Origin of the sequence: Vreelandella sulfidaeris (genome assembly GCF_042429665.1) — a bacterium.
Classification (GTDB): Bacteria; Pseudomonadota; Gammaproteobacteria; order Pseudomonadales; family Halomonadaceae; genus Vreelandella.
Genome location: NZ_JBHMAC010000013.1, coordinates 1 through 56,989, shown reverse-complemented (window position 1 = coordinate 56,989; position 56,989 = coordinate 1). Strand labels below are relative to the sequence as shown.

Annotated in this window: 51 protein-coding genes and 1 other RNA gene (1 of these 52 cut by a window edge); 30 read left to right on the top strand and 22 right to left on the bottom strand. The window is 53.4% G+C overall.

Annotated features, from left to right (window positions below):
* Positions 1–552, bottom strand: partial view of a LuxR C-terminal-related transcriptional regulator gene (locus ACFFLD_RS14860; RefSeq protein WP_386041674.1) — the 5' portion only. It extends 141 nt beyond the left edge of the window; the window shows 552 of its 693 coding nt (coding positions 1–552); it begins with the start codon at positions 550–552; its stop codon lies beyond the left edge, outside the window.
* 283 nt (positions 553–835) lie between these two features.
* On the opposite strand from ACFFLD_RS14860, the gene rdgB reads away from it, so the two are divergent.
* From rdgB to ACFFLD_RS14835, 5 genes are all read left to right on the top strand, one after another.
* The gene (gene rdgB, locus ACFFLD_RS14855; RefSeq protein ID WP_386041672.1) at positions 836–1,444 is read left to right on the top strand and encodes an RdgB/HAM1 family non-canonical purine NTP pyrophosphatase; all 609 of its coding nucleotides are present in this window, start codon (positions 836–838) and stop codon (positions 1,442–1,444) included.
* Positions 1,437–2,621, top strand: coding sequence for a radical SAM family heme chaperone HemW (gene hemW, locus ACFFLD_RS14850; RefSeq protein WP_386041670.1), 1,185 nt, complete (start codon positions 1,437–1,439; stop codon positions 2,619–2,621). The genes rdgB and hemW overlap by 8 nt, the downstream gene beginning before the upstream one ends.
* Before the next feature lie 76 nt (positions 2,622–2,697).
* Positions 2,698–3,372 (top strand): OmpA family protein, encoded by a 675-nt coding sequence (locus tag ACFFLD_RS14845; protein WP_386041668.1) that lies wholly within the window; start codon positions 2,698–2,700, stop codon positions 3,370–3,372.
* An 84-nt stretch (positions 3,373–3,456) separates the two neighbouring features.
* A complete protein-coding gene (locus ACFFLD_RS14840) occupies positions 3,457–4,302 on the top strand; it encodes a 23S rRNA (adenine(2030)-N(6))-methyltransferase RlmJ (protein ID WP_386041666.1) in 846 nt (281 codons plus the stop codon).
* A gap of 302 nt (positions 4,303–4,604) precedes the next feature.
* Positions 4,605–5,714, top strand: coding sequence for a cobalamin-independent methionine synthase II family protein (locus ACFFLD_RS14835; protein ID WP_386041664.1), 1,110 nt, complete (start codon positions 4,605–4,607; stop codon positions 5,712–5,714).
* 14 nt (positions 5,715–5,728) lie between these two features.
* On the opposite strand, the gene mnmE is transcribed toward ACFFLD_RS14835, so the two are convergent.
* The 4 genes from mnmE to rpmH form a co-directional block, all read right to left on the bottom strand.
* Positions 5,729–7,099 (bottom strand): tRNA uridine-5-carboxymethylaminomethyl(34) synthesis GTPase MnmE, encoded by a 1,371-nt coding sequence (gene mnmE, locus ACFFLD_RS14830; protein WP_386041662.1) that lies wholly within the window; start codon positions 7,097–7,099, stop codon positions 5,729–5,731.
* Between the two features lie 104 nt (positions 7,100–7,203).
* Complete coding sequence (yidC, locus tag ACFFLD_RS14825; protein WP_386041660.1) at positions 7,204–8,895, bottom strand: membrane protein insertase YidC; 1,692 nt, start codon at positions 8,893–8,895, stop codon at positions 7,204–7,206.
* Positions 8,896–9,016: 121 nt separating this feature from the next.
* Entirely contained in the window at positions 9,017–9,409 is a 393-nt protein-coding gene (gene rnpA / locus ACFFLD_RS14820) for a ribonuclease P protein component (RefSeq protein ID WP_386041658.1), read from the bottom strand.
* Between the two features lie 13 nt (positions 9,410–9,422).
* On the bottom strand, positions 9,423–9,557 hold the full coding sequence (gene rpmH / locus ACFFLD_RS14815; protein WP_008959105.1) for a 50S ribosomal protein L34: 135 nt from the start codon (positions 9,555–9,557) through the stop codon (positions 9,423–9,425).
* A gap of 532 nt (positions 9,558–10,089) precedes the next feature.
* On the opposite strand from rpmH, the gene dnaA reads away from it, so the two are divergent.
* The 4 genes from dnaA (at position 10,090) to gyrB (ending at position 16,520) form a co-directional block, all read left to right on the top strand.
* Positions 10,090–11,556: a chromosomal replication initiator protein DnaA gene (gene dnaA, locus ACFFLD_RS14810; RefSeq protein WP_386041654.1), complete on the top strand. Its 1,467-nt coding sequence runs from the start codon at positions 10,090–10,092 to the stop codon at positions 11,554–11,556.
* Positions 11,557–11,665: 109 nt separating this feature from the next.
* Positions 11,666–12,769, top strand: a complete 1,104-nt coding sequence (gene dnaN / locus ACFFLD_RS14805; protein WP_386041652.1) for a DNA polymerase III subunit beta — start codon at positions 11,666–11,668, stop codon at positions 12,767–12,769.
* A gap of 134 nt (positions 12,770–12,903) precedes the next feature.
* Positions 12,904–14,007 carry a DNA replication/repair protein RecF gene (gene recF, locus ACFFLD_RS14800; RefSeq protein ID WP_386041650.1) on the top strand — a complete coding sequence of 368 codons (1,104 nt, stop codon included), beginning with the start codon at positions 12,904–12,906 and terminating at the stop codon, positions 14,005–14,007.
* 92 nt (positions 14,008–14,099) lie between these two features.
* On the top strand, positions 14,100–16,520 hold the full coding sequence (gene gyrB, locus ACFFLD_RS14795; protein WP_386041648.1) for a DNA topoisomerase (ATP-hydrolyzing) subunit B: 2,421 nt from the start codon (positions 14,100–14,102) through the stop codon (positions 16,518–16,520).
* Between the two features lie 108 nt (positions 16,521–16,628).
* Here the strand turns inward: gyrB and gmhB are convergent, their stop codons facing one another.
* The 4 genes from gmhB to glyQ all read right to left on the bottom strand — a co-directional run bounded on the left by gmhB (position 16,629) and on the right by glyQ (position 21,361).
* Positions 16,629–17,192: a D-glycero-beta-D-manno-heptose 1,7-bisphosphate 7-phosphatase gene (gmhB, locus tag ACFFLD_RS14790; RefSeq protein ID WP_386041646.1), complete on the bottom strand. Its 564-nt coding sequence runs from the start codon at positions 17,190–17,192 to the stop codon at positions 16,629–16,631.
* 14 nt (positions 17,193–17,206) lie between these two features.
* On the bottom strand, positions 17,207–17,917 hold the full coding sequence (locus tag ACFFLD_RS14785) for a hypothetical protein (protein WP_386041644.1): 711 nt from the start codon (positions 17,915–17,917) through the stop codon (positions 17,207–17,209).
* A 420-nt stretch (positions 17,918–18,337) separates the two neighbouring features.
* Positions 18,338–20,401: a glycine--tRNA ligase subunit beta gene (gene glyS / locus ACFFLD_RS14780; RefSeq protein ID WP_386041642.1), complete on the bottom strand. Its 2,064-nt coding sequence runs from the start codon at positions 20,399–20,401 to the stop codon at positions 18,338–18,340.
* The gene (gene glyQ / locus ACFFLD_RS14775; RefSeq protein WP_386041640.1) at positions 20,402–21,361 is read right to left on the bottom strand and encodes a glycine--tRNA ligase subunit alpha; all 960 of its coding nucleotides are present in this window, start codon (positions 21,359–21,361) and stop codon (positions 20,402–20,404) included.
* 109 nt (positions 21,362–21,470) lie between these two features.
* Between glyQ and rfaD the strand changes: the two genes are divergently transcribed.
* Positions 21,471–22,427, top strand: a complete 957-nt coding sequence (gene rfaD, locus ACFFLD_RS14770) for an ADP-glyceromanno-heptose 6-epimerase (RefSeq protein ID WP_386041638.1) — start codon at positions 21,471–21,473, stop codon at positions 22,425–22,427.
* Positions 22,420–23,463, top strand: coding sequence for a lipopolysaccharide heptosyltransferase II (gene waaF, locus ACFFLD_RS14765; protein WP_386041636.1), 1,044 nt, complete (start codon positions 22,420–22,422; stop codon positions 23,461–23,463). Before rfaD ends, waaF begins: the two co-directional genes overlap by 8 nt.
* On the opposite strand, the gene ACFFLD_RS14760 is transcribed toward waaF, so the two are convergent.
* A complete protein-coding gene (locus ACFFLD_RS14760; protein ID WP_386041634.1) occupies positions 23,453–25,096 on the bottom strand; it encodes a sulfatase-like hydrolase/transferase in 1,644 nt (547 codons plus the stop codon). The two genes, waaF and ACFFLD_RS14760, sit on opposite strands and share 11 nt — an antisense overlap.
* A gap of 504 nt (positions 25,097–25,600) precedes the next feature.
* Here ACFFLD_RS14760 and ACFFLD_RS14755 point away from each other — a divergent pair.
* The 3 genes from ACFFLD_RS14755 (at position 25,601) to ACFFLD_RS14745 (ending at position 28,284) form a co-directional block, all read left to right on the top strand.
* On the top strand, positions 25,601–26,377 hold the full coding sequence (locus ACFFLD_RS14755) for a glycosyltransferase family 32 protein (RefSeq protein WP_386041632.1): 777 nt from the start codon (positions 25,601–25,603) through the stop codon (positions 26,375–26,377).
* A gap of 104 nt (positions 26,378–26,481) precedes the next feature.
* Positions 26,482–27,408 (top strand): glycosyltransferase family 2 protein, encoded by a 927-nt coding sequence (locus ACFFLD_RS14750; protein WP_386041630.1) that lies wholly within the window; start codon positions 26,482–26,484, stop codon positions 27,406–27,408.
* Between the two features lie 111 nt (positions 27,409–27,519).
* Positions 27,520–28,284, top strand: coding sequence for a glycosyltransferase family 2 protein (locus ACFFLD_RS14745; protein WP_386041628.1), 765 nt, complete (start codon positions 27,520–27,522; stop codon positions 28,282–28,284).
* Here ACFFLD_RS14745 and ACFFLD_RS14740 read toward each other — a convergent pair.
* Positions 28,264–29,301, bottom strand: a complete 1,038-nt coding sequence (locus ACFFLD_RS14740) for a glycosyltransferase family 9 protein (RefSeq protein WP_386041626.1) — start codon at positions 29,299–29,301, stop codon at positions 28,264–28,266. The two genes, ACFFLD_RS14745 and ACFFLD_RS14740, sit on opposite strands and share 21 nt — an antisense overlap.
* 81 nt (positions 29,302–29,382) lie before the next feature.
* Here ACFFLD_RS14740 and ACFFLD_RS14735 point away from each other — a divergent pair, with 81 nt between their 5' ends.
* Complete coding sequence (locus tag ACFFLD_RS14735) at positions 29,383–30,501, top strand: glycosyltransferase family 4 protein (protein ID WP_386041624.1); 1,119 nt, start codon at positions 29,383–29,385, stop codon at positions 30,499–30,501.
* On the opposite strand, the gene ACFFLD_RS14730 is transcribed toward ACFFLD_RS14735, so the two are convergent.
* Positions 30,486–31,247: a 3-deoxy-D-manno-octulosonic acid kinase gene (locus tag ACFFLD_RS14730; protein ID WP_386041622.1), complete on the bottom strand. Its 762-nt coding sequence runs from the start codon at positions 31,245–31,247 to the stop codon at positions 30,486–30,488. The two genes, ACFFLD_RS14735 and ACFFLD_RS14730, sit on opposite strands and share 16 nt — an antisense overlap.
* Here ACFFLD_RS14730 and ACFFLD_RS14725 point away from each other — a divergent pair.
* The 3 genes from ACFFLD_RS14725 to waaA are packed head-to-tail and all read left to right on the top strand — an operon-like array spanning position 31,246 to position 35,076.
* Positions 31,246–32,343, top strand: coding sequence for a glycosyltransferase family 9 protein (locus ACFFLD_RS14725; protein WP_386041620.1), 1,098 nt, complete (start codon positions 31,246–31,248; stop codon positions 32,341–32,343). The genes ACFFLD_RS14730 and ACFFLD_RS14725 overlap by 2 nt on opposite strands.
* Positions 32,333–33,763, top strand: coding sequence for a bifunctional D-glycero-beta-D-manno-heptose-7-phosphate kinase/D-glycero-beta-D-manno-heptose 1-phosphate adenylyltransferase HldE (gene hldE, locus ACFFLD_RS14720; protein ID WP_386041618.1), 1,431 nt, complete (start codon positions 32,333–32,335; stop codon positions 33,761–33,763). The genes ACFFLD_RS14725 and hldE overlap by 11 nt, the downstream gene beginning before the upstream one ends.
* Positions 33,763–35,076, top strand: coding sequence for a lipid IV(A) 3-deoxy-D-manno-octulosonic acid transferase (gene waaA, locus ACFFLD_RS14715; RefSeq protein WP_386041616.1), 1,314 nt, complete (start codon positions 33,763–33,765; stop codon positions 35,074–35,076). The genes hldE and waaA overlap by 1 nt, the downstream gene beginning before the upstream one ends.
* Here waaA and rpiA read toward each other — a convergent pair.
* Positions 35,063–35,737 (bottom strand): ribose-5-phosphate isomerase RpiA, encoded by a 675-nt coding sequence (gene rpiA, locus ACFFLD_RS14710; protein ID WP_386041613.1) that lies wholly within the window; start codon positions 35,735–35,737, stop codon positions 35,063–35,065. The genes waaA and rpiA overlap by 14 nt on opposite strands.
* A gap of 316 nt (positions 35,738–36,053) precedes the next feature.
* On the opposite strand from rpiA, the gene ilvA reads away from it, so the two are divergent.
* Positions 36,054–37,568, top strand: coding sequence for a threonine ammonia-lyase, biosynthetic (ilvA, locus tag ACFFLD_RS14705; RefSeq protein WP_386041611.1), 1,515 nt, complete (start codon positions 36,054–36,056; stop codon positions 37,566–37,568).
* A gap of 445 nt (positions 37,569–38,013) precedes the next feature.
* On the opposite strand, the gene ACFFLD_RS14700 is transcribed toward ilvA, so the two are convergent.
* The 3 genes from ACFFLD_RS14700 to ACFFLD_RS14690 all read right to left on the bottom strand — a co-directional run bounded on the left by ACFFLD_RS14700 (position 38,014) and on the right by ACFFLD_RS14690 (position 39,177).
* Complete coding sequence (locus tag ACFFLD_RS14700) at positions 38,014–38,631, bottom strand: 5-formyltetrahydrofolate cyclo-ligase (protein ID WP_386041609.1); 618 nt, start codon at positions 38,629–38,631, stop codon at positions 38,014–38,016.
* Positions 38,632–38,652: 21 nt separating this feature from the next.
* Positions 38,653–38,835: non-coding RNA, 6S RNA (gene ssrS / locus ACFFLD_RS14695), on the bottom strand.
* Positions 38,836–38,877: 42 nt separating this feature from the next.
* A complete protein-coding gene (locus tag ACFFLD_RS14690) occupies positions 38,878–39,177 on the bottom strand; it encodes a cell division protein ZapA (RefSeq protein WP_386041607.1) in 300 nt (99 codons plus the stop codon).
* A 176-nt stretch (positions 39,178–39,353) separates the two neighbouring features.
* Here ACFFLD_RS14690 and ACFFLD_RS14685 point away from each other — a divergent pair, with 176 nt between their 5' ends.
* The 4 genes from ACFFLD_RS14685 (at position 39,354) to ACFFLD_RS14670 (ending at position 43,931) form a co-directional block, all read left to right on the top strand.
* Positions 39,354–39,932: a UPF0149 family protein gene (locus ACFFLD_RS14685; RefSeq protein ID WP_386041605.1), complete on the top strand. Its 579-nt coding sequence runs from the start codon at positions 39,354–39,356 to the stop codon at positions 39,930–39,932.
* 21 nt (positions 39,933–39,953) lie between these two features.
* The gene (gene pepP, locus ACFFLD_RS14680; protein WP_386041602.1) at positions 39,954–41,294 is read left to right on the top strand and encodes a Xaa-Pro aminopeptidase; all 1,341 of its coding nucleotides are present in this window, start codon (positions 39,954–39,956) and stop codon (positions 41,292–41,294) included.
* 93 nt (positions 41,295–41,387) lie between these two features.
* Complete coding sequence (ubiH, locus tag ACFFLD_RS14675) at positions 41,388–42,617, top strand: 2-octaprenyl-6-methoxyphenyl hydroxylase (protein WP_386041600.1); 1,230 nt, start codon at positions 41,388–41,390, stop codon at positions 42,615–42,617.
* A 39-nt stretch (positions 42,618–42,656) separates the two neighbouring features.
* Positions 42,657–43,931, top strand: a complete 1,275-nt coding sequence (locus tag ACFFLD_RS14670; protein ID WP_386041598.1) for a UbiH/UbiF/VisC/COQ6 family ubiquinone biosynthesis hydroxylase — start codon at positions 42,657–42,659, stop codon at positions 43,929–43,931.
* Between the two features lie 44 nt (positions 43,932–43,975).
* Here ACFFLD_RS14670 and ACFFLD_RS14665 read toward each other — a convergent pair whose 3' ends face one another.
* The 3 genes from ACFFLD_RS14665 to gpmI all read right to left on the bottom strand — a co-directional run bounded on the left by ACFFLD_RS14665 (position 43,976) and on the right by gpmI (position 48,103).
* Positions 43,976–45,277, bottom strand: a complete 1,302-nt coding sequence (locus ACFFLD_RS14665; RefSeq protein WP_386041596.1) for a S41 family peptidase — start codon at positions 45,275–45,277, stop codon at positions 43,976–43,978.
* 118 nt (positions 45,278–45,395) lie between these two features.
* Positions 45,396–46,532, bottom strand: coding sequence for a murein hydrolase activator EnvC family protein (locus ACFFLD_RS14660; protein WP_386041595.1), 1,137 nt, complete (start codon positions 46,530–46,532; stop codon positions 45,396–45,398).
* Positions 46,533–46,537: 5 nt separating this feature from the next.
* Complete coding sequence (gpmI, locus tag ACFFLD_RS14655) at positions 46,538–48,103, bottom strand: 2,3-bisphosphoglycerate-independent phosphoglycerate mutase (RefSeq protein ID WP_386041593.1); 1,566 nt, start codon at positions 48,101–48,103, stop codon at positions 46,538–46,540.
* A 253-nt stretch (positions 48,104–48,356) separates the two neighbouring features.
* Between gpmI and ACFFLD_RS14650 the strand changes: the two genes are divergently transcribed.
* Genes ACFFLD_RS14650 through ACFFLD_RS14640 form a run of 3 tightly spaced genes read left to right on the top strand, consistent with a single transcriptional unit; the run spans position 48,357 to position 50,100 of the window.
* Complete coding sequence (locus ACFFLD_RS14650; protein ID WP_386041591.1) at positions 48,357–48,779, top strand: rhodanese-like domain-containing protein; 423 nt, start codon at positions 48,357–48,359, stop codon at positions 48,777–48,779.
* Positions 48,780–48,819: 40 nt separating this feature from the next.
* Positions 48,820–49,320 (top strand): protein-export chaperone SecB, encoded by a 501-nt coding sequence (gene secB, locus ACFFLD_RS14645; protein ID WP_386041589.1) that lies wholly within the window; start codon positions 48,820–48,822, stop codon positions 49,318–49,320.
* A gap of 3 nt (positions 49,321–49,323) precedes the next feature.
* Positions 49,324–50,100, top strand: coding sequence for a 16S rRNA (uracil(1498)-N(3))-methyltransferase (locus ACFFLD_RS14640; protein ID WP_386041587.1), 777 nt, complete (start codon positions 49,324–49,326; stop codon positions 50,098–50,100).
* Positions 50,101–50,202: 102 nt separating this feature from the next.
* Here the strand turns inward: ACFFLD_RS14640 and ACFFLD_RS14635 are convergent, their stop codons facing one another.
* On the bottom strand, positions 50,203–50,736 hold the full coding sequence (locus tag ACFFLD_RS14635; RefSeq protein ID WP_386041585.1) for a hypothetical protein: 534 nt from the start codon (positions 50,734–50,736) through the stop codon (positions 50,203–50,205).
* Positions 50,729–52,357 (bottom strand): sodium:solute symporter, encoded by a 1,629-nt coding sequence (locus ACFFLD_RS14630; RefSeq protein ID WP_386041583.1) that lies wholly within the window; start codon positions 52,355–52,357, stop codon positions 50,729–50,731. Before ACFFLD_RS14630 ends, ACFFLD_RS14635 begins: the two co-directional genes overlap by 8 nt.
* A gap of 173 nt (positions 52,358–52,530) precedes the next feature.
* On the opposite strand from ACFFLD_RS14630, the gene ACFFLD_RS14625 reads away from it, so the two are divergent.
* The 4 genes from ACFFLD_RS14625 (at position 52,531) to ruvX (ending at position 55,341) form a co-directional block, all read left to right on the top strand.
* On the top strand, positions 52,531–53,223 hold the full coding sequence (locus tag ACFFLD_RS14625) for a CvfB family protein (RefSeq protein WP_386041581.1): 693 nt from the start codon (positions 52,531–52,533) through the stop codon (positions 53,221–53,223).
* 76 nt (positions 53,224–53,299) lie between these two features.
* The gene (gene gshB, locus ACFFLD_RS14620) at positions 53,300–54,256 is read left to right on the top strand and encodes a glutathione synthase (protein WP_386041579.1); all 957 of its coding nucleotides are present in this window, start codon (positions 53,300–53,302) and stop codon (positions 54,254–54,256) included.
* Positions 54,257–54,328: 72 nt separating this feature from the next.
* The gene (locus tag ACFFLD_RS14615; RefSeq protein WP_386041577.1) at positions 54,329–54,886 is read left to right on the top strand and encodes a YqgE/AlgH family protein; all 558 of its coding nucleotides are present in this window, start codon (positions 54,329–54,331) and stop codon (positions 54,884–54,886) included.
* Complete coding sequence (gene ruvX, locus ACFFLD_RS14610; protein WP_386041575.1) at positions 54,886–55,341, top strand: Holliday junction resolvase RuvX; 456 nt, start codon at positions 54,886–54,888, stop codon at positions 55,339–55,341. The genes ACFFLD_RS14615 and ruvX overlap by 1 nt, the downstream gene beginning before the upstream one ends.
* Before the next feature lie 93 nt (positions 55,342–55,434).
* Here ruvX and ACFFLD_RS14605 read toward each other — a convergent pair whose 3' ends face one another.
* The gene (locus ACFFLD_RS14605; protein WP_386041573.1) at positions 55,435–56,460 is read right to left on the bottom strand and encodes an aspartate carbamoyltransferase; all 1,026 of its coding nucleotides are present in this window, start codon (positions 56,458–56,460) and stop codon (positions 55,435–55,437) included.
* Between the last annotated feature and the right edge of the window lie 529 nt (positions 56,461–56,989).

The window sequence follows — 56,989 nt, the reverse complement described above, 5'->3', positions numbered from 1 at the left end:
GTGCTCGCTAACAAACAGCTTTTCAGCAATCTGTTGGTTAGAGGAACCGCCGCTTAGCAATGAAATAATTTCCATTTCGCGATTGGTTAATCCACACGCTGGACGGAAAGAATTACTTTGATATTTACGATAAAACAAAATCAAACGAGCCATTAAATCTCGAGACATCCATAGTTCGCCGCCTAATAGAGCATGGATACCCTTACATATTACTTCTAGACTCTCGTTACGGTAGAACACGCCTTTTAGCTGAGCACACGATAGGGCTTCTAGGGCGTGATCCATATCGCGTATGTTGATGGCTGCTAATGGAGATTTAGCCAATGCTTCAGGCAGGTTCTCTTGCCACTCTGGTAGTGCATCGATACCGATATGGTCACTATCAATCAAAATCAGCACATTCTCCTCAACCGAGGAGGGCAGTGGCAGGCTAGGTGAGTGGATATGTATCTTACAGCCGGTATGTTTGGTTAAATACTCAGCAAATAGCTGAACCTGCGGGCTTTTTTCGGTAACGATGTACACCGAACCGGTAGGTTTTTCTTGTGACATTAGATGGCCCTCATGACATAAGTAGAAAGCGTCAGTAATTGATCATTGCAGTGTTGTCTATAAGACACTATGTGTAAAGTTATGTTATCAGGTTAATGGGAAAAGTAAACATTATAACTATATTCCATTAATGAATATAAACACTAAGTTATTGATTTTTATATAAAGCTTTGTAAAACAAAAAATTATAAAATTTATTTAAATTACATTTAATAACTGTTAGCGCTTTTTGATACGTCTATGAAAGGCGTAAACTGATGATCTACCGTTTGGAGTACGTGTTATGGTCGCTGTTAGCACCTTGGTTCTGGCTAGTGGTAATGCAGGAAAATTGAAGGAATTTAATCAGTTACTTTCACCTTTGGGGTTTGATGTTCGTCCTCAGGCAGATTTTGGTGTCAATGAGGTCGAAGAAACGGGCCTAACGTTTGTAGAAAATGCTTTATTAAAAGCCCGTGAAGCCTGTCTTATCAGTGGGTTACCTGCGCTTGCTGATGATTCCGGTCTTGAAGTGGATGCGCTTAATGGCGCCCCAGGAATCTATTCGGCACGTTATGGCGGTGAGCCTAAAAGCGATGAGAAAAATAATAAAACGTTGCTAGCAGCGCTTAATGATTATGCGGAAGGGCAACGCAGTGCTCGCTACTGGTGCGTGCTGGTGTATTTGCGCCATCCGACCGATCCTGTCCCGGTCATAGTGCAACGCAGTTGGGAAGGTGAAATCCTTGCTCATCCTCGCGGCAACGAAGGGTTTGGCTATGATCCGCTCTTTTGGTTGCCTGAGCAGGGCATGAGTGTTGCCGAGCTGCCTAGTGAGAGCAAAAATCGCTTAAGCCATCGTGGCCGCGCGCTCCAGGGGTTGGTGGAGTTACTGAAGGTGGCGCATGGCTGATTTGTTGCCGCCCCTATCGCTGTATATCCATACGCCCTGGTGTGTACGCAAATGCCCCTACTGTGACTTCAATTCTCATGAGCCGGGGACGCATGGCTTTACTCCTCGCGATTTACCTGAAGATGCGTATCTTACCGCGCTGTTGCAAGACCTGGATGGCGATCTCGCCCTGGCGGCAGGCCGGGAAATTCAAACCATTTTCATTGGCGGAGGGACGCCAAGTTTACTGTCTCCCCGCTTTTATAAGCGTTTATTGAATGAGATTAGCGTTCGGTTGCCGTTTACCAGGCATATTGAAATCACGTTAGAAGCAAATCCCGGTACCACCGAGCAGGGCCGTTTTAATGGCTATCGAGAGGCGGGCATCAACCGGCTTTCTTTGGGTACACAAAGCTTTCAGGCCGCGCAACTTGAGGCGCTGGGTCGTATTCATGGTGCGGATGAAGCAATCAAAGCGGTCGCTCAGGCGCGCTCAGCGGGCTTTGACAACATCAATATCGACTTGATGCACGGTCTGCCCGGTCAGACGCCAGCGCTTGCCCTAGCCGATATTAACCAGGCACTTGCCCTGGCGCCTGATCACCTCTCCTGGTACCAACTAACCCTTGAACCCAATACGGCATTTCACTCTCAGCCGCCGGTTTTGCCCGAAGAAGAAGCGCTTTGGGACATTCAGGATAGTGGCCACCAGCTTTTAGAGCAGGCGGGTTTCAAGCGTTACGAAATTTCGGCTTATGCCACCGCTGGGCAACAGAGTCTTCATAATCTTAATTATTGGCAGTTTGGTGACTACCTGGGTATTGGCGCGGGGGCTCATGGCAAGCTTAGCCATATCGATCAACAGGGGGAGTGGCGTATTGAACGGCGTTGGAAAACCCGTCAGCCAGATGCGTATTTAAAGCGAAGTAATGACGTGCGAGGCTTCATGGCGGGTAAACAGCTTATCCATTTTAACGAGCTACCGCTGGAATTTGCGATGAATGCGTTACGGCTTACCGAGGGAGTATCGATGGCTACTTGGGAAGCGAACACGGGGCAATCGTCTGTAATGTTACAGGAGCGGTTACAAACGGCCGAACAAAAAGGACTTTTGATGGAAATGCCTGAAAAACTACGTGCCTCTCCTCAAGGTCTATTATTCTTGAATGAATTGCTGGCATTGATTAATGATGATTGATCAGCAATAACCGTGGCACCCTTTCTTAAATGAAAGGTCTGAATTAACAAGACTGTAATACTACAAGGAGTGAGTGATGCGTATTTCTCGACTACTGACACCGTTGGCAGCCGCTTTGTTACTTGCCGGTTGCGCCACATCGGACCCTTACGGTGGCCAAACGCAGCGCTCCAGCACCGCGATGGGTTCTGGCATTGGCGCTGCTGTCGGCGCAGCTGCAGGTGCGCTTTCCGGCGATGGTAGTACCAGCCGCCGGGATCGGGCATTGATTGGTGCAGCCGTTGGTGCCGCTGCCGGTGCGGGTATTGGTGTTTACATGGACCGCCAGGAGCAGCAGTTACGTGATAATTTACAAGGGTCACGTATTGAAATTGATCGTCGCGGTGACGACATTGTTCTTAATATGCCCAGCGGCGTCACCTTTGGTTTTGACTCGGCCGATCTAACGAGTGAAGCGCGCGGCTCGCTTAATGAAGTGGCCAACGTACTGACTCAATACCAGGACACCCGAGTCAGCATTGCTGGACATACCGATAGCACCGGTAACGCCAGCTATAACCAGCAGTTGTCTGAACGTCGAGCGCAAGCTGTCGCGAGCTACTTAAGCCAGAACGGCGTGTCTTCCGCGCGTCTAGCGACGTCGGGTTATGGGGCTACTCAGCCCGTGGCCAGTAATGACAGTGAGCAGGGACGCGCCCAAAACCGTCGGGTAGAAATCACCTTAACACCTACCGGTAACGGCCAAGGATAGTCTTTAAAGAATACATCCATTGCTGTTCAAAGCCCGCTATGCTCACATAGCGGGCTTTTTTCGTTCACTTTTTTACGAGCTACCATGCTGTCTTACCAACACGCCTACCATGCCGGTAACTTTGCCGATGTACATAAGCATCTGACTCTTTACGCTGTCATCGATTACTTATTACGTAAAAAAACAGCCATTACATATATTGATACTCATGCGGGTAGAGGATTGTACCCATTAGCTACCAAAGAGACGCAACGCCTTCAAGAGTACCGAGAGGGTATCTGGCCGCTGTGGCAAGCGCGTGAGCATATGACCGACACCCTGCTTAGCGATTGGCTAAGCGCTATTGCAGCGGCGCAGTCAGGTGATGGGGCGTTGTCGCATTATCCGGGCTCTCCCTGGTGGTTAAGCCAGCCGCTGCGCGAGCATGACCAGCTACGTCTCTTTGAACTTCATCCAGGTGAGCATGAATACTTGAGTGCCCAGGCGCTGCCGGCGCAGGCAAAGCGTATATATGGCGATGGGCTAGCGGGGTTAACCGCCATGCTGCCGGTGGCAACACCTAGACTCTGTGTCTTGATTGACCCCAGCTTTGAGCAAAAAAAGGAGTATCAGGAGGTGGCGGAGACCGTTACCTATGCGTTGGAAAAGGCTCGCCATGGTGTGGTGCTGATCTGGTATCCGTTACTACCTGCTGGTCATCATGAGGTTTTGTTAAATGCGTTAAAGTCCAGTGGCATACGCAAGATATGGCGCAGCGAGCTTTTACTGCGCGCACCAGGCGAACAGACCCACGGCATGTACGGCAGCGGTATGCTAGTCATCAACCCGCCTTGGGGGCTAGATGATCGTCTGGCCGCCGCCATGGCCGAGCTGACGCCTCGACTGGGAAATGAAAGCCACTACCAGGCGCAGTGGTGGGTGGGTGAATAACCACGCCTTGGTTAGCCTTAATTAGGCAGCTAAGACAAGCGACTCGCTCGGCGTCTCCTAAAATGTAATCGCCTCAATTCTTTTTGCCCTATATGCCGCTGCTTTCGGCGCTTATAGGCGATGAGGTCTATGGATGGCGCATTCTGCTAATCTTTCGCGGCCTTTGCGTTAACAGCCCTTCATCGGCTTTATTTATTAAATTCATTCATGTTTAGCCAAGAAATGATCACTTTAATGCACCTAGCTGATGGGGGAGGATAGCAAGCATACAATCATGCTAAACGCAGCGATGGAGATGTTGGATGAGCCTGAATGCCGCCCCTTTCCGAGCCGATGTCGTCGGTAGCCTTTTACGACCTTCAGCGATCAAGCAAGCTCGCTTGGCGCATCAGTCAGGTGAATTAAGCACACCAGAGCTTAGGCAGGTAGAAAATGATGCCATTTGCCGAGCAGTGGAGAATCAATGCCAGTGCGGATTGAACGTTGTCACTGATGGTGAGTTCCGGCGTGCCTGGTGGCACTTCGATTTCTTTGAGGGCCTTGAAGGTATCGAAGGGTACCATGCCGAGCAGGGTATTCAGTTTACCGGCGTTCAGACCAAGTCACGCAACGTACGCGTCACGGGCAAGCTGGGCTTTGGCCGTCATCCCATGCTTGAGGACTTTAAATTCCTTGCTAGCGTCGCCGATGGCGCCATACCCAAGATGACCATTCCCAGCCCCAGCGTGCTGCACTTTCGAGGCGGCCGTGGTGTTGTCAGTGAAGAGGCTTATCCGAATATCGACGACTTCTTTGCCGACCTGGCGAACGTCTATAAAGAAGCCATTGAGGCGTTCTACGCGGCGGGATGTCGCTATCTACAGCTCGACGATACCGTATGGGCGTATCTGTGCTCAGATGCGCAGCGTGCCTTGGTAGTGGAGCGCGGAGAGAATCCGGATCAGTTAGCTCAGGTCTATGCCCAGGTAATCAATCAAGCGCTTGAGGGCAAGCCAGAGGATTTGGTAGTAGGCATGCACGTATGCCGGGGCAACTTCCGCTCAACCTGGATATCCGAAGGTGGCTATGAGCCGGTTGCCGAGCTGCTGTTTGGGTCGGTCAATATTGACGCCTTCTTTTTGGAGTACGACTCCGACCGTGCCGGTGATTTCGAGCCCTTGCGCTTTATCAAACCGGGTAATCAGAAGGTTGTGCTGGGGTTGATTACCACCAAGACGGGGGAGCTGGAAAACCCGGCTACTATCAAAGCACGTATTCATGAAGCGGCCCAGTTTGTGAGCCTTGATCAGATATGTTTAAGCACTCAGTGCGGCTTCGCCTCGACGGAAGAGGGCAACGCGATAACCGAGGCGCAGCAGCAGGCCAAGCTTGAACTGGTCGTTCAAATTTCTCGGGATATATGGGGCGCATAATGCCCTTTGCGGCTCTATTTCCCGATACAGAAGTTACCGAAAATTTCGCCCAGCAGGTCATCAGCGCTGAATTCGCCGGTAATCTCACCTAGTGCCTGCTGGGCGTCGCGCAGGTCCTCCGCCAAAAGTTCGCCCGCACCATAGCCATCCAACTGGGCACGGCCTGCCTCTAACGCAGCCATTGCGCGATCCAGGGCGTCCAAATGGCGTCGCCGGGCGGAGAAGCGGCCTTCCGTAGTGGCGGCAAACCCCATCACCGTTTTAAGGTGGGTCTTCAAGTTATCCACACCGGCGCCTGTCTTGGCTGATAGGCGCAGCGTGGGAGTGGCTGTGGATAAATCAAGCCCAGCCGGTTCGGCGCTGGTATCAATCTTGTTGCGTACCAGCGTCAACCGCTGTCGGTCGGGGAGTCTTGCCACAAACTCTGGCCAGATCGCCATCGGGTCGGTTGCCTCGGTAGTAGAGGCGTCCACCAGCAGCAGTACGCGGTCGGCCTTTTCAATTTCATCCCAGGCGCGGGCAACACCAATCTTCTCGACAGCATCTGGCGTGTCGCGCAAACCGGCAGTATCGATAATATGCAACGGCATACCATCGATATGAATATGCTCGCGTAACACATCCCGGGTAGTGCCAGCGATATCCGTCACGATAGCGGTATCCTGCTCGGTGAGCGCATTAAGCAGGCTCGATTTGCCCGCATTGGGACGACCGGCTATCACTACACTCATGCCTTCGCGGAGCAGCGCCCCTTGGCCTGCGGCTTGGCGTACGTCACGCAGCGCTTGTTGAACACTATTAAGGTGCTGAACAACATGTCCATCGGCGAGAAAATCAATCTCTTCCTCTGGAAAATCGATAGCGGCTTCGACATATACACGTAGCTCGATAAGCCGCGTGACCAAGGCCGATACTCGGCTGGAGAACTCGCCCTGTAGGGAACGCACAGCATTCTCTGCCGCCGAGCGGGAAGTGGCGTCTATCAGGTCAGCAATCGCTTCCGCCTGCGCCAGGTCTAGCTTGTCGTTGAGGAAGGCGCGCTCTGAGAACTCGCCTGGACGTGCCAGACGAGCTCCCATCGCCACGCAGCGCTCCAGCAACATGTCCATGATGACCGGGCCACCATGGCCCTGTAATTCCAGTACATCCTCACCTGTAAACGAATTGGGGCCGTTAAACAGCAGGGCAATCCCTTCATCAATGATGCTGTCAGCGCCTTGGAAAGGCCCGTAATGAGCATAACGAGGCGCCGGGCAATGGCCGAGTATGGCCTCGGCGATAGCGCGGCTGGCGGGCCCTGAAACACGTATGATACCCACACCGCCGCGTCCGGGGGGAGTGGCCAACGCGGTAATCGTATCCTGGGTATAAAGTCGTTCAGCCATGGCGTGCCTCTTTAATGGATGCATACATTGTGAGTTTGTCACCTTTAAAACGCCAGACCCCCGCACGAAGGCGGGGGTCTGAAGTTATCAACGACAACGGTAGGCTATTTGGTTTTCATGCCTTTACCGATGCTCGGATCGTTTTCGATTTTGCGCGTAATGTAGTACTGCTGCGCCACCGAAATGATGTTGTTGACCACCCAGTAGATGACCAGACCCGCCGGGAACCACAGGAAGAAGAAGGTAAAGATGATAGGTAGCATCTTCATGATCTTCGCCTGCATGGGATCCGGTGGGGTCGGATTCAACATCTGTTGAACGAACATCGAAACGCCCATCAGAATCGGCAAGATGAAGTAAGGATCCTTCATCGATAGATCCTGAATCCAGAAGATAAACGGCGCGTGGCGTAGCTCAACCGATTCCAACAGCATCCAGTAAAGCGCAATGAACACCGGCATCTGAATCACAATAGGGAGACAGCCTCCCAGAGGATTGATCTTCTCCTTCTGGTAGAACTTCATCATCTCTTGCGACATTTTTTGCCGGTCGTCGCCATACGTTTCTTTTAAGCGCTGCATTTCCGGGCCGAGTTTACGCATCCGACCCATCGATTTGTACGCTTTGGCGGAAAGCGGGAACAGTGCTGTCTTCACCAGTACGGTTAACAGAACAATCGACCAACCCCAGTTTCCAACAACGTCGTGGATCTTATCCAGCAGCCAGAAGAGCGGATTAGCGATAAACCATAGCCAGCCATAATCCACGGTTAACTGCAGGTTAGGAGCGACTTCCTCCAGGTAATCCTGCACTTTGGGCCCCATGTAAAGGGTGGCACCTAGGGTGGCATCACTGTCGGCGGCAACGGTGTTTGTTGGTCCTGCAAACGCCACTACATTGCGGTTACTGGAATCCGTTGTGACGTAGAAAAGGTTCTGTTGACCCTGTGGGGGAGCCCAGGCTGATACAAAGTAGTGTTGAATGATCGCAATCCAACCGCCCTGAGCTTCACGATTATCGAAGTTACTGTTTTGTATATCTTCGAAGTCGATCTTCTCATAACGCGCATCCGGCGTTGAGTAAGCGGCACCCAAATAGGACTTCATCCCCATCGATACACCGCTGGACGGGTCAGGACTGTTATCGCGAGCCAACTGACCAATAAAGCGTGCGCTGATGGGCGCATCCGTATTGTTGGCTAGGTAATAGTTAACATTGACTGCGTAACTACCGCGCTCAAAGGTAAGCCGCTTAATGACCTCAACACCGTTGATGTCGGCAGTGAGGTCTACGCTGAGTTCTTCCTCATCATCACCTAACCGATACTCTAAGTTTTCTGGCGTAAAGGCGATGCGGTTTGCTTGACCATCGAGTTGAAGGCCCGACCGAGCCACGTAACTGCGGTTGTTGTTATCGGACAACAAGACATAGTTGCGTTCGGAATCAAGAGAAAGTTTGTGCTGCGGTAAGGCGGCATAAACGATATCGCCACCGTGTGGATCAATGCGTACATCAAGAACATCAGTGGTGACTGCAATGAAATCACGGCTGGCGGTTTCGCTTTCAGCAGCGTCAGAGATGCCTTCACCCACCGCGCCTTGCGGTGCAGAGGTAGTCGGGACGGTTAAGCCGCCTTCAGCCTCTTCTCTATCGCTTGCTGGTGCTGCGTTACTGCGTTGTGTTGTTTCGGGTACTGAATCGTAATTCGGCTGCCCGTAATCCTGATTCCACTGGACGACTAGCAAGTACGCAAGTACGGCTAGTGGAATCAGTAATAAAAGTCGTTTTACGTCCATGAGGGTTCTGCCCGCTGGGTGGTGAACATGCTAATGGCGCAGTGTCATTTACTCGACCCTTGACACACGAAAGCCTGCCAGGCGGCAGGCCGAGGTCGAGCGGCGAGGTGTGCACCAACGGTCACGTGTCACGCTCTGGCGTTGGTGCTGCGATCACCGCCTGTGCGTCGCGCTGGAGTCGCTTCCACATGCCATATAACTGGCGATGCAAGGTATCGTTATCGATATCCTGGACGCCTCGTCGGGCAAGCACCACGATATCCACAGAGGGTAGGTGATGTTGGCGAAGACGGACGGATTCTCGAACGAGACGCTTAAAACGGTTGCGATCTACGGCGCGTTTGACATTTTTCTTGCTAACGATCAGTCCAAGGCGAGGATATCCCCGTGTACTCAAGCGAACTAACGCCATCATACCTTTGCCATGCACTTTTAGGTCAGCTTGCTCGAACACGTGACTAAAATCCCCAGCATTTAGTAACCGTAATTGCCGGGGAAAGCCTTGCTGCGGCACACGCAATCCGAGATCAGGCGCTCAGACGCTTGCGGCCTTTGGCACGACGACGTGCGAGGACGGCGCGACCATTTTTGGTTGCCATACGAGCACGGAAGCCATGCGCGCGCTTGCGCTTGAGAACGCTAGGTTGAAAAGTGCGTTTCATAACTCGTTATTCCCACGTGGTTTAGGACGGAAAGTGAATTCCAAAAACCCCGATCCAGTGAGGAACTAGCCGGGGAGAATCAATTCAAGACCGGAAATTGTAGAGACTTCCTCTGCTGGGTGCAATTTTTCCTTGCATAAAATGCTTGGCGACGTGTTTGCAAGTCCGCTGATACGGGCTCATCCTCGGTCATTGCTATTTCTATTATTACTAGTAGGTAGTTCTAAACTTATTGTTATTAATAGTGGGGATACTAATTGTGTATAAGTGCTTTTATTAATTTATAATCAACAGCCTATAGCGATTAAAAATCTGTGTGTAAGTTTCGTATAAACGGTCTAAAAGGTGTTGGTTAGATGTGATTAACCCGCTTGGAATAGGTATTTTTCAAAACTGTCCACGTTCCTCCACAAGGTTTTCCTCCCCCTTTATGCCAAGTTGTCCACAGGCAATATACGGGCCTAAACCTGTGTGGATAACCGAGGCTTTGGGCGCTACAATAGTCGCCCGTTTTCAACTGATGGTGAGATGAGTGTCACTGACGCTTTGGCAACAGTGCCTGGACAACCTGCAGGATGAATTGAACTCCCAACAGTTCAATACCTGGATAAGGCCGCTGCAGGCAGAAGAAGGAGAGTCCAACGAGCTGCGCTTATTAGCGCCTAATCGCTTTGTGCGCGATTGGGTGAGTGATAAGTATGCCAAACGGATCAGTGAGCTGATGCGTGAACTCGCACCGGCTAAACCACCCAAGGTCAGTTTGACCGTTGGAAGTCGCCGCTTGGCGACACCGCCTCCTCAACATCGAGATTTAGGTAACCCAGTATCAGCAGCGCCGGCACGACCTTCTGCTCCGGCGGTACACACACCACCTCGTGGTGATGTGGCGGATGAGCGTGAAATTGATAAGCTGCGTGATGAAGCACCAAGTAAGCGTGCCAACGAACGCCAAGTGCAGGTAGAAGGCAGCTTAAAACATGGTAGCGGGCTTAATCCTAATTTTACTTTTGATACCTTTGTAGAAGGTAAATCGAACCAACTGGCTCGTGCAGCCTCCCGGCAAGTGTCTGAAAACCCAGGCGGCGCTTACAACCCCTTATTTTTATACGGTGGTGTGGGTCTGGGTAAGACGCACTTAATGCACGCCGTGGGCAATGCCTTAGCGACGCGTCGTGAAAATGCCCGTGTGGTCTACCTGCACTCGGAGCGTTTTGTTGCTGACATGGTCAAAGCGTTGCAGCTTAATGCGATTAACGATTTCAAACGCTTTTATCGCAGTGTTGATGCGTTACTGATTGATGATATTCAATTTTTTGCCGGCAAAGAGCGCTCGCAGGAGGAGTTTTTTCATACCTTCAATGCGCTTTTGGAAGGTGGTCAGCAAATGATCCTGACCTCTGATCGTTATCCTAAAGAGATCAGTGGCGTAGAAGAGCGCTTAAAATCGCGTTTTGGATGGGGCCTGACGGTAGCTATTGAGCCGCCTGAGCTGGAAACCCGAGTGGCGATCTTGATGAAAAAGGCTGATCAGGCTAAGGTCGATTTGCCCCACGATGCGGCGTTCTTTATCGCGCAAAAAATTCGTTCCAATGTGCGGGAGCTGGAAGGTGCCTTGAAAAAAGTGATCGCCGACTCTCACTTCATGGGCAAAACGATTACCCAAGACTTTATTCGAGAGTCCTTGAAAGATCTGCTGGCACTCCAGGATAAACAGGTAGGCGTCGATAATATTCAGCGCACGGTGGCCGAGTACTACAAGATCAAAGTGGCGGACTTGCTTTCCAAGCGCCGCTCCCGCTCTGTTGCCCGCCCCCGTCAGGTAGCGATGGCGCTGGCTAAGGAATTAACCAATCATAGTTTGCCGGAAATTGGCGATGCCTTTGGCGGGCGTGACCACACAACGGTGCTTCATGCCTGCCGAAAAGTTAAGTCGTTGCAGGAAGAGAGCGCGGATATCCGTGAAGACTACAAGAACTTGCTACGCCTGTTGACCAGTTAAGATCTGTCTGAGGAGTCGACGCGCGCAGGCAGTTTCAGACAGAGCATAATCATCCCATGGGACGGACCTGCAATGTACAGGTCTTTCAGGATATAGAACCGGAGTATTGATGAAATTTTCGATTTCCCGAGAGGCGCTGTTACGTCCGCTGACTCTGGTCGCTGGTGTTGTCGAACGGCGCCAAACACTACCTGTGCTGTCAAATGTGCTTATTCAGGTAGACGGCGATCACGTATCGTTGACCGGTACAGATCTAGAAGTTGAACTTGTTGGGCGTACAGTGGCCAGTCTCGTTGATCAGCCAGGTGCTGCCACCGTGCCAGCCCGTAAGCTAATGGATATTTGTAAATCATTACCCGATCAGTCTGATATTCAGTTAGCAGTGGAAGAAGGGCGTGCCGTTTTGCGCAGTGGGCGTTCACGCTTTACGCTATCGACGCTACCCGCGGCTGAATTTCCCAATATTGAGGAAGCTGATGGCAGCCAGGAAATTAGCGTACCTCGTGGCACGCTAAAACACCTGATCGAAGCCACCTCGTTTGCCATGGCGCAACAGGATGTACGCTATTACCTCAACGGCATGCTGCTTGAAATTCAAAGTAACCTATTACGCACTGTTGCCACAGACGGACACCGCTTGGCGATGTGTTCGCGCGCTATTGATGTATCCGTTGAACAATCGCAAAAACTAATTGTGCCGCGTAAAGGTATTTTAGAATTATCGCGGCTTTTAGATGACAGTGACGAGCCTGTCAGTTTAACGCTTAGCTCTAGCCACGTCCGCGCGCATACCGGGGACTTCACGTTTACCTCTAAGTTAATCGACGGTAAGTTTCCCGACTATGAGCGAGTAGTGCCGCGTAACGGCGATAAAGTATTAATTGCAGAGCGCGCTGAGCTGCGCCAAGTACTATCACGTACCGCCATTCTCTCTAATGAAAAATATCGTGGTGTGCGTCTTTACCTTGAGGAAAACAATCTCAAGGTGATGGCTAATAACCCGGAACAGGAAGAAGCCGAAGAGAATATCGCGGTAGAGTATAATGGTGGCGCGATGGAGGTGGGCTTTAACGTTGGCTATTTAGTTGATGTGTTGTCAGTCCTGAACGAAGATCGCGTACAGATTACGCTGGCTGATCCCAATAGTAGCGCACTGCTTGAAGAACCGGGTGGCGGTGATGCGCTTTACGTTGTTATGCCTATGCGCCTGTAGTGAATAGCGCGCGTTGAGCCGTTTCTTGGCAACTAAATATGCATTGTTAGCGGCGCTTCTGACTCCAGACGCGCCGCTAACGCGTTGGCGCTACGCTGCTTTTTTTCAATACTCGGTTAAGTGGTGGTAATTGGATGAGTCTGACACTGCTTAATTTTCAGGGGTTGCGAAATTTACACGCTGTTGAGATGGCGCCCTCTTCGCGCATCAACGTGATTAGTGGTGCCAATGGCAGTGGTAAAACCAGCTTGTTGGAAGGCATTCATATTCTCGGCATGGGGCGCTCTTTCCGTACGCGACAGTTGAAGCATGCAATACAAACCGATGAGTCCCATATGACGTTGTATGGGCGTTTAAGCGGGGACCCTGAGGTTACCCTTGGGGTGCGCCGGTTGCGAGCACAAAGAGAGCTGGAGCTGCGTCTCAAGGGCGATAAGAATGCCCGTTTAGCGGAGCTGGTAGAGGCAATGCCTCTACAGTTAATTAACCCTGATGCTTTCCGCTTGCTTGAAGGTTCTCCTGCTGGTCGACGTGAGTTTCTTGATTGGGGGGTGTTTCACGTGAAACACGATTTTCTACCCATTTGGAAGCGTACACGGCGTGCGCTGAAACATCGGAATGCACTGCTCAGGCGTGGTAGAATACAACCGCAGGAAATAGCCGTATGGGAGCAGGAGCTGGCTATTTGGGGCGAACAGATGGATGCGTTGCGCTTTGAGTGGTTTCAGGATTTCTTGCCTGTTTTCGAAGAAACGCTAAAAGGCCTGCTTCCTCTGCCTGGTTTGTCGCTGCACTATGCACGCGGATGGGATAAAGAACGAACACTAGCGAACGTGCTGCATGACGCCCGGCAAACGGATCAACAAATGGGTTTTACTCAGCAAGGTCCTCAGCGAGCGGATCTGCGAATTAGAATTCATAAGCAGCCTGCAGTTGAAGTACTTTCCAGAGGCCAGCAAAAGTTAGTGGTAAGCGCTCTGAAACTTGCCCAAGGCCGGTTTCTGGAAAGAAGGACACAGCGACGCTGCATTTATCTTATCGATGATTTACCTGCAGAACTTGATGAAAAAAATCGCTATCAGTTCTGTGAGTTACTCGAAGACATGCAGTGCCAGGCATTTATTACCAGCGTTGAACCTTCTGCACTAAGAAGTACGTGGAAGCCTGATACCTGTGTGAACATGTTTCACGTGAAACATACGAAACCAGGGATCAGTCAGTTAGTTTCTGACAGCTAATATGCGTAGCTGTATTAGCTGGCGGTAGCCAATGTACGAGCGCAGAAGCTTTGACGATACGGAATGAGACAGACTTCACGACGGAGTGGTCAATGAGCGAGCAGGCTTACGATTCATCAAGCATCAAGGTGCTCAAGGGACTGGACGCAGTACGTAAGCGTCCAGGTATGTATATTGGTGACACCGACGACGGTACCGGGCTGCACCACATGGTGTTCGAATTGGTGGATAACTCCATCGACGAGGCACTGGCTGGTCACTGCAGTGAAATTCGCGTTGTCATTCACCCGGATGAGTCGGTTACCGTTAGTGATAACGGCCGAGGCGTACCTACCGAAATTCATGAAGGGGAGGGTGTCTCTGCTGCTGAAGTAATCATGACGGTGTTGCACGCAGGCGGTAAATTTGACGATAACTCCTATAAAGTGTCTGGCGGGTTACACGGTGTCGGCGTCTCTGTGGTTAATGCGCTATCCGCCGAATTGCGTTTAACCATTTGGCGTCAAGGTGAAGTCTTCGAACAGATCTATCATCATGGCGTGCCACAAGCGCCATTGAGTGTGGTAGGGAAAACGGAAAAAAGCGGTACAAAAGTACATTTCCGTCCTTCGTCAGAAACATTCGGCAATATCGAATTTCATTTTGATATTCTCGCTAAACGCTTACGTGAGCTCTCATTCCTGAATTCTGGTGTGGCTATTCGCTTAATGGATGAGCGTAGCGGCAAGGAAGAGTTATTCCACTACGAGGGCGGTTTAAGAGCCTTTGTCGATCATTTAAATACCAATAAAACGGTTCTTAATCCTGTTTTTCATTTTAACGCCGTGCGCGACGATGGTGTCGAAGTGGAAGTAGCGATGCAGTGGAGTGAAGCCTTCACTGAAAATATTTTTTGCTACACAAACAACATTCCTCAACGCGATGGTGGGGCACACTTGGCCGGCTTTCGTGCAGGTTTGACACGGACACTCAATAATTATATCGAGGCCGAGAACCTGCTTAAAAAGGCCAAGGTCAATACCTCGGGTGATGATGCTAGGGAAGGCTTGACGGCGATTATTTCGGTCAAGGTTCCTGATCCTAAATTCTCATCACAGACCAAAGATAAGCTTGTTTCAAGTGAAGTTAAAACAGCCGTTGAACAGGAAATGAGCCGCCTGTTCTCAGAGTATCTGGTTGAAAAGCCTAATGACGCTAAAGCCATTGTCAATAAGATGCTTGATGCTGCTCGCGCTCGTGAGGCCGCACGCAAGGCACGTGATATGACGCGGCGTAAAGGTGCGTTGGATATTGCGGGCCTACCGGGTAAGCTGGCGGATTGCCAGGAAAAAGACCCCAGCCAGTCTGAGCTGTACCTGGTGGAGGGTGATTCAGCAGGAGGAAGCGCCAAACAGGGGCGCGACCGTCGCACGCAGGCTATTTTACCGCTCAAGGGTAAAATTCTTAACGTCGAAAAAGCGCGCTTCGACAAAATGCTCTCTTCAGCTGAAGTGGGTACCTTGATCACCGCCCTTGGCTGTGGCATTGGCCGGGAAGAGTTTAACCCCGACAAGCTGCGTTACCACTCTGTCATTATCATGACGGACGCCGATGTTGATGGGTCGCACATTCGAACATTGCTGTTGACGTTCTTTTTCCGTCAAATGCCGGAGCTTATTGAACGCGGACATATTTTTATCGCTCAGCCCCCGCTATATAAAATCAAGCGAGGTAAACAGGAGCTTTATCTCAAGGATGAGCAGGCAATGGTCGATTACCTGACCACGACTGCGCTGGATGGTGCTGGTTTGCACGTGAATGCCAACGCGCCAGCTATTTCAGGATCGCCGTTAGAAGCCTTGGTTAATCAGTACCGCAATGTGATGAAGCGTATCGACCGCCTGTCGCGCGTTTATCCCAATGAAGTGCTGAAGCAGATCATCCACGCGTCTGCTTTGAAAGGCGAAGATAGCCTAAAAGATCGCGTTACCATGCAGAACTGGATAGATGAACTGCAGAAAATTATGGACGATATGGTGGCCTATGAAGGCGGGCCTCGTTACCACTTCCATTTGAAAGAAGATAGTGAGCGTGGGCTTTACCTACCGACGGTTTCATTGGTTGCTCATGGGGTCACCACCGACTATGCATGGGGCTTGGACTTCTTCGAAAGCGCTGACTATCGCGGCATAGCTGAACTCGGTGAAACGCTCGATAACTTTCTGGAAGAGGGTGCTTATATCGCCCGTGGTGAGCGTCAAAAGCCGGTATCACACTTCTCTGAAGTGCTGGCGTGGTTGATGCAAGAGGGCCAACGTGGTCTTTCTGTTCAGCGTTATAAGGGGCTGGGCGAAATGAACCCGGATCAGCTTTGGGATACGACGATGGATCCGGATAGTCGCCGCATGCTTCGAGTCACCATCGAAGACGCTGTGGCCGCTGATATGATGTTTAATACCTTGATGGGCGACGACGTTGAGCCGCGTCGTGACTTTATCGAAACGAATGCGCTTGTCGCTAACTTAGACGTATAGAATATTTGGTATGTGTTTCACGTGAAACACTATAAACAAAAAGCCACGGATCTAGGTCCGTGGCTTTTTTGTGATTTGAGGTGCAGACCATAAGCTAAGTAATGATGGTCAGTTTAAAGAGCCTGCAAGCAGCTCATCTACAAATTCAGCTAAATCAGCGAAAACAAGAGTGCTCTCTAGACCAACGCCTTTCTCTACCGTCTTCTCGCCTTTGCCTGTTTTCACTAATACCGTACGGCAGCCGCAGGCATCTCCTGCCTGTAAATCGCGAAGGCTATCTCCCACCATCCAGCTGCCAGTTAGGCTGTTAATGCCAACCACGTGCTGAATTTCATGCAATAAGCCTGGGAGTGGTTTACGACAATCACATGCATCAGTGGGTCCGTGAGGGCAGTAAGCAATATGCGTAATATGGCCGCCTGCGGCGTTAACTAATGCCCGTAAGCGCGAGTGCATATCGGCAAGGGTGTTCTCGTTGTAATAACCCCGAGCAATGCCTGACTGGTTGGTGGCCACGGCAACGATAAAGCCTGCCTGAGATAAGCGAGCAATGGCATCAATAGCACTGGGGTAAGGTATCCATTCGTCCAATGACTTGATATACGCATCAGAGTCTTGATTGATCACACCGTCACGATCAAGGATAACCAGCTGTTGAGGAGATTTCGGCATGGGTGGTCTCGTACCTAAAGCTTTTTATTGAGCACGGTCAGTGCTTGCAGCGTAATGCTTATTTTACGCCCATCACTTCCTAAAAGCTTAAAAGGAAATCGCTTCAGGCGGAGCAATTTAGGCAGTATTTCACAAAAGCGTTCGCGCACGTCCTGATGGGCATTATTCAAGCCCTCTAAAAGGGCAGGCGTTAAACGCTCGCACTGCGTAGGTGATTTATACAATTTGCCATACAGCGAAAATATAAAGCAGTACCAGTCACGCACCATACAGTCTATCGGGGTATGAACACGACCAGGATCAGTCTCGAAATCAATAAATATGGTTTTCTCTTCGGTGACGAGGATATTGCGTGCAAAGCCTTCGCTAAGGTAGCAGTCGCGCTTATGGACACAGTTAAGCGCTCGGATACTTCGCGTCAAGGTTTGATCGATGTGCTCGGGGTCATCGGTGCTTTTAAGCTTTTCAAGTAACGTGACGGCAGGTTGGGTCGATGTGCCGGCATCAGCAAGTAATAATGCTTGAGGCGTTTTGGCTAAAATCAGCGGCACCTCGATACCTGCTTTTCGTAATGTTTCAATTCTAGTTGCTTCAGTGAGAATACTTTGCTCGCCTCCAACGTTCGGGACTGGTTTAAGCAGGTCCAACTTGAACCAGGCGGCTAACAGGCTAAGTGGGGCGTATGCTAAGCGCGAATTTCGTTTGGCGGCACGCTTTAACCACACTCTTTCTCCTTGAAACGTATGAGGTGCCATTGTTGCCTGTTGCTGTGGAAGTGAGTCGAGTAAAAAAAGGTCATACATACGCTTAGTCTCATGTTTATAAGCAGTGTCAGCATGTCTAAAGTGTTCCTGTTAAAACGATTTGTTATTTAAAGTACGTATTTCAATAATAATCGATATTTTACGCTTATGTTTCACGTGAAACAAAGAAAACCAATCAATAATTAATTTTCACTGACCGCTTTGACGTCAGCACTATTGGCTTATAGAAAAGGACCTTCGGCTACTAGCTTACGAGAACAAGTAGTCAGCGACTGATGGCGCTAGGCGAGTCATAAAAGGGGATTTCAATTTGTTTCACGTGAAACAAAAAACCGATGGCAGATGCCATCGGTTAGCTGGGAAGGGGAGGTAGGCTGTTACTTAGGGGAGGAGAGAAATATCGGCCACTTCTAGAAAGAGGTCTTGAAGGCTAGCAAGTAGAGCCAAACGGTTGCGCTGAATGGCTGGGTCGTCCGCCATTACCATCACCTGATCGAAGAAGGTATCAACCGGTTCGCGCAGAGTGGCCAACACATCCAGTGCCTGCTGATACTCACCTGAGGCAAACAAAGGTGCGACAGTTTTCTGGCTCGTCTCAACCGCATCGTATAGTGTCCGTTCAGCGTCTTCACAAAAGAGACTGGCATCCACTTGAATACTGCCGTCGTGCTCTTGCTTGCTAAGGATATTGGAAACACGCTTATTCGCCGCCGCCAACGCCGTCGCTTCTTCGCGCTGGGAAAATACTTTAACGGCGCGCAGTCGACGGGCGAAGTCGAGGGGGTTAGACACTGGGCGAGCACGAACGGCCAAGTACATTTCAGCACTGATTCCCTCTTCCTGCCCCCAGGCGCGGAAACGATCCAGTACGTAGGTCAATACATCCTCAACCAGGCCATCGGCATTCGGAAGGCCCTGATGCTGTTCAGCGGCGACAGTGAGTAATTCGCGCAGGTCAAGATCAAGCTCACCTTTGACCAGGATGTTAAGGATACCTATCGAGGCGCGGCGCAGAGCAAAGGGATCTTTTGCCCCCGTTGGACGCTGCCCGATACCAAAGATACCTACCAGCGTGTCTAAACGGTCGCTCAGGGCTATCGCTTTGCCTGTCGCATGTTGGGGAATAGTGTCGGTGGCAAATCGCGGCAGGTACTGCTCTTCAAGCGCTTGGGCAACCTCGGCGGGCTCGCCATCCTGCTCGGCGTAGTAACGACCCATAATGCCCTGAAGCTCAGGGAATTCGAGCACCATTTCCGTGACAAGATCGCATTTGGCGAGTGCCACGGCGCGTTTGGCATGGGTTACATCGCCATTGATCCGCTCGGTGATAAAGGTGGCGATAGCTTCACTGCGGCGCGCTTTATCGGCTAAGGTACCTAACTGCTGTTGGAAAACAACGCTTTCCAACTGAGGAATACGCGAAGCCAGTGTGCGCTGTCGATCGGTATCGTAGAAAAACGACGCATCGGCTAAGCGGGGACGAATGACTTTCTCATTACCGGCAATGACCTGGTCTGGGTCAGCGCTATCGATATTGGCGATGGTGATAAAGAGCGGTTTGAGCTTGCCAGCCTCATCAAGCAGGTGGAAGTACTTCTGATTGGCCTTCATGGAAGAGATCAAGCACTCGGCAGGAACTTCCAGAAAGCGCTCATCAAAACTACCGGTCAGGGCCACCGGCCATTCCACTAATCCGCTCACTTCTACCAACAGGTCTTCATCGATAACGGCTGTTGCCTCCTGCACCTCGGCCTCTGCCAACACCTGTTCGCGAATGCGCTCGCGGCGCAGTTCTCGATCCACTAATACATAGGCATTTTCCAATGTCGCCACGTACTCATCGGCATGGCCTAGCTGGATGGCATCGGGGGCATGAAAGCGGTGCCCGTAGGTGGTGCAGCTAGCCTGGAGACCGAGTACTTCAGCCGCCACGACATCGCTTCCATAAAGCGCAACCAGCCAATGAACCGGACGAGAGAACTCAACGCGAGATGCACCCCAGCGCATGTTCTTGGGCACCGGTAGCGCATGAATGGTCTTGTGAAGAATGTCGGGCAGCAGCGCTTGAATGGATTCCCCTTGCTGCTGCTCACGAAAACCTAGCCATGTGCCTTTGTCCGTTTCTATATGAATCAGCTCATCTACGCTGACCCCACAGGAGCGGGCAAAGCCTTCAGCTGCTTTGGTGGCAACGCCATCCTTGTAGGCAGCGGCCAACGCGGGCCCACGGCGTTCAACGTCGCGGTCAGGCTGTTTATCGGCAAGCTCTTGCACTTGCACCGCTAAGCGGCGCGGAGTGGCAAAGGCGGTGATACTGGAGAACGGAACATCGGCATCCTGTAAGCCTTTCGCAATACCGGCAGCAAATGCATCAGACAATACATCCAGGGCAGCGGGGGGCAGTTCTTCTGCACCGAGTTCTAATAACAGCGTATTGACAGCCATTTAGTCGTCTCCCTGATCGGCGAGGTGTTCTTGACGAAGTATTTCCGGCGCCATGGGGAAACCTTCTGCCTTACGCGACTCAAAGTAAGCGGTAGCGACATCGCGTGCCATGGTGCGAACGCGCAAAATAAAGCGCTGACGTTCAGTGACCGAAATAGCGTGACGAGCATCTAATAGGTTGAACGTATGCGATGCCTTCAGGACCTGCTCGTAAGCCGGCAGCGGCAAGTTCGCGGCAAGCAACTTGCCACACTCTTTTTCCTGGTGGTCGAAAGTAGCAAATAGATAGTCGACATCGGCATGTTCAAAGTTGTAGGCGGACTGTTCACGCTCATTTTGCAAGTAAACATCGCCATAGCTTACCTTGCTACCATCGGGAGCAATGGCCCATACCAGGTCATAAACGCTGTCGACATCCTGCAGGTACATGGCAAGACGCTCAAGACCGTAGGTAAGCTCGCCAGTAACGGGATAGCACTCGATGCCACCCGCTTGCTGGAAATAAGTGAACTGGGTGACCTCCATGCCGTTTAACCAGATTTCCCAGCCCAGACCCCAGGCGCCCAGGGTCGGAGATTCCCAGTTATCTTCAACAAAGCGAATGTCATGGATAAGGGGATCAAGGCCGAGACGTTTGAGAGAGCCTAAATAAAGGTCTTGAAAGTTGCTCGGTGATGGCTTCATCACTACCTGGAACTGATAGTAATGCTGGAGTCGGTTAGGATTCTCGCCATAGCGGCCATCGGTCGGCCGTCGAGAAGGCTGCACATAGGCCGCGTTCCAGGATTCGGGGCCTATCGACCGCAGAAAGGTCGCTGGATGGAAGGTGCCTGCGCCGACTTCCATATCAAGCGGCTGAAGGATGACACAGCCCTGTTCTGCCCAGTACTGCTGCAGAGCCAGGATCAAGCCCTGAAAGGTCGACACATCGGGTGTCGATTGGTTTGTCGAGACACTCATCGCGGAAAGCACCATTGGCCATGAATTCAGAAGGCGTCAAGTATACAATCCTAGGCACATGGGTTATAGGCACGTATGCCAACAAGCCGCTTTTAGTAAGGAGAACAGCATGATTGTCGTAACAGGCGGTGCCGGTTTTATCGGAGCCAATATAGTTAAAGCGTTAAACACTCGTGGTCGAAACGATGTAATGGTCGTCGACGATCTTCGTGACGGTACCAAATTTGTCAATATAGCTGACTGTACGCTGGCAGATTACCTTGATAAGGATGATTTTCTTGGCCGGGTAAAATCCGCCCTGCGCGGTGAGACCGTTGACCTGCCCAGGATTGAGGCGATTTTCCATGAGGGCGCCTGCTCCGATACTACGGAGTGGGATGGTCACTACATGATGGAAAACAACTTTGAGTACTCCAAGGTGCTGCTCAACTATTGTGAGAAATTTGGCATACCTTTTCTGTACGCTTCTTCTGCAGCGACTTATGGCGGCAGTGAGGTGTTCGAGGAAGCCCCCGAGCACGAGAAACCGCTCAACGTTTATGGCTATTCAAAGCTGCTGTTTGACCAGCACGTGCGCTCGCGCTGGAACGAGTTAACTACCCAAGTGGTAGGGTTTCGCTACTTCAACGTCTATGGGCCCCGGGAGCAGCACAAAGGCAAAATGGCCAGTGTGGCGTATCACAACCATCTCCAGATTCGTAATGGCGAAACCTTAAAGCTATTCGGCGCTTACGGGGGATACGAAGCTGGCATGCAGAGTCGTGATTTCGTGTATGTCGGAGATGTGGTGGATGTAAATCTATGGTTTTTGGACCATCCCGACAAGTCTGGCATTTTCAACCTGGGCACCGGGCGGGCAGAACCCTTCAAGGCAATTGGCGAGGCCGTTATCGACTACTACGGTAAAGGCGAGATTGATTACATTGCCTTTCCGGATGAGTTAAAAGGGCGCTATCAAAGCTATACCCGCGCAAACATCGATCGTTTACGTGAAAGTGGTTGTGACGTCGAGTTTAAAACCGTTGCTCAAGGGGTCAAGGCCTACTTGGGGTGGCTAAATGGGTAACTCAGGCCCACGCTTGCTGGTGGTGGGTCCTTCGTGGGTCGGCGATATGGTCATGGCACAGAGCCTGTTCATGACCTTAAAAGCCCGCCAGCCAAATGCCACGATAGGGGTGGTGGCTCCAACGTGGTCGCAGCCGATTTTAGAGCGCATGCCAGAAGTGGATGAAGTGCTGCCGCTGGCGGTCGGGCACGGTCAATTTGGTTTGGCCAGCCGACGCGAGTTGGCTGGCCGCCTGCGAGGCCGTTTTGATCGCGCGATTGTGCTACCGCGTTCCTGGAAAGCGGCGCTGGTACCTTTTATGGCCCGTATACCGGAAAGGGTCGGTTTTTTAGGTGAACACCGTTATGGCCTTCTCAAGGAGCGCCGTAAGCTCGACAAGCAGGTGCTTGATCAAACGGTAAAGCGTTTTGTCTCGCTGGGATTACCACTAGAAGAGGCCGCAAACGGCAAGTTTCCACTTCCTAAGCCGCGTCTGCAGATTGACCACGATAATCTGGCCAATTTGCGAATCACGCATTCGCTCTCATCGCGTGTAGCAATTGGTATGATGCCTGGGGCTGAGTATGGCCCTGCCAAGCAGTGGCCCATTAATTACTTTCACCGTTTAGCGAAACGGCTGGTGGAGGATGGTTTTGAAGTTAGAGTATTAGGCGGCGCAAAAGATCGGTCGGCAGGAGACGAGATTGTACAAGACCTCCCACATGCCCATAACCTGTGCGGCAAAACACAGTTGGCTGATGCGGTTGATCTGCTGGCAGATTGTTGTCAGGTGGTAACCAACGACTCAGGCTTAATGCATGTGGCCGCGGCGGTAGGCGTTCGTATCCATGCGCTTTACGGCTCTTCATCACCTGCCTACACTCCACCGCTCACCGATAACGCGGTTATTCATTACCTGGGGTTATCCTGCTCTCCCTGTTTTCAGCGGTCGTGCCCATTGGGGCATACCAACTGCCTTAACCAGTTAAGTGTTGATCAAGTCTATCAACAAATACATGGCGATCATCAAAGGGAGAGCATGATTGCTAGTGAATGAACTTAACCTCATCGGCGACGTCGTCGGGTGTTTCAACAATTTGCTCTTGAGGGGACGACGCTTGGGACTCGCGACGTTGAGGAGAAATACCTTCCCACAGGCGATGTTGAAGCGCCGTTTCTTCTTGCAAGCGCTCATTGACGACTTCGATGCCGTGTGACTCCACCAGCGTTTGTTTGTCGCTAAACAGTGAAGTGCCCAGCCCGGCACGCTGCTCTTTTAAACGGAAGCCAAGCGCATCCAACAGAGTAGGGAAAACATCCAGCATGGTCGCATCACGGCGGATACGTTGGGGTGGTATGGCATCACCCAGCATAATCAGGGTGTTGTCGCGATCTAGTGCCGTTAACTGATCCCAAACCGGTACCCGCATTGTCAGATGATCGCTGAGTATGACCACCACGGTGTTATCGAGAAGTCCCTCTGACTCCAAACGTTCAACCAACTGACGCGCTAGCCAGGTCGAGCACTCGACCGAGTAAAGGATATCCTGACCGTCAAACTCGCCCTGTTGCGGCACACACGATTGTGAAGGATAACCATGAGGAGCATGACCAGCGAGATTAAGGCTCACTACGCCCCAGGGGCCGTTATGCTCACTGTTCAAACGGCGTATTTCATCGGCGGTGATGTCGTATAGCGTGTCATCAAAAAGCCCCCAACTATTGACGTACTCAGGATCCTCAAGCAGCGGCTCTAACTCTTCACGGCCTTTGACGGTAGAAAAATGATGGCCGCGATAAAACAGCCCCTTTCCAGCGAACTGAGAACTGGCACCGCCTAAGTAGCTCAGTTGGTAGCCCTGTTTGGCGAGAATATCCCCAAGACAATCGACCCCCGGGACCACTTTTGAAAGCGGTTCAAACTGGCTGTCATGGAGCAAGCCTGCAGGCATCAACGGTACGCCACATTGGCTGGCGATCATACCCGCCATGGTCCAGCCAGTGTTATTCATCTGACGGACCCCCTCAAAGACCGCCCCTCGTTCACCCAGCGCATTGAGGTTGGCGTAGGCATCGCCAAATAGCTCGTTGGCGTAAGTACGTTCAATACTTTCAAGGTACATAAGAAGTAAATTGGGGGGATTCTTTAGCTCCTGAGTAGGAGGTAACTGATAGCGGCGATCTAACCAGGCACCATCATCGGTGACTATGGCCGCGCTGCGTTGACCAAGGCCAAATAGCAGTGGATTACTAGCGAGTAGCACAATAGCGAAAAAGCGTTCTGCTAAACGCCAACGTTGGTCATGACGTGAAAGCCATGTTACCGATGTCAATACACCGATCATGATCAACGTATACAGCACCGCCGTTAACATTTTACCAGCCCCGCCATGCTTGGAAATGCCGGCCTGGAGGTGGAAAAATACGGCCCCTAGATCGACGATGCCAAAGCTATCCGCCAAGTAAACATAAACGCCCCAAAGGCTTAATGGCACTAGCGACCAAGGCCATACTTTACGGTAGCGGGCATTGTTAGGACCTCCCCAGCGTAATTTAAGCCCTAACCCTACCCATATCGCTGCGACAAAAAATAGCGTCCACCACGGTAGGCGAGTAAGCACCGTGACGGTATAGCCCAGGCACAGGCCGATAGTGATAATCGCTATTTTGGAAATAGCACGTGTGTCCATAGGCAACCTAACCATTGAATGTAAATTTAATTAACTAAAGGGATCTTCGATTTCTGTACTGCTACTCGCTAGCCACCAGCCCTCCCCTTGACGTAAGAATCTCTTCCGTCAACGGCTTGAGTGACAGAGATGCTGGCAAAAAAGACAGACAAGAAGTTTATTGTTACATAGGGATTCGTGCGAAAAAACGGTCATTCATCAAGCGTAGCTCGACAGTTCCAGAAAGATCTCTATGATGGGCAGTGTCCGCAGCGATACATCGCCATCAGTATCACTGTAGAAAATCCCTGTACCAAACGCTAATTGCGTCGCTGGCGGGGCGATGGCTCCTTCTTTCCAGAATGCATAGCCACTGCGCAAATATGAGTATTGTAACCTTTGCGCGCTATCTTTGATGTGCCTAAGAGTTTATCATTTAACAAGAATTTTAGTAATGTTGATGGGCGATGGATAGCTATTGCCTAACGATTAATTAAGGTGCTTGGCCGGGTTAAAGGATTTTTCATGAAGAAAGTGTTGATTTTAACGTTTAGCAGGGCTGTCAAGCTGTTAGCTAATATCGTTAAAATACTAAGCTATCTCTTTCATTGGTTGTTTCCTAAAAAGCGCTTTAACATTCCTGCGCATGCTAAGCCAATCCTGCCTAAGACAAGTGAAAGTCTTATTCCTAAAATAATATGGCAAACCAATTTTACTGACAAAGTTACGCTGCCAGTTTACGTTAATTATTTATTTAACCGAATCATGGCGCCTAGCTATGAATACCGTTTTATGATTACTAAATCCCGCGCCGAATTTGTGGCGAAGTACTATCCTGAAGAGCTACCGTATTACAATCGCTTGCAAATAGGGGCGGCACAAGCTGATTTATGGCGGCTGATGATATTGAATAAGTTTGGTGGTGTTTATCTTGATATTGATGCGCATTTAGTGTGGCCGCTTAGAGATATCATCGGTAGCAAAAATGAAGAATTGTATATCACAACGAGAAGAAAAGAACTTAGTAACTACTTTATTGCTAGTCGTTCTGATAATAATAACTTGGAAAAAATGATCAGCAAAGTAATAGACAATATTCGTTCAGGAAGCTCAGATAATGTTTTTTATCTTACGGGCCCCGGCGTATTTCATGAGTGTCTAGAGCAAGGCACGGTTCCTACTGTTTCATATCGCTATGCAGTTAACCAGGGTAGCTTTACTAATGAATATTTTCAGTACATAGATAAGCCTGAAGGGAAATGGAATAGACAACAAATAAAAACTGATATTATCAGTAAATAAATACCTGAAATCATGGCGGTGTTATGAAGGGTATCTGGATTGTTAATAGCAATATTTGTCGATATGTGAAGTTTTCTTTTAATTAAAAAAATTGGACCAGTTTCATGAAGCATGTAGAGATATCATTTATTACAATAAACTATAATTCATCGCAACATACTATTGAGTTAGTAAATAGTATTTTGTTAAAAACGATTGATGTTTCTTATGAAATAATTGTTATTGACAACGCTTCCGAGTTAAAGGATTTTTTAATTTTAAGAGAGTTTTTGAAAGATATAGAAAAAGTAAAGCTGGTGAGAAATTCTATTAATGCCGGGTTTTCCGCCGGTAATATGTTGGGCGTAAACTATGCTGGTGGGCAATATTATTTTTTCATTAATAATGACTGTAAGTTGCTTAATAATACGGCAGGAATATTGAAAAAGTTTTTGGAGTTGAATAAGGAAGTGGCGCTTGCGACTGCACAAATTTTGGATGCTAATAACAACTACTCATCTTCTTACAAGCAATTTCCCCACCTTTTGAAGCAGCTTTTCGGTAACAGCGCACAAAGAAAATTTTCAAAAAACAAATTTCCTAGTAATAAAATTAGAGTAGTGGAACCTACACAGGTAGAAGTCGTTAGTGGTTCTTGCATGTTCTTTAGATCAGATGTTTTTTGTGATATTGGTGGGTTTGATACCGTTTTTTTCCTTTATTGTGAAGAGGAAGATATAGCAAAAAGGGTTTGGGATACGAATAGAAAGGTTTTCTTTGTACCAGAAGCTCAAATATATCACGAAGCAGGAGGTAGCACAGAGCAGGGGTTTGTAATGCAACGAGAATTTTATATTTCCTACTACCATTTGCTTAATAAACATTACAATCGTGCTAGTCGTTTATTATTAAAGTCAGCGCTGTTTTCTAAACTATTTTTTAGAATGTTTAAGAAAAAAATGGGGATGAAAGTGTTTTTATCTATGTTGGGTGGCTTTTCTGAAAAAAATAGTCTTAGATATTACCAAAAGGTCAAGAAAAATAATGAATAAATTTTAGAGGTAAATAGATCCTAGTTAAATACATACTGAATTTTGTATGTGTATGACTGGTAAAAATTATACTGTTTTACAGTAAAATACTTATTAAGTTGAGAAGCTTCCGTGTCGATTTCAGCTGTGTTAATCGTAAAAAACGAAGCGCATCACTTGCGTGAGTGCCTGGAGACGCTTGCCTGGGCAGATGAAATAGTCGTGCTCGATGCGGGCAGCCAGGATGACACCTGCGCCATTGCAAGCGAGTACACCGATAACGTCAGTGTGGAGACAGATTGGCAGGGCTTTGGTGTTCAGCGCCAGCGGGCGCAAGCGCGGGCCAGCCATGAGTGGATACTAATGGTGGATGCCGATGAGCGGGTAACACCTGAACTGCGCGACAGCATCTTGAAAGCCATACAGCAGCCGCCTGCTGTTTACAGTGCTAGCCGCCTTTCCTGGTGTTTTGGGCGCTTTATCCGCCACTCAGGCTGGTACCCTGACCGAGTACTGCGCCTCTACCCATGCTCACAGGCCGGCTATAACGCTGCGCTGGTGCATGAAAAGCTGGTGGTACCGAAGGGGTTGAGCGTCAAACGCCTATCCGGCGACCTGCTGCACTATACCTATCGTGATTTGCGCCACTACCTGGAAAAGTCCGCCCACTACGCCCAAGCCTGGGCGGAGCAGCGCGACGCCCAAGGCAAGACCGCCACGTTAGGCAGCGGCTTTACGCATGGAATTGCCTGCTTTCTCAAAATGTATGTGCTTAAAGCGGGCTTTAAAGACGGCAAGCAGGGGTTTCTGTTGGCGCTGCTCTCGGCGCACTCCACGTTCAACAAGTATGCCGATCTGTGGATACGTACCCGCACATCACCCATTGAGAAGCGCTGACACCTGTTTGGCCGCTGTCTCAATATCGATCGCTGTCATATCTTGTTGGTCGGCGGATGCCGGTGGGCTGAATGCCAGACGCTTTTCAGCGCTATTACAGGTTTGCCAACGCAGCGGCGTTGCCGAGCGCTTGGCCGGGTAAAATCCGGCGGTGGCAATGTTCAAACACCCGGCAATATGTAGCGGCCCGGTCGAGCCTGCGATCAGCATATCCGCCCCGGCCAGTTGCTGGGCAAATTCGGCTACGCTGGCGCTTGCCGGCAGGCGGTGTGCGACAATTCCATCACTTTTCAGCTGATCAATCAGCGTCTGAGCAGGCGCTTCCTCGCCAGGGCCTGCGCTGATCAGCCAGCAGGCGGTTGAATCGCTCAACCGCCGGTCAACACCACCAATCAACGCCGCATACTGCTCAATCGAGAGATTGACCGCCGAGCCGCCGCTGCCGGGGTGAACCACTATCAGCCTGGCTGAGGGCGGCGCTTCGGTTGCACCTTCCAGTCGCTTTCGCTGCTCGACTTTCCGGGCATCCTCCACCGGCCAGAAAGGCGGGGCGGGCAGGGCGTTCAGGGTGAGCGAAAGACGGGCGAGTAGCGCACAGGCAAGATCGACGTTGTACTGATACTCTGGCTTTTCCGAGCGCGAACGCCGCTGTCGGATACGCACGTTATAAAACAGCTGCGCCCATTTGGTCGCCGGGGCTACGCGCAGTGCAATGCCGGCCCGAAAGCCCAACCAGCCGATCCGTGGCGTAGAAAAAAGTGTCAGTAGAGCATCAAACTTGGCGGCCTTGACGCACTCGAGCAGGGTTTTCTGGGCCGCTTTATCGGCCTGCTGACCCGGGTCGATGATCACCTCATCCACCCACGGACAAGCGTGGGCCAAAGGGGCGGTGTAAGCGGGCACCAGTACCGTTACATGTGGGGCGGGCGATGCACTTTTCAGACACGCCAACGCTGGCCAGGCCAGCATAAAGTCGCCGATTTTGTCGTTGCGGACAACGAGCAATTTCTTCGCCATGGTTAAAGCCCTGTTAATTGCAGCCTGTATACTACAAGAGAATGATTGGCTTGTTTAACAGTGCGTGGCGAAGGAGGAGGAATGGTAAATAAGGTGGTGCAACTTTGCCTATCGGATGGTAACGGCGGGATGGAGTTTTATGTGGATCGCATAACCGAGGATTTAAAAGAGGCCCAAATTGAAGTGATGGGTATCTGCCTCGAAAGTACGCGGGTTCAGTCCTATATGCAGCGTAATCAGGTACCGTACTTGGCATTTAAGGATATCACTCAAGCACTAAAGCATGTAATGCGCATTCGCCGTTGGTTGATTGAAGAAAATGTACATGTTGTCCACTGCCATAAATCGAGCGATCTGCGCTTAACCTCACTTCTAAAGCTGGTTATGCCGAGCATTAGAGTATTTTACACCGATCATATGGGCGGGCAACGCGCGAAAAAAAGCCCCTACCACCGGTTTGCCTATGGCAAGGTGGACCGTGTGCTGTCGATCAGCAAGGCCACCCACCAGCGCAATGTCAGCAATCTGCCCGTGCCGCGTGATCACGTTATTTGCCTGCCCCATGGGGTGAATATCAACATCTATCGCCCATGCTATGACGACGAGACGGTGCGCACCAAACGCTCTGAGCTGGGTATTCCTGAAGGGGCGGTAGCGATCGGCCTGCCCGGGCGCGTCACGCCGGGCAAGGGGCAGGACGTGTGGGTCAAGGCACTGCTTGAGCTTGATCCTGACCTCGATTTTTATGCGCTCTCTATCGGTGGGACGGACTACGCCTCCGGTGGTACAGAACGTTTTTACACTGAGTTACAGGCGCTGATCACCGGGACGCCGCTTGCCGATAGAATCACCTTTCTGGGCCACCGTGATGACCTGACTGAGATTCTGCCGGTGCTCGACATGGTATGTATTCCCTCAGAAAACGAGGCCTTTGGGCTGACGATCATTGAATCCATGGCCTGCGGCATGCCAATCATTGGCTCCAATACAGGGTCGCTACCGGAACTGGTCGATAGCGCTTCCGGCGTGCTGGTAGGGCCGCATGATGTCAGCGCCTGGGCCACCGCAATGGGCGCCATGGTGCGCGATGATGCCGGGCGTGAAGAGATGGGTCGGGCCGCCAGGGCACGCGTTGAGCAGCACTTCAGCAACAAGCAGCACGTCAAACGGTTGATTGAGCTTTATTACGGCGCGGAGTAACCCTCACGGTAGCCTTCATGAACGGTAGCCATGATGGCTTCGACCCGTTCAGGTGGGCTGAACTTTGCCACCGAACGGCCAAGGCGCGCCAAATTAGCCGTCTGCCACTTGCCAGATTCGCGCAGTCGACAGCGATCAAGATCAATCAGCCAAGGCGTTGCATCGGGGGCAATCAAAATATTACGGGCGTTGAGATCTATATGATCAAGCCCCTGCTGATGAAAGCGCCGGATCATGGCGCCCACACGGCGCAGCAGGGCGGCGTCCGCTTCGCCGACTTCAAGCAGGCTTGCCAACGCCCTGGCGCCAGGAATACGCACGGTTAGCAGTGCCGCCTCGTAAGTCATGCCATGGCGGGTCACACAGCAGGCAACCGGCGTGGGAACCGGCAGGCCTTGCTCGTAAAGCGCCGCGGTCAGTCGCAGCTCTTGAAACGCCCTGGTGCGCTCGGCACCCAGCCATAGATAGCGCTGTTCGCTCAATTTGGCGGCCAGGCCGCCGCGGCGATAGGGCCGCAGCACCCACTGCTGGTCAGGTGTTGCCTGAAGGAAAAGCGCGCTGCCGCGTCCGGGGGCTTCACCTACTATCAAGTGCTGGTCTCGCCAGTAGTCGGCACTGAACAACGCCGGGCTCACGGGGTGCGCTAGTTTGGGTGGTGATAGTTGGTGTGATCCTGGCGCGTCACTTAAACTGTCCGCATCGTGTAGAATCAGACTATTTTTTTGCTGGAGTGCCGTTAAGCGCATGAAGCCCTCGTTGCCTGCTGAACCCAACCACATTGCCATTTTGCGCCTCTCCGCCCTGGGAGATGTGTGTAATCTTGTACCGACGGTACGCGCTTTACAGCGCCAGTGGCCACAAGCGCGCATCACCTGGATTATCGGCAAGGGGGAGCACAGTTTACTGGCGGGGCTATCCGGGGTCGAGTTTGTTGTCTATGACAAGTCAACGGGCCTTGCCGGTATGCGTGCCTTGTGGCGTGAGCTTGCTGATACGCGTTTTGACGTGCTCCTGCATATGCAGCAGGCAATTCGCGCCAGCGTGCTTTCTCTGGGCCTCAAGGCCAACGTGCGCGTGGGCTATGATAAAGCCCGCGCCAAGGATGCCCAGCATTGGTTTACTCAACACCAGCTAGCCCCACATGCCAAGGCCCACGTGCTGGAGTCCTTCATGGATTTTGCCCGTTTGCTGGGCGTTGCCGACACACGCCTGGAGTGGCACATGCCGGTACCGCCAACGGCTATTGACGAAGCGCGGGCGATTAGCGGCGAGGCACCTTATCTGGTCATCAACCCATGCAGCAATGCGCGGCTGCGTAATTTTCGCAATTGGTCGGTCGAGGGTTACGCAAGTGTGATTGAACACGCCTGGGTGCATCACGGCCTGAAAAGTGTCCTGACGGGCGGAGGCAGCTCGCTTGAGCGTGACATTGGTGAGCAGATCGAAGCGCTGTGTCAGCCCAGCAGCGTTATCAATGCGATTGGCGGCACGTCGCTCAAGGGCATACTGGCGCTGATTGGCCAAGCGCGAGCAGTGATCGCCCCCGATACCGGCCCGTCGCATATGGCCAACGCCATGGGAACGCCGACGCTTGGTCTTTACGCCACCACCAATCCGCAGCGCGCTGCGCCTTACTGCTGGCGCGATTTTGCGGTGAACGCCTACCCCGAAGCGGTACGCACCTATCTGCATAAAGACATAGGTGAGGTGAGCTGGGGGCAGCGGGTGCGCCATCAGGATGCCATGGCGCTGATTAAAACCGACAACGTCATCGCCAAGCTCGACGCGCTGTTAGCGCACACAGCCACCGACACTGCCCCAGGATCTCGTCATGAAAGTTGATTTAACCGCTCTTGAACATGCCCACGTACTGGTCGTGGGTGACGTCATGCTCGACCGTTACTGGCACGGCGGTACCTCGCGTATTTCCCCGGAGGCGCCGGTGCCGGTGGTGCGCGTGGAAGAGGCGGATGACCGTCCCGGTGGCGCGGCCAACGTGGCGCTCAATGTGGCTTCGTTAGGTGGGCATGCGGCGCTGGCGGGGGTGGTCGGCGATGATGACAATGCCGCCTTATTGGAAGCTCGGCTGCATACGGCCAATGTAAGCACTTACTTTCAGCGCAGCAGCGATGTCCCCACGATCACTAAGCTGCGCGTCATGAGTCGTAACCAGCAACTGTTGCGTCTGGATTTCGAACAGCGCCTGGATAGCGTCGACACCACCGACCTGCTGGCACAGGTAGAAAAAGCCCTGCCTGATTGCGATGTGGTGATCCTCTCCGACTACGGTAAGGGCACGCTCAACCAGGTCGAGCGGCTGATTGCTCAGGCTCGCGCTCACGGTAAGCGCGTACTGATTGACCCCAAGGGACAGGATTTCACCAAGTACCGCGGTGCAAGCCTGATTACCCCTAACCTCACCGAGTTTGAAGCCGTGGTGGGGCACTGTGACAGTGATGCCGAGCTTGCCCAACGCGGAGAAGCGCTGCGCGCGGAGCTTGAGCTTGAAGCGCTGCTGATTACCCGCAGCGAAAAGGGCATGACCCTGATCTGCGCCGGGCAACCGCCTATCCATCTGCCTACGCGTGCCCAGGAAGTGTTTGACGTCACCGGCGCCGGTGACACGGTCATCGGTCTGATGGGGTTGGCGCTGGCCGCTGGCCACGCGCTGCCGGAAGCCATGATGCTGGCCAATCTGGGCGCCGGCTTGGTGGTTGCCAAGCCCGGCACCGCCACGCTTTCAGTGGCCGAACTGTATACCGCGCTACACGGCGACAAGCTTGCCGAGTTTGGCGTCATCGATCAGGCGCCGCTGATCGAGGCGGTACGCGCAGCTCAACTGCGTGGCGAGCGGGTGGTTATGACCAACGGCTGCTTCGATATTCTGCATGCCGGGCATGTCGCTTATTTGGAGCAGGCTCGGCGCCTGGGCGATAGGTTGATCGTGGCGGTTAACGATGATGCCTCGATTGGCCGCCTGAAAGGTCCTAAACGGCCGATCAACCCGCTTAACCGGCGCATGCAGGTGTTGGCTGGCCTGGGCGCGGTGGACTGGGTGGTGCCGTTTAGCAATGACACGCCTCAAGCCCTCATTGAGGACGTGCTGCCGGATATTCTGGTGAAGGGCGGCGACTACCAACCCGAGGATATTGCTGGCGGCGAAGCAGTACGTGCCCACGGCGGTGAAGTGAAGGTGCTGGGGTTTGAAGATGGCGTCTCCACGACCGCTATGATCAGCTCCATTCTGGATCGCGAGGGGTAGTGGCGACCCATGCATTACAAGGTCGCGTCTGGCCGCGCCTAGCCTATTCGGCAGCACTTTACGCACTGTCGCCTTTGCTTGGCTGGCGTATCTGGCGCGAGCAAGTGCTCACTTACTCACGCTGGCAGCGGCTGGGCATGCGACTGGGGGCACTTCCCGACAAGCCGCGCCTGTGGCTGCATTGTGCGTCGGTAGGCGAGGTGCGTGCCGCGCGCCCTCTGATTGACGCGCTGCTGGCGCGCTACCCTCACCACAGCCTGTTGCTGACCACCATGACCGCCACCGGCGCCCAGCAGGCCCAGTCCATTATCGATGAACAGCGCTTTGATCAGGCGCGGCTTGCTCACTGCTTTCTACCGCTGGATTTTCCTGGCGCCGCGCGACGCTTTATTCGCCGCGTGAAACCTTCGCTTGCGATCATGTTTGAAACCGAGCTGTGGCCCAATCTGCTTCACGCCTGCCGGCGCGGCGATATTCCTGTTGCGGTCGTCAACGGTCGGCTATCGCCTAGAGCGTTCAGCCGTTACCAGAAAATTGCCCCGCTGATGGCCAGCGCGCTGGCCAATGTCAGTTGGCTGGCGGCCAAGTCCCCGGCGGATGCCGAACGGTTTGAAGCCTTGGGCTGTGCGTCTGAGAAAACCGCTGTGGTGGGCTCGCTAAAGTTTGAGCTGGTAAGCTCGGAGACGGCGCTTGAAGAGAGTAAGCGCTTACTTGAAAGCTGGGGCAATCGACCGGTGTGGGTGGCAGGATCGACCCGTGATGGCGAAGAAGCCCTGCTGCTTGATGCCCATCGACAGTTGCTTAAACGGTTTCCGGACGCGCTGCTGGTGATGGCACCGCGTCATCCGCAGCGCTTTGACGACGTTGCCGCCCTTTGCCAAGCCCAGGGCTGGGAGGTCCGTCGGCGCAGTCAGGGCCAGCTCGTCACTCCAGCCACTCAGGTTTATCTGGGCGATACGCTGGGCGAGCTTGGCCTGTTGTATGGCGTATGCCAAGTGGCGTTTGTGGGCGGGAGCCTGGTGCCGCTTGGCGGGCACAATGTGCTTGAACCCGCCGCCCTCGGCAAGCCAGTGCTGAGTGGCCCGTTCACGGAAAACTTTGCCGATGTGGTCGAACCACTGCAGGTGGCAGGGGCGCTGGCGATAGTCGAGGACGTCGCGGCGCTTGCCTGCGCCCTTGAAGCTCGCCTTGATGACCCCACTCGCTGTGCTGAAGAGGGGCAGGCTGGCATCAACGTGATCAAGGCACACCAGGGAGCGTTAGCGCGTACCCTTGATGGCCTGGCGGCGCTGCTTGACCCTAGCGCAGTGTGATTCGCTCGACACCATCCGCCTTGCCCAGCAACAGCACGTCAGCCCCGCGCGCGGCAAACAGACCGTTGGTGACCACGCCCACAATCGCATTGATCTTGGCTTCCATGGCCACCGGGTCGGCAATCTTGAAGTCGTAGCAGTCGATGATCTGGTTACCGTTATCGGTGATCACTCCCTGGCGATAGACCGGGTCGGCGCCCAGGGCGACCAATTCCCGGGCGACGTAAGAGCGTGCCATGGGAATGACTTCGACCGGGAGAGGGAATTCACCCAGCGTGTCCACCCGTTTTGAGCCATCGGCAATACAGATGAAACGCTCGGCACAGGCGGCGACGATCTTTTCACGGGTAAGCGCCGCACCGCCGCCCTTGATCATATGTAAGTCAGTATTCACTTCGTCAGCACCATCGATATAGAAGGGAACGGTGCCAACACTATTGAGTTCGAATACCTCGATTCCCAATTTTTCAAGACGCTCTGCGCTGGCGTTGGAACTGGCCACTGCGCCTTTAAAAAGATGGCTGAGAGGGCCTAGACGATCAATAAAAAGATTGGCTGTCGAGCCGGTTCCAATCCCTAACACGGTATCTTTTTCTAGATGAGGCTTGATTTCATCAATAGCGGCATCCGCCACTGCGGCCTTCAGTTCGTCCTGGTTCATGGTAAGCCTAATGAGTCAGTAATGAGTGAACAGTAAAGTACGAGTGGCGCCAGTATAGCGTTCTAAACGCTCGCTGAAACGTAGCAGGCCGTGGGTTTGTTCAATCATGGTGGGCAGCTGCACATTTTGTCTCAATGTGATCTAACGCTGCTAGTGAATAGCGTATGATTTAACAAACCCACTTCACTAACGCTATCTGAAAGGTTGAGATTCATGCTGGATCGGGGTTAAGTCCTTCAGACTTCTGGACGGCACTAGACGTAATCTGCTACCAATAAAGGTTTTTCCGCTCACGTTCTTCCCTTGGGATACTCGCATGCTCGAAGCAACCGTCAAAAAGATCCTCCAAGCGCACGTTTATGAAGCCGCTTGTGAGACGCCTATTTCCCCTGCCCCCTTTTTGTCGCGTCGTTTCAATAACCAGATTTTGATTAAACGTGAAGATCTGCAGCCCGTTTTCTCGTTCAAGATCCGCGGCGCGTACAACAAGATGGCTCAGCTCTCCGAGGAGCAGAAAGCCAAAGGCGTGATTGCAGCCTCAGCGGGTAATCACGCTCAGGGGCTGGCCATGGCGGCCAAGCTCATGGGGGTGAAGGCAGTGATCGTGATGCCGCGGATTACGCCTGAAATCAAGGTACAGGCCGTTCGCGCCCGGGGCGCCAAGGTCATATTGAAAGGCGATGCGTTTGCTGCCGCTGCCGAGCATGCTCAAGAGCTGATTAAAGAACATGGCTACACGTATATACCGCCGTTTGACGATATTGACGTGGTGGCGGGTCAAGGCACCATCGGGGTCGAGATTCTTCGTCAACACGCTGGCCGCCTGGACGCCATCTTTGTGCCGGTCGGGGGTGGCGGGTTGATTGCGGGGGTGGCGGCTTATGTGAAGTACCTGCGCCCCGATATCAAAGTGATTGGCGTCGAGGCGGAAGATAGCGCCTGTCTGAAAGCGGCTCTGGAGGCGGGCGAGCGTGTAGTGCTCGATCAAGTAGGCGTATTCGCCGAAGGGGTCGCGGTCGCCCAAATTGGTGAAGTGCCATTTTCACTGATTCAGGGGCTGGTTGATGATGTGATCACAGTGAATACCGATGAAATGTGCGCCGCGGTGAAAGATATTTTCGAAGATACCCGGGCGGTAGCGGAAACGTCAGGCGCGTTGTCATTGGCGGGGCTGAAAAAATATATTCAGCAGACCGGCGCTGAAGGCGAAACGTTGCTGTGTATTAATTCGGGGGCGAACACTAACTTTGATCGTCTCCAGCATATCGCTGAACGCACGGAGTTGGGTGAACAGCGAGAGGCGATTCTCGCGGTGACCATTGCTGAAAAACCCGGTAGCTTTAAAAAATTCTGCCGTACGCTAGGTAAGCGCATGGTGACCGAGTTTAGCTATCGCTATGCCGACAGCAGTGAAGCGCATATCTATGTAGGGATTCAAGTTAAACCCGGTGGGGAAGATCGCCAGTCAGTGATCGAGAAATTGCGCGAAAGCGACTATCAGGTAGAAGACCTGACCGATAATGAGCTGGCGAAGCTGCATATTCGTCATCTTAGCGGCGGTCGCCCCAGCGAGCACTTCGAGGAAGAAGTGTACCGGTTTGAATTTCCTGAGCGCCCAGGCGCGTTAATGAACTTTTTGACGCAACTTCCGCACGATTGGAATATCTCACTGTTTCACTACCGTAATCATGGTGCAGCGTATGGTCGGGTCCTGGTGGGCATGCAGGTGCCCAACGGAGATCGAACTCATGTGGCCGACTATTTAGACGCCATTGGCTATCGTTACTGGCGCGAGAGCGATAATCCCGCTTACCGGCTTTTCATGGCTTAGTGAGAGCGCGCAAGGCAGAAAAATGTGTGTGAGTAGTCGCTTACCTTACATGTCAGAGCAGTCGGTAACATAACGTTACGAAAAGGTTTGAAAATCGCTTAAAAAAAGGCGTTTCACCCGTTGTCAGCTGCGCCCTTATAGCCCTATAGTCGTGATCGAAATTAATCAAATCTGCCATGCTTTTGCGAGCGCAAATAAAGCAGATTTAACCCACTCGGTAATGGCAAAGGTGTTGGAGAAGCGGCATGCGGCGTAAGAAGCCTGATATGGTAATGGCGTTGATGGTGGTGTTTGCATTAGGGGTGCTCGCCACCGGTTATGCGCAGGCGTTGTCGGGAAGTTAACCCGGCAACTGCGGCGGCAACGTTATTACTCCGCTGTCAGATGTAAAGGGGCTGATCCTGAATAGGGTCGGCCCTTTTGCGTTTAGCGGGTTGTTGTATTGTTAGCGTGTGCGTCTCACGTAGCCTTGGTCGCTCACCACCGCCGTTAACGGCACATCCCAAGGCTCTACGGGTAGCGAAGCTACCTGTTGGCAGGCGTGAGCAACCCCAATGAGGTTTGGCGATGGACCGGGACGATGCATGAACGCCAAGCTTCGGTCATAAAAACCGCCCCCCATGCCCATCCGGTTAGCGTTAGCATCATAGCCCACCAGCGGCACAATCAGCGTATCCAATGCCCAGGCTGGCAGCCGGTTTTGCCGTTGCGCGCTAAACCGCATGTCGGGCTCCCAGATATTAAACCGGTTACGTACCATGGGCGTATCGCGCTGGTAAGCAACGAACCAGAGAACGTTTGCGCTGAAGGGTCGTAATACGGGTAAATAGACCTCGACACGTCGTTTACGCAACCACTCAATGAGCGGTGTTGGGTCGATTTCACCATTGACGGGTAAGTATAGGCTGATGCGCTTGGCGCGACGGATTTCAGGCAGGGCTTTTAATTGATGGCATAAGCGCTGGGCCGCTAGGCGTTGCTCATGCTCAGAAAGGGCTTGGCGCTGACGACGCAAAAAACGACGTAGCGTGCGCTTTTCATCGTCGCGATGAAGGCTTTCCATGCTGATAATCCCTTATGCTGGGTGTTCTCCGAGATGCCGCTGTCGTTCTGGCCCTGAACCTACTGGTTCAGGTGGGTGGCCGCAGCCAAGCCGTCAGGCTTTCCGACGCACGGACATGCACACAGGCCTGGCTAGCATTTGGCCCCCTGGGTATTACGCATAGGCTCGAGGGACTATAACGACTGGCGCACACCCCAGAGAACCCAGCCATCCTAACAGAGCAACCGCGAATGCCAAAGTGCTGGGTTAAGGTTGGCGCGTTTTGGCCAACGCTCGTTCTAGGCGATCATTTAATCGGTTAAGATTTTCTTCACCGGCACGATGCTCATCCATGGACTCAAGAAGCTCGTGAGTGATATTGAGTGCCGCCATGATAGCGACACGCTCGCTGCCTAGTACGCTGCTTTGGGCATGAATACCCTGCATGGCACGATCCAAATAGCGTGCGGCGCGGTCAAGTTTGGCTTCTTCGCCCGTATCGCAGGCAATGATATAGCCACGCCCTAATAGGGTGATTTCTTTAGTTGGCCGCTTGGGGTTATTCATCAAAGACTCCGGCACGGGCCAGCAAGGGCCCCAATGCGTTAACATCACTGCATAGGCAGATAGGTGTCGCTCACTATAAGAGAGGCGCTTGTGTGCGGTCAACGCGCAAGCCCGAGCGACGCACGCTATTGTCTGTCTACCCATTGATGCGATTGAACACGAGGTTATTAACGACAATGTCATTAATTGATGAGCGACAGGACTTCTCTGACGTTGCTGATGTATTTCTACTGCACGGCAGCATGCAGTCACCGGCTTTCTTGGATGGTCGTTTGTGTGCGTTGTTGGCGCTACGCGACGTTAGCGCAGAGCACTGGCTGGACGAAGTTTGCCAAAGTTTAGGGGTTGAACAACCCCGCGATTCCGCCAGTGCTGAGCGCCTTCTCGCTTGGCGGCGGCAGACGCTCGACGCCTTAAGTGCCAGCGACCTGGACTATGCCCCGCTATTACCCGATGAGCTGTTTTCGTTGGGTGAGCAGGCGCAAGGTCTTAAAGACTGGACACTGGGTTTTATTGAGGTAGTCGATGAGGTGGCTGATAACGATATGCGTGAACGCTGGTCGCAAACACTGAGCGAGGCGATAGCAGACCTGGAGGGGTTCTCGCAGATCGAAACCGATATCGATAACAGTCCAGAGAATGAAAACGACTTGTTTGCGCTGAGCGAACATGCCCGCATGGCGGCAATGTTGCTGTATACCGAGCAGCACCCCGGCATGCCGCAAGTCGAACAAACCGATGCGCCCGTTCATTAATTATCGTTGACAGGAGCTTCTATGCTGCCCGATGTATTACCGCGCCCGCCGGCGATCAGCGTGGCGGAATATCAAGAACGCCGAGATGCCTTAATGGCTCAGCTGCCGAGTAATGCCGCTGTGTTACTCCCTGGCGCCGCTCTGATGACTCGCTCACGAGACAGTGAGTTTGCTTTTCGCCAGGACAGTGATTTTTATTATCTTACCGGCATTCGCGAGCCGGATGCCTTGCTGGTGCTGCTGCCAGGGCGCGCTGAAGGCGAAAGCGTAGTGTTCTGTCAGGATCGCGACCCGACCATGGAAGCCTGGACTGGCCGTCGATTGGGCGCCGCCGGGGTAGTCGCCGAGCACGCTATTGATCAGGCATTTGAAAATGCCGATCGCGAAGCGCAGTTAAGCGAGCTACTTGCCGGTCGCGAAGTGCTCTATTTACCGCTTGATAATGCCGACGCAGTAGCACTGGCTGAGGAGGCGTTTAGTGTCGCTCAAGCAGGTCTTAAACGTGGCCGACCGCCACTGAAAGGCTGGCTGGATGTCAGCCAGTTAATACACGCCATGCGGTTAATCAAAAGTGATGCTGAGATTGCCTTGCTTCGCCATGCAGCGTTGGTATCGGCTCACGCCCATTGCCGTGCGATGCAGGTGTCACGTCCCGGGCTGAGTGAATATCAGCTTCAGGCCGAAGTAGAGCATGAATTTATGTGGCAAGGCGCCAGTGGTCCTGCCTATAGCACTATTGTGGGGAGTGGCGCCAACGCATGCGTACTGCACTATATTGAAAACAGCGCTTTACTAGGGGAAGACGACTTGGTGCTGATTGATGCGGGGGCTGAGTTTGAGCTTTACGCGGGGGATATCACCCGCACGTTCCCAGTTTCAGGCCGCTTCAATGATGCTCAGCGAGCCCTCTACCGTGTTGTTTTAAGCGCGCAGGAGCGAGCGGTTAGCGCCATTCAACCGGGCGCGACGCTTGCCGATATCCACCAGGGAGTGGTGCAGGATTTAACCGCAGGGTTGATCGAGCTGGGCTTGCTGGAAGGAGAGGTCCAGGCGCGCATTGATGACGAAAGCTATCGCCGGTTTTACCTCCATTCGACCTCTCACTGGTTAGGGCTCGACGTACATGATGTGGGCGCCTACCGCTTGGATGAACAATCGCCGCTGCCGCTTGCTCCTGGCATGGTGCTCACCGTAGAGCCGGGACTCTATATTCCCAGCGATGACGACATTCCTGACGCCTATCACGGCATCGGCATTCGCATTGAAGATAATGTGGTCGTGACGAACGACGGTCATCACGTGTTAACGACCGGTGTACCTAAAGGGATAGAAGAAATTGAAGCCTTGATGGCTAAAAAATAACCACCTGGTCGTGTGCCAAATTACCTTTATGTAATTTACATTACGAATTAAACATTGCTTGCAAGGTGCGGTGGCACGGAGAGGGAGAAGCCGATGCAACGAGTTGACTATGCGGCGGGGCCTGCGCTGACCCATGATATTGTCATTGTGGGCGGTGGGTTAGTAGGCGCTAGTTTAGGTTGTGCACTAGCGCCGCTGATTGAGCGTTACGGCTGGCGGGTGGCGGTCATCGAATCGTCACCGCTAACTACGCAGTCGCTGGAAAGTGAGTGGCAGCCCAGTTTCGACGCACGCGCCAGCGCTATCGCCGAAGGGACTGCCCAGCGCTTTCAACAGCTAGGGTTGTGGGAGGCGATGCGTGGCGAGGCCACTCCGATTCAGCGCATTCATATCAGTGAGCGAGGCCGCTTAGGAGCTACTCGGCTGAGTGCAAATGAAGTGGGAGTCGACGCGTTGGGGCATGTAATACCCAATGCCTGGATGGGACGCGTGCTCCATCGTCGTCTTGCCCAGTTGCCGCTGGAGTGGCACTGCCCAGCGAAGGTGGCAGAACTAACACCCGTGCCGGGAGGGCATCATCTAACGCTCTCGGATGGTAGCCAGCTTACCGCCGGATTAACGGTGCTGGCCGATGGGGGGCGTTCTGGCCTTAAGGAGCAGCTAGGTATTGGTAGCCGTCGAGAATCGTATGAGCAGACGGCGCTCATCGCGCACGTGGGGGTCAGCCAGCCGCATCAAGGGGTCGCTTATGAACGCTTTACCAGCGAGGGACCGATGGCGTTATTGCCACTGCCGGGGCAGGCCATGGAGTTGATCTGGACCCATCCTAGCGGTAGCGAAAAAGCGCGCATGATGTTGTCTGATCGCGAGTTTCTACGCCAACTTCAACAGGCATTTGGTGACCGAGTGGGGCGTTTTACCCAGGTAGGTCCTCGGCATACTTATCCGCTCTCGCTGGTAACCGCGGAGGAACCGGTGAGGCCGGGGCTGGCGGTACTGGGTAATGCTGCCCACGCCCTGCATCCGGTAGCGGGGCAGGGCTTCAATCTGGCCCTGCGTGGGGTCATGGATCTAGTCGACGCATTAGAGCAAGGTGAGCTTTCGAAGCGGCCATTGGGGGATTTAGGCACGCTTCAAGCGTTTGAAAAGCAGCGCTCGCAGGACCGCGCCAATGTGATTCGCTTTAGCGATGGACTGGTGCGCCTGTTTGGGCTCTCCTTGCCTTTGATATCCCATGCCCGCGCCGCCGGTTTAATTAGCCTCAATCTTGTGGGGCCGCTGCGTCGAGGGCTCGCCAGACGAGCCATGGGCTTAGAACGTTAGGTCTTACCTTCTTAGGTCACTTAAAGGAATGCTATACATATGGGCTCATCTACCACCAAGAGGCCGGTTGAACGCTTTGAGGCCATCATTGTGGGTGGCGGTATGGTTGGTACCACGCTTTGTGCGCTGTTGGCTCAGGCGGGTATGCAGGTGGCCTTGGTTGAGGCTCAGTCGGCCCCGTTACGTCTTGATGGCGCCGTGAGCCAACTGCCAGCACCCCGCGTGAGCGCGCTAACGCCGGTCTCACAGCGCTTGTTAACGCAGTTAGGTGTTTGGACTGACATGCAGCAACTGCGCGTGACGCCCTACCGAGGCATGCAGGTATGGGACGCCGAGGGGAGCGGTGAAATCGCTTTTTCCGCGGATGAGGCGGGAGTGGCCGTTCTCGGCCATATTGTTGAAAACTCGGTCACCCAGGCGGCGCTTAATCGCCAAGTGATTGACCATCCGCAGGTCACGGCATTTTTCGGTCAGCCTATAAAAGCGTTGCAACGCGCGACTGGCAGGGCGACAAGCCGAGCGGACAGCGGCGATTGGCTCATCCTTGAGGATGGGCGTCAGCTCCAGGCCCCCCTGATTGTGGCGGCTGATGGCGCCCATTCAGCACTTCGCGAAATGGCCGGTATGGAAGTAAGCCATGATGATATGCAGCAGGACGCGGTGGTAACGACGGTACGCTGCGACAAACCGCATGGGGGCATCGCGCGGCAAGCGTTTATCGATGGACGCCCGTTGGCATTTTTACCTTTAACCGTTGACGGTGATAAGCGTTACTGCTCAATTGTGTGGTCGACCACACCAGCGCATGCGGCTCAACTTTGTGAGCTATCACGTGACGCGCTTGGCGACGTACTGGGTGAGGCAATTAATGATCGTTTGGGCAAGGTAGTGGCTTGCGACAAGGCGTACCGGTTTTCGTTAGTGCAACGCCATGCTCGCCATTACGTGCAGCCACACGTCGCCCTGGTGGGGGACGCAGCGCACAGTATCCATCCGCTAGCGGGCCAGGGGGTTAATCTAGGCTTGATGGATGCGGCGGTTTTGGCTGAAGAGGTGTTGCTCGCCTGGCGGCGCGGGGCACCATGGGGTGAAATGAACACGTTAAAGCGTTACGAGCGACGCAGGCGCCTTGATAACAGCGCCATGCTGGGGCTAATGAAAGGCTTCAAAGTACTGTTTGGCAGCCACGATCCCGCACTGACGCTGGCGCGTAACCTGGGCATGAGTGGCATGAATCAAATGGTGCCATTGAAGCGTATATTGATGCGGCAGGCGACCGGAGAACGGGGCCGACTGCCGCTAAGTTGTCGTTAAAAACAGATGTCGTTAAAACCAGTTGCCGTTGAGCCACGCTGCCGTTAGCCCCGGCGCCGGTCGACCACATTAAGGGCCTTAAGCAGGTTAAGGGCTTCGCTAAGCTGGTAATCGTCGATAAGGCGTTCGGCCATTTCCTGTCGATCCCTGGGGGCCTGTTGAGCGCTTAGGTGCCCCTCAAGATCGGCCTCACGAATTTCACGACGACGTTCGGCCACTTCCAGGCGACCACGTACCACCTCGACATCGGGCTCAATACCTTGGGCCTGGATAGAGCGGCCGTTAGGCGTGTAGTAGAGCGCGGTGGTGAGTTTTAGGCCTTCATTATTCCCCAGCGGCATAATTTGCTGCACGGAGCCCTTACCAAAGCTGTTGGTGCCCATGATAACGCCGCGACGCTGATCCTGAAGCGCACCCGCCACAATTTCTGCCGCTGACGCACTGCCGCCGTTGATCAGCACCACCAGCGGAACATCCCCTGCTGGGGTGATGGAAGAGGCGGAAAACGACATGGCGGTATCCGCAAGACGACCCTCGGTGTAGACGATCAGACCTTCATCAAGAAACAGGTCAGCAATACCCACCGCGGATTGCAGGACACCTCCTGGATTATTACGTAAATCGAGTACTAAACCTTCCAGAGGCTGTTCGGCCGCCATGCTCTGCAGTGCTTCACGCGCCTGTTCCGGCGTCCGTGACTGGAATTGGCTGATGCGCAGATAACCATAACCTGGCTCCAGCAACTCGTATTTCACGCTCTCACTGCGAATAATCTCGCGGGACAGGGTGAATTCACGTGTCGCGTCCTCGCCTGAACGCAGCACGGTAATACGCAGTTCGGTCCCCGGTTCGCCCCGCATCAGCGTCACCGCTTCCTGCAGTGAAAGCCCATCGGTCGGGGTACCGTCAATAGCTACGATAAGATCCCGAGAAAGCAAACCGGCGCGTGAAGCAGGGGTGTCATCAATCGGTGTAATGACCATGAGCTGGCCGTTTTCTGTGCCCACCTCAATGCCGATGCCGCCAAACTCCCCTTGAGTCGACTCGCGTAGGCTTTGATATTCCTCCTCATCAAGGTAGGCAGAATGAGGGTCAAGTTCGCTCAGCATTCCGCGCATCGCGTTACGCAACAGCGTACGGTCATCGACCTCCTCCACGTAGGCGCGCTTTATACGCTCAAATACCTCGGCGAAGGTTTGAATCTCCTCAAGCGGCAGCTCATCCGCCACATCGCTATTCGCTGACTGGGCGAACGAGGGGAGCGGGGCCGACAGTAAAATCAGTGGCAGCAGGGTAGCCAAGAAGCGCTTGGTAGGGGCTGACACCCCGGTGGCAGATAGCGTCATGCAGACTCCGCAAGGCGATAGGTGACGTCTAAATGCGCCACCCTGACATTGAAATAGCAATATAAGGCTGAGATATCAAGACTAGTATAGAGATATTAAATTAGGGCAGCTTATCCCGTCAGCGGCGCGCAATCCAACGCTGGGGATTAATAGGTTCACCACCACGGCGAACTTCAAAGTAGAGCGCTGTACGCGTTTGTCCACCACTGTTACCCACGCGGCCGATTTCATCACCGCGGCTGACCTGTTGTCCAGCCCGAACGCTGAACTGCTGAAGATGGGCGTGCAGCGTCATGATCTGGTCACCGTGATCGATAATAAGCAGATTGCCAAATCCACGCATCCAATCGGCAAAGACCACCCGGCCGGGGTGCACGGCCGTCACCGGTGTGCCAGCGCTGGCTTGTATAACGATACCGTTGTAGTGGACGCCGTCGCGATGATGAAAGTCACTGCTGATGGCGCCCTGTACTGGCCAGGGTAGGTCGCCCTGGGTACTTATGATATCGGTAGTGGGCGTCGGCTTGGCAAGCTTGGCCATCTCAGCCTGAATATCACGCAGTACCTGTTCGGCGTCTTCACGACTCTGGTTAAGATCTGCCAGCCGCTCCTCCTCGCTACCGTAACGATCATCGAGGGTGGCGACAACGCCGCGGCGTTCGCTCGTTCGTCGGGCAAGCAGCGCGCTTTGTTCTTCCAGTTCTGCTGAGAGGGTATCAAGCCTGGTTTGACGCACATTTAATTCACGTTGTGTGTCGGCCAGGGCGGTATCGAGGCGGGCGATCGCCTCTAAGCGCCGCTGTCGTGCGGCGCTTAATCGGTTCATATACGCTTGCATGCGATCAAGTTCGGCAGGGTCACCCTGGTTGAGCAGCAGCTTTAGTTGCGGTGTTGGGCCCAGCCGATAGAGCGCGGAGAGCTGTTGTCCTAACGCTGCGTACTGGTCGGTGCGTTCGCTCTCCAGCCGGTCGCGATGTTGACGCAACTGAGTCGTTTCATCATTTAGCTGACGGCGCTCGGCTTGCAGTGTATCCAGGCGCCGATGGGTGTCGGCAAGCGCAGTCTCAACTTCTTTTAACTCCCGTTCGGCGCTATCACGCGCAGAACCGGTGGCGCTGAGACGTTGCGCAGCGGACTCGATCTCCTGACCAATAGCATCCAACTGCTGGCGCGCCGCATTTTCATCCTGCTGGGCAAAACCTGCTGGCGCAACACTTAACGCCAGCAGCGCGACCAAAGCTACATACCGCGACATGCGCATTACTCAAACTGAATTAATGGTTGCCCGGTCATTGCCTCGGGTTGGGGTTGGCGCATTAATGATAAAAGCGTCGGTGCCAGGTCGCATAACTTGCCTTCTTGAAGCGTGGCGGTGTGCTCGCCTACATAGATCAACGGCACCACAAAGGTGGTATGCGCGGTTTGAGGGGCGCCGGTCTCAGGGTGGACCATCTGTTCGGCGTTGCCGTGGTCGGCGGTAATCAAGCAGGCACCACGTGCACGCTCAATGGCGGCGACAACGCGGCCTACACAGGTGTCGACGGTCTCAATGGCTTTTATCGCTGCGTTGAAGTCGCCTGTATGGCCGACCATATCGCCATTGGCATAGTTGCAAACGATGAGATCAAAGCGGCCGCTATCGATGGCTTCTACCAGCTTATCGGTAATTTCAACGGCGCTCATTTCCGGCTTTTCATCATAGGTTTTAACGTCACGCGGCGAAGGTACCAAAATGCGCTCTTCGCCTTCGTACTCGGCCTCATTGCCGCCCGAAAAGAAAAACGTCACGTGAGGGTACTTCTCGGTTTCGGCGATACGTAGCTGGGTTAAACCACGCTTAGCCACCACCTCGCCTAACGTGTCGTTAAGATCCGAAGGCGGGAAGGCCGCGGGCGTAGCGATATCCGCCGCGTACTGGGTCATCGTGACTAGCCCTTGGCCAGCAAGCGTGGGGCACGCTCGGCGCTCAAAGCCGTTAAAGTCCGGCTCGACAAAGGCACGGGTCAATTCCCGGGCGCGGTCAGAGCGGAAGTTAAGAAAAATCGCGGCATCGCCATCTTCCAGGATGATGGCATGGTCGTTGAGCGGTATGCTGCTGGCGGTCACGAATTCGTCGGTTTCGCCGCGTTCATAAGCAGCGCGTAGCGCCGTTTCAGCACTGGAAGCGACGTGTTCAGCATGCCCATCGGTGAGCAAGCGATACGCTTGCTCCACGCGCTCCCAGCGGTTATCACGGTCCATGGCGTAGAAACGCCCAATAATAGAGGCGACAAAGCCATTATCAGCGCCGACCAGTTCCGCCAGACGAGCATTGGCGCGCTCTATCGAGGGCAGAGCGCTTTGTGGGGGCATATCACGGCCATCAAGGAAGGCGTGAATATAAATACGCTTTGCACCACGGCTTGCGGCCAGTTCGGCCACGGCAAGAAAATGGTCTTCATGACTGTGGACGCCGCCAGGCGAGAGCAGACCCATTAAATGTACCGGCCGCTGGTTGGCAATCGCGTCGTCAATCGGCTGGGTAAGGTTATGGTTACTCGCCAGATCGCCGTCTTCAATCGCCTTGCTGATACGGGTGAAGTCCTGATAGACGATGCGTCCGGCACCAATATTCATATGACCAACTTCAGAGTTGCCCATTTGGCCCTCGGGCAGGCCTACGTTAAGGCCATCCGTGTGCACAAAGGCGTGAGGGCGGCGCTCCCATAATTTATCCATGACCGGCGTATGGGCAGCGGCCACCGCATTATGCTCACTGTCAGGGTTGTGGCCGTAGCCATCGAGAATAATCAGCGCCACTGGGCGCGGGGTACGAGAAGTATCCATAAAAAACCTCGTTAAGATTGGCAAGCCGAATGTCTCGATAATTCGGGGTCGCGACGAGCGCACGCTTGGGGCATCATAGCGCAGGCAACTGCCAGGCGTCATGATCAAGGCCTGCGCGGGAAGCTATCTGACGTGTATACTTGTCGCGTTTTGTCAGTGGTAGGGCCTGTTGACGTTTCATCGTAGACCACAATGAAACGTCAACAGGTCCCAAGCCGCTTTTTTCTGCATAGACCAAGAGATTGTGTTCGCGATGATCGATCAGGTATTCGAATTCGTACAGAACCACCCCCTGCTGGTGGGGGCGTTTTTGCTGGTATTGTTAGCGTGGATTATTTATGAAACGCGCAGTGCCTCCACCCATGCACTCACCGCCACACAGGCCACTCAGCTCATTAACCGCGAAGAGGCGGTGGTGCTGGATATCCGTGAAAGCAAAGACTTCAAAGCGGGGCACATCGCCGGGGCGCGCAACATACCCCAAAGTAACCTCGATAGCCGCATGAAAGAGCTGGACAAGGTGAAAACCAAGCCGATCATTGTGGTGTGCAAGCACGGCCAAAGTTCGGGCGCCGCTCAGGCCAAACTCGCCAAAGCAGGCTTTGAGCGTGCTTACAAGTTGAAAGGCGGTATGGCGCAGTGGCAAGGCGATGGCCTTCCAGTGGTTAAAAAGTAAGCAACGCTACCTTTATTTATTGAACAACAGGAGTTTTCTCATGGCGGAAGATAACAACACCCCGCAGGCTGGTGCCGCAACGGATGAAAAGCCACAGCTGAAATTCTCGCTGCAGCGTATTTATGTAAAAGATATTTCGTTTGAAGCGCCTAATTCACCATCGGTGTTTAAGCAGGCTTTCAAACCGAAGGTTAATCTGGACCTTAATACGACCAGCACCAAAATTGCCGACGACCAGTATGAAGTCGTCGTCAAGGTGACAGCGCAGGTGAATGACAATGAAACCGGCACGACCTCTTTCCTGGCAGAAGTAGAGCAGGCTGGCCTGTTCCGTATTGCCGGTATTGAAGGAGCACAGCTGGATCAAACGCTAGGCGCTTTCTGCCCTAATCTGCTCTTCCCCTACGCTCGTGAGTGCGTGGATAACCTGGTCAACCGTGGTGGTTTCCCGCCGCTGATGTTGGCGCCGGTTAACTTCGAAGCGATGTACGCCCAGCGTAAACAGCGCGAAGCTAAGCAAGCTGAAGAGAAGACGCACTAAGCGATGTCAGGAGCCATGCAAGCATCGCCAGCTGCTGATTGGTACGCCCAGCATGGCAAAATGCCACGTCTTTACGTGCCTGCTGCTTTTGAGGCAGGCCATGAAGTGGTGTTGCCTGAGGGGCCCGCACGCCATGTCACCCGCGTGCTGCGCTTGGGTGAAGGCGCACCGCTGGTGCTGTTTGACGGCCACGGGCAGGAGGCTGGTGTGCGCTTGACCGACACCAGTCGCAAGCAGACCTCTGCGCGTATCGAAGCAGTGTGGACGGGTAGTGGCGAGTCGCCGCTACCCGTCCATCTAGGCCAGGCGATCTCCAAGGGGGATCGCATGGACTACGCTATTCAGAAGGCCGTTGAGTTAGGCGTTGCGGCCATTACCCCGCTTTATACCGAACGGGGTGATGTGCGCTTGAAAGGCGAGCGGGAAGATAAAAAGCTGGCGCACTGGCAAGGCGTCGCGGCGAGTGCCTGTGAGCAGAGCGGGCGAGCGGTAGTGCCTCCTGTTTATCCGCCCATGGCGCTCCAGGCCTGGTTGGATGAACGCCAGGAGCCATTAAGGTTGATGCTGCATCTCGCCACCGGCATTGCCTTTGATCGACAAGACCGCCCCGCGTCGGTAGCGCTGCTGATTGGTCCCGAAGGCGGCTTGAGCGACAGCGACATTACCTCCGCTCAGCGGGCGGCTTTTACGCCGTTGACTCTGGGGCCACGGGTGTTGCGAACGGAAACAGCCCCCATTGTCGCCCTTTCGCTTTTACAGCATTACTTTGGCGATTTGTAAGCACGAACTTTGTCAGCACTAACTTTGCCCGTAGGTACTTGGTCAGCACGAACTATGTCAGCAAGAACTAAGCCGCCTCTGATGGCTTCCTCACTTTATTCACTAACCTGCTTTTTCCCTTGGCTCGCGTGATGCCGTGTTCTGCTCGTCTCGGTAGGCTTGTCGAAGCCCGGTCAGGACGAGCGGCTTGAGCAGTGAAAGCGGCTCTCCCGACAGGCCACTAATCACCATCAGGCGGTGCTGTCGCCCACCACGATAGCCCAACCAGCAGGGTAGCCATATCGGCGTTGGTGCTGTCTCCAGCACCTGTATTCGCCAATGACGTGGTGTTGCCATACGCTCCCACAGCCAACGTCGATGCCATTCGGCGGGGGAAGGGGGGTCGCCACTTTCAATGTGAATCCCCGCCTCCGGTTGATCGGCGCAGGTCGGTAACGCTTCGCCTACCAGCAGCAACGCGCGGCGCATCTCTTGGGCACTCAGCAACCAGGCGCCGGGTTGTCCGTCAGGCATCCCCACCCCTGCCGTCCAAAGTCTCACCCAGGCGGGCTCAAAAGCGCTTGCGCCTAGGCGCTGTAGCCGTTGTTGAGCAGCGTCTTCGTCAATATGTCGGGTCAACGTCAAGCGGTTATCCATTTGCCCACCCCTGGAGTAGCGCTAACATCCCTAGCATGATGCAAAACCAGGCAAATAAGCCGATACAGCGCCGGCGCGTCAAACGTGCCTCTGTGCCGATAGCGTCGGCGTTGCTGGCTCTGGCGGATAGTGCGGCCTGCATGTCCGGGGCGGTTTCATCCATGACGACGTCCGATAGCTGATCCGGGCGCGGGCCAGTGGTGGTCAGGCTCACCAGGTAGCCGACTACCACCGAGACCACCACACCAATAGTGTTGTTATAGAGCCATGAAACATCCAGCAGGCTGGAAACCGACCAGACGGCGAGCATCCCTGTTACCAGCCCTGTCACGGCTCCGCGTGCGTTGGAGCGATGGCTGAAGATCGCCAGCAGGAAGGTGCCTAATAGTGCGCCGTAAAACCACGAGCCAATCTGATTGACTGCTTCAATCACTGGTCCCAGGTTACCGGCAAAGAAGGCGAACAGGGTGGCGTAAAGTCCCCAGAAAATGGTGGCTAACCGCGAAGTTTTTAGATAATGGGCATCGCTGGCGTTACGTTTGATGTAACGGCTATAAAAATCACGCACGGTCACGGCAGAAAGCGAGTTAAGCGCTGAATCAAGGCTCGACATGGCGGCGGCAAATACACTCGCGATAACCAGTCCTGCCATGCCAGAGGGGAAGGCGTTGACCACATAGCGGGGAAGTAGCTCGTTAAGATCGTCAGGCGGCGTAAGGCCGTGCTGCTGATAGTAGGTGGCCATGATGACGCCAATAAACAGAAACAGCAGCATCTGGGGAATCAGCAGGTAGCCGCCAATCAGCAGTGAACGCTGGGCGTCCAGTACCGAGGGGCTTGAGAGCACGCGCTGAATCTGACTCTGATCGGTACCGAAATAGGCCACGTGCAGGAAAAAGCCGCCCAGCAGGCCTGCCCAGAGCGAGTAGGTCACGCTGGGATCGAGAGACAGGTCAATGGCGTTGAACATGCCGCTTTGGGCACCGAACGTGAACACGTCACTCCAGCCGCCAGGCAAGCTGGTGATCAAAAAGAAGATACTGAGCAGCGCACCCAGCCAGAGCACGAACATCTGTATGACATCGGTCCAGATGACCGCACTGATACCGCCCATGACGGTATAACTGATCGCCAACACCGCCATGATGATAATGGTGAGATTGACGCTCCAGCCAGTGACGACCGCCAGTACCAAGGCCGGCGCGTAGAGCACCACCCCGGTGGCTAGGCCCCGCGCGATAAGAAATAACAGCGCACTCAGGGTGCGCGTCGCCGGGCCGAAACGCCGCTCCAATAATTCATAAATGCTGTAAATCCCTGCACGGTGAAATACCGGCACGAAGACCATGATCAGCACGATCATCGCCAACGGCACGTTGATAAACGTGACCAGACGTTCAAGCCCGCCCTCAAAGCCCCAGCCAGGCGCGCCGATAAATGTGATGGCGCTTGCCTGGGTGGCCATCACCGAAAGGCCAATGGCCCAGCCGGGTATCTTGCGACCGCCTAGAAAGTAATCTTCAGGGTTGCTCTGATCCTTGCCGAATCGCGACCCAATCCAGGCGATTAGACTGATGTACCCAATCAGGACAATCGTATCTAAAAGCGTGAACGCATCCATGTTCGTCCCCCTACGGCTAATTTTGTCTAGTGTTTTGATAGTAGCAGGTTGCTCTGTGTTTGCTTTTTAAGTGCGCTATAAATATTCGCAACTACTAAATAATGCTATCTCGCTTTGCCCTGTGTGCGTCAGGCACCATAATGTTTGTCTATTTTTCTTGAAGGACGTCACCCATGGTGCGCGAATCACATTCATCCCCCCGATCTGCCAGCGATGCCTCTGCCCAAGTGGGGGAAGTGGCGTATCTCACGGTGACGGCCGTTAATAACATCGGGGCGTTTTTACAGTGGGGGCAGCCAAAGGATGTGTTGCTACCCTTCAGTGAGCAGCATTTTCGCCCAGACCCCGGCAAACGCGTCTTGGTGATGCTGTATAGCGACGACCAGGGTCGGCCGGTGGCCTCGATGAAGCTGGATCGGTTTTTAAGCGACGATGCCTGGGCCCTGGAAAAAGGCGATGAAGTGGCCGTGGTCGTGGCTGATCGTACTGACTTGGGTATGAAGGTGGTGGTCAATCACCGCTACTGGGGGCTTATTTATCAGGATGACGTTACCCAGCCGTTGCGTCGTGGCCAGTCAGTCAAGGGTTATGTAAAGCAGCGTCGTGAAGACGGTCGCTTGAATATCTCGCTATTGCCGCCGGGGGCTGCACGCCTGGATGTGGTTGGCGATAAGATTATGCAGACATTGCGTGAGAGCGGTGGCTATTTAGCACTGGGCGATAAAAGCCCGGCACATGATATAAAAGCGCGCTTAGGGGTGAGTAAAAGCGCCTATAAACAGGCCATTGGGCGGCTTTATAAGCAGGAACTGATTACTTTGGAGCCTGGCGCCATTCGTCTTGTTCCCGGCGCGATTAGTGAGTAGTTGAAGGGGGCTGTTGGAGCCGGGCGGGCAGTCCGGCATACTGCGCATCTATTGTTCATGTTTGGATAGTGCCCCGATGAGCCAATCAAATCTGCATCTCGGCGTTGTGATGGATCCCATCAGCGACATCGCTTACAAGAAAGATACCACCATGGCCATGCTATGGGCCGCCCAGGAGCGTGGTTACACGCTGCACTATATGGAGCAGGAGGATCTTTTCTTACAGGCTGGCCAAGCCTACGCCCATATGCGGCCTTTAACGGTATTCCGCGATCCTGACCATTGGTATGACTTGGGCGAGTCAGCCGCGCGCCCTCTGGTAGAGCTAGATGTGGTGCTGATGCGCAAAGACCCCCCGGTCGATGCTGATTTTTCCAACGCGGTTCACCTGTTGGGCTTTGCCGAGCGCGACGGCGTGCTGATAGTGAATCCGACCGCTGCGCTTTTACAATGTAATGAAAAGCTCTTTGCGCAACAGTTTCCTCAGTGCTGCGCGCCGACACTGGTGGCGAGCCGCGATGATGTTCTACGTGCCTTCCACGCAGAACATGGCAACGTGATCTTCAAGCCATTGGACGGCATGGGCGGTACCGGTATTTTTCATATTGGTCCTGAAGGGCGCAATATCGGTGCCGTGATTGAGCAGCTAACGTTACGCGGCCAGCGGCAAATTATGGCCCAGCGTTACCTGCCGGAAATCAAGGATGGCGATACACGCATTTTATTGGTTGACGGTGAGCCGGTGCCCTTCGGGCTGGCGCGTATACCCTCGGCGGGTGAAACCCGCGGCAATCTGGCGGCCGGTGGAAGAGGCGTCAGTCGCGAACTCACCGCGCGTGATCATTGGCTTATTCAACAGGTGCAGCCCATGATTCGTGAAAAGGGCTTAATGTTTGTGGGTCTTGACGTCATTGGTGATTATATTACTGAAATTAACGTGACAAGCCCCACCTGTGTGCGTGAAATCGATGATCAGCGCGGAACTGACATCGCTGGTTTGCTGTTGGATGCCATTGAGCGTCGCTTAGCCTAAGCGCCGTTTTACGTTTATATCTACACTCATTACGCTACGCCTGTTGGTACGCCAACAGGCAGTGGGAGACGCATGCAAAGTTTGAGACATCACTTTCTGATGGCCATGCCACATTTAGAAGACCCTAATTTTGCCGGTAGCCTTATCTATCTTTGCGACCACGATGACAATGGCTGCATGGGGGTGATTACTAACCGGCCTTTAGAGATCACGCTGGAAGCGCTATTTGAGCAACTGGAGCTAGGCGGAGAAACAAGCCCGCATCGCAATTCGCCAGTTTACTACGGTGGCCCGATGCATAAAGACCGGGGGTTCATTTTGCATGAGGGCGATAGTCAGCAGTGGGACTCCAGTATCCAGGTGGATGATGGCATTGCGCTGACCACCTCGCTGGATATTCTGCAGGCCTTTGCCGATGGCGAAGGCCCTGAGCACTTTTTAGTTTGCCTGGGGTGCGCAGGCTGGGAAGTAGGACAACTCGAAGACGAGCTTAAAGAGAACAGCTGGTTAACGGTCGAAGCCCAGAGCAGCGTACTTTTTAACACGCCACCTGCTGAACGTTTAGCCGCAGCGGCGGGCTTGTTGGGCGTGGATCTTAACTTGATGACCCGAGATGTGGGGCACGCCTGATGGCCGAGGCGGGGCAGCGCTTAGTTCTGGCCTTTGATTATGGCACGCGCCGTATTGGTGTGGCGGTGGGCAATGAGCTTCTGCGCAGTGCCAGAGAGCTCACTCCATTGACGGCGCGGGATGGTATTCCGGACTGGAATAACGTGGCGCGGCTGCTTAACGAGTGGCAGCCGGATCTGTTAGTGGTGGGGTTGCCACTGAATATGGACGGTAGCGAATCGGCAATGAGCACTCGCGCCCGCAAGTTTGGCAATCGTTTGCATGGGCGCTATGGAAAACCCTGCGAAATGGTCGATGAGCGCGGCACCACGCGAGAGGCCAAGCTAATTGCGCGGGAGGCCGGGCATAAGGGTAACTATCGCCAGGATAGCGTCGATGGTATTGCGGCTATTCTTATTCTGGAAGGCTGGTTTGCCCACCAGGAAGGCTTACCTGGCGGGCGTCTTTCGTTGTAACTCCCTCTCTCTTAGCGCTTCCTCTCTTTAATTTTTTTGATAAAACTGAATCTTTATACCTTCTAGGCCTGATCTAAAAGGTCGGTCTGAGGATCAGCGATCCAGCGTGCCGGTCTGCGCAGGTACGAACCAAGGCACGGGGCGCTTATCCTGTTCGATCAGTCCATCAACGTTCAGTAGCGTTGCAAAAATGGCCATGCGCATGGGGATGCCGTTATCGGTTTGACGAAAGATCGCCAGACGCGGATCGCCGTTAAGGTCCACGTTTAAATCATTCGCGCCTGGGCGGCTATCCCGAGGCAGCGGGTGCATCACGATGGTGCTTTGGCTACAGCGATGATCGAGAAAATCGCGATTCACCATGAAATCATCAGAGAGCCCCTGGAAACTCTCATTCATCTCGTCGGTAAAGCGTTCTTTCTGAATGCGCGTGGTGTAGACCACATCTAAATCTGCAAACTCACTTGCCAGCGAGTCTTGCTGCTCAATACGATGGCCACGAGACGCCACTAGATCAATCAGTGTGGAGGGCATTTCAAGCCCCGGCGGAGATACCAAGGTAATGCGCAACGGATCATAAAGTGACAAGAGCTTGATCAAGGAGTGGACGGTGCGTCCGTACTTCAGATCGCCTGTGAGTAGGATGTGTGCACCCGCCAGCGACTTACCCAGGCGCTGAAACTCTTTATCGATGGTGTAAAGATCGAGTAGCGCTTGGCTGGGATGCTCGCCAGGCCCATCACCCCCATTAATCACCGGTACATTCGTCGCTGCCGCAAACTCGGCAACCGACCCTTGGTCAGGGTGACGCATGACGATAGCATCGCAATAACCACTCATGACCCGGCTGGTATCATAAAGCGATTCGCCTTTGGCCATAGAAGAAAAGGTAAAGCCGGTGGTATCACAAACACTGCCGCCTAACCGACAAAAAGCCGCATTGAAACTTACCCGTGTTCGGGTGCTGGCCTCAAAAAAGAGATTACCGAGTACCGCCCCTTCCAATACTCGCGTTATTTGGCGCCGCTGAGCAATTGGCTCCATGCGCGCAGCAACTCGCAGTAAGTGATCAACGCTCTCGCGGTTTAAGGAGTCGACAGTTAGCAGGTGGTGGCTCATGAGGGACCTCAGCAAGGTAGTAGATAGGGCTAGTGTAACCGTCAAAGAGGGTGGGGCCGAAGGGGTTTAGGTCACTCAATAGAGTTAACCTGTAATTTTTCTACAAAAGCCCTTGCCAACCCGGTCGCGAATCCGTAAAGTACGCATCCGCTGCCGGGGACGCCAAGCGTTACCAGCGGTGAATGAGGTGTAAAAGCCTCGGGTTATCAAGCGGTTAGCTTGTTTCCAGTTGGAGTCATTCAGCAGCGAAAACAACGCCCTTGACAATCGCCAGGAAATGCGTAGAATACGCCTTCCTCGCTGAGGCAAGCCAAGTCAACGGTAGCCGAGGTTAGTTGCTCTCACACACGGTGTCAGACGCAACGCAGCGAAAACAGCTCTTTAACAATTTGATCAGGTAATTCATGTGGGCGCTTGCTGATGTGGTGACAAGTCACCAAATATCAAGGCAGGCGAACACAGCGATACTCTTCATGTCGTTGCTTTTAAGTAACGAAGTGAAATGGGTATCACAGTGAATTCGTTTGAA

Bases quoted from the DNA above. Each gene is read 5' to 3' on its own strand.
- rdgB (WP_386041672.1), top strand. From the start codon at position 836: ATGGTCGCTGTTAGCACCTTGGTTCTGGCTAGTGGTAATGCAGGAAAA.
- hemW (WP_386041670.1), top strand. From the start codon at position 1,437: ATGGCTGATTTGTTGCCGCCCCTATCGCTGTATATCCATACGCCCTGG.
- ACFFLD_RS14845 (WP_386041668.1), top strand. From the start codon at position 2,698: ATGCGTATTTCTCGACTACTGACACCGTTGGCAGCCGCTTTGTTACTT.
- ACFFLD_RS14840 (WP_386041666.1), top strand. From the start codon at position 3,457: ATGCTGTCTTACCAACACGCCTACCATGCCGGTAACTTTGCCGATGTA.
- ACFFLD_RS14835 (WP_386041664.1), top strand. From the start codon at position 4,605: ATGAGCCTGAATGCCGCCCCTTTCCGAGCCGATGTCGTCGGTAGCCTT.
- mnmE (WP_386041662.1), bottom strand. From the start codon at position 7,099: ATGGCTGAACGACTTTATACCCAGGATACGATTACCGCGTTGGCCACT.
- yidC (WP_386041660.1), bottom strand. From the start codon at position 8,895: ATGGACGTAAAACGACTTTTATTACTGATTCCACTAGCCGTACTTGCG.
- rpmH (WP_008959105.1), bottom strand. From the start codon at position 9,557: ATGAAACGCACTTTTCAACCTAGCGTTCTCAAGCGCAAGCGCGCGCAT.
- dnaN (WP_386041652.1), top strand. From the start codon at position 11,666: ATGAAATTTTCGATTTCCCGAGAGGCGCTGTTACGTCCGCTGACTCTG.
- recF (WP_386041650.1), top strand. From the start codon at position 12,904: ATGAGTCTGACACTGCTTAATTTTCAGGGGTTGCGAAATTTACACGCT.
- gyrB (WP_386041648.1), top strand. From the start codon at position 14,100: ATGAGCGAGCAGGCTTACGATTCATCAAGCATCAAGGTGCTCAAGGGA.
- gmhB (WP_386041646.1), bottom strand. From the start codon at position 17,192: ATGCCGAAATCTCCTCAACAGCTGGTTATCCTTGATCGTGACGGTGTG.
- glyS (WP_386041642.1), bottom strand. From the start codon at position 20,401: ATGGCTGTCAATACGCTGTTATTAGAACTCGGTGCAGAAGAACTGCCC.
- glyQ (WP_386041640.1), bottom strand. From the start codon at position 21,361: ATGAGTGTCTCGACAAACCAATCGACACCCGATGTGTCGACCTTTCAG.
- rfaD (WP_386041638.1), top strand. From the start codon at position 21,471: ATGATTGTCGTAACAGGCGGTGCCGGTTTTATCGGAGCCAATATAGTT.
- waaF (WP_386041636.1), top strand. From the start codon at position 22,420: ATGGGTAACTCAGGCCCACGCTTGCTGGTGGTGGGTCCTTCGTGGGTC.
- ACFFLD_RS14760 (WP_386041634.1), bottom strand. From the start codon at position 25,096: ATGGACACACGTGCTATTTCCAAAATAGCGATTATCACTATCGGCCTG.
- ACFFLD_RS14755 (WP_386041632.1), top strand. From the start codon at position 25,601: ATGAAGAAAGTGTTGATTTTAACGTTTAGCAGGGCTGTCAAGCTGTTA.
- ACFFLD_RS14750 (WP_386041630.1), top strand. From the start codon at position 26,482: ATGAAGCATGTAGAGATATCATTTATTACAATAAACTATAATTCATCG.
- ACFFLD_RS14740 (WP_386041626.1), bottom strand. From the start codon at position 29,301: ATGGCGAAGAAATTGCTCGTTGTCCGCAACGACAAAATCGGCGACTTT.
- ACFFLD_RS14735 (WP_386041624.1), top strand. From the start codon at position 29,383: ATGGTAAATAAGGTGGTGCAACTTTGCCTATCGGATGGTAACGGCGGG.
- ACFFLD_RS14725 (WP_386041620.1), top strand. From the start codon at position 31,246: ATGAAGCCCTCGTTGCCTGCTGAACCCAACCACATTGCCATTTTGCGC.
- ACFFLD_RS14730 (WP_386041622.1), bottom strand. From the start codon at position 31,247: ATGCGCTTAACGGCACTCCAGCAAAAAAATAGTCTGATTCTACACGAT.
- hldE (WP_386041618.1), top strand. From the start codon at position 32,333: ATGAAAGTTGATTTAACCGCTCTTGAACATGCCCACGTACTGGTCGTG.
- rpiA (WP_386041613.1), bottom strand. From the start codon at position 35,737: ATGAACCAGGACGAACTGAAGGCCGCAGTGGCGGATGCCGCTATTGAT.
- ilvA (WP_386041611.1), top strand. From the start codon at position 36,054: ATGCTCGAAGCAACCGTCAAAAAGATCCTCCAAGCGCACGTTTATGAA.
- ACFFLD_RS14700 (WP_386041609.1), bottom strand. From the start codon at position 38,631: ATGGAAAGCCTTCATCGCGACGATGAAAAGCGCACGCTACGTCGTTTT.
- ACFFLD_RS14690 (WP_386041607.1), bottom strand. From the start codon at position 39,177: ATGAATAACCCCAAGCGGCCAACTAAAGAAATCACCCTATTAGGGCGT.
- ACFFLD_RS14685 (WP_386041605.1), top strand. From the start codon at position 39,354: ATGTCATTAATTGATGAGCGACAGGACTTCTCTGACGTTGCTGATGTA.
- pepP (WP_386041602.1), top strand. From the start codon at position 39,954: ATGCTGCCCGATGTATTACCGCGCCCGCCGGCGATCAGCGTGGCGGAA.
- ubiH (WP_386041600.1), top strand. From the start codon at position 41,388: ATGCAACGAGTTGACTATGCGGCGGGGCCTGCGCTGACCCATGATATT.
- ACFFLD_RS14670 (WP_386041598.1), top strand. From the start codon at position 42,657: ATGGGCTCATCTACCACCAAGAGGCCGGTTGAACGCTTTGAGGCCATC.
- ACFFLD_RS14665 (WP_386041596.1), bottom strand. From the start codon at position 45,277: ATGACGCTATCTGCCACCGGGGTGTCAGCCCCTACCAAGCGCTTCTTG.
- ACFFLD_RS14660 (WP_386041595.1), bottom strand. From the start codon at position 46,532: ATGTCGCGGTATGTAGCTTTGGTCGCGCTGCTGGCGTTAAGTGTTGCG.
- gpmI (WP_386041593.1), bottom strand. From the start codon at position 48,103: ATGGATACTTCTCGTACCCCGCGCCCAGTGGCGCTGATTATTCTCGAT.
- ACFFLD_RS14650 (WP_386041591.1), top strand. From the start codon at position 48,357: ATGATCGATCAGGTATTCGAATTCGTACAGAACCACCCCCTGCTGGTG.
- secB (WP_386041589.1), top strand. From the start codon at position 48,820: ATGGCGGAAGATAACAACACCCCGCAGGCTGGTGCCGCAACGGATGAA.
- ACFFLD_RS14640 (WP_386041587.1), top strand. From the start codon at position 49,324: ATGTCAGGAGCCATGCAAGCATCGCCAGCTGCTGATTGGTACGCCCAG.
- ACFFLD_RS14635 (WP_386041585.1), bottom strand. From the start codon at position 50,736: ATGGATAACCGCTTGACGTTGACCCGACATATTGACGAAGACGCTGCT.
- ACFFLD_RS14630 (WP_386041583.1), bottom strand. From the start codon at position 52,357: ATGGATGCGTTCACGCTTTTAGATACGATTGTCCTGATTGGGTACATC.
- ACFFLD_RS14625 (WP_386041581.1), top strand. From the start codon at position 52,531: ATGGTGCGCGAATCACATTCATCCCCCCGATCTGCCAGCGATGCCTCT.
- gshB (WP_386041579.1), top strand. From the start codon at position 53,300: ATGAGCCAATCAAATCTGCATCTCGGCGTTGTGATGGATCCCATCAGC.
- ACFFLD_RS14615 (WP_386041577.1), top strand. From the start codon at position 54,329: ATGCAAAGTTTGAGACATCACTTTCTGATGGCCATGCCACATTTAGAA.
- ruvX (WP_386041575.1), top strand. From the start codon at position 54,886: ATGGCCGAGGCGGGGCAGCGCTTAGTTCTGGCCTTTGATTATGGCACG.
- ACFFLD_RS14605 (WP_386041573.1), bottom strand. From the start codon at position 56,460: ATGAGCCACCACCTGCTAACTGTCGACTCCTTAAACCGCGAGAGCGTT.